The 56,866-nt window shown below is 45.6% G+C and carries 61 protein-coding genes (1 of these 61 cut by a window edge); 59 read left to right on the top strand and 2 right to left on the bottom strand.

The annotated features are described in order from the left end of the window. From nrdR to trpS, 5 genes are all read left to right on the top strand, one after another. Positions 1-85, top strand: partial view of a transcriptional regulator NrdR gene (nrdR, locus tag ACTNCK_RS07680; protein ID WP_441081920.1) — the 3' end only. The gene continues 371 nt to the left of window position 1, outside the view; only the last 85 of its 456 coding nucleotides appear in the window; the start codon falls outside the window, past its left edge; the stop codon is at positions 83-85. Between the two features lie 75 nt (positions 86-160). Continuing rightward, entirely contained in the window at positions 161-718 is a 558-nt protein-coding gene (efp, locus tag ACTNCK_RS07675) for an elongation factor P (RefSeq protein ID WP_441081919.1), read from the top strand. 15 nt (positions 719-733) lie between these two features. Then, the gene (locus ACTNCK_RS07670) at positions 734-937 is read left to right on the top strand and encodes a hypothetical protein (protein ID WP_441081918.1); all 204 of its coding nucleotides are present in this window, start codon (positions 734-736) and stop codon (positions 935-937) included. A 52-nt stretch (positions 938-989) separates the two neighbouring features. Then, positions 990-2,972 (top strand): type I pullulanase, encoded by a 1,983-nt coding sequence (pulA, locus tag ACTNCK_RS07665; RefSeq protein WP_441081917.1) that lies wholly within the window; start codon positions 990-992, stop codon positions 2,970-2,972. A gap of 15 nt (positions 2,973-2,987) precedes the next feature. Further along, on the top strand, positions 2,988-4,094 hold the full coding sequence (gene trpS / locus ACTNCK_RS07660; protein WP_441081916.1) for a tryptophan--tRNA ligase: 1,107 nt from the start codon (positions 2,988-2,990) through the stop codon (positions 4,092-4,094). 29 nt (positions 4,095-4,123) lie between these two features. Here trpS and ACTNCK_RS07655 read toward each other — a convergent pair whose 3' ends face one another. Next, entirely contained in the window at positions 4,124-5,974 is a 1,851-nt protein-coding gene (locus tag ACTNCK_RS07655; protein ID WP_441081915.1) for a Na/Pi cotransporter family protein, read from the bottom strand. A gap of 170 nt (positions 5,975-6,144) precedes the next feature. On the opposite strand from ACTNCK_RS07655, the gene ACTNCK_RS07650 reads away from it, so the two are divergent. From ACTNCK_RS07650 to ACTNCK_RS07600, 11 genes are all read left to right on the top strand, one after another. Then, a complete protein-coding gene (locus ACTNCK_RS07650; RefSeq protein ID WP_441081914.1) occupies positions 6,145-6,531 on the top strand; it encodes a thioesterase family protein in 387 nt (128 codons plus the stop codon). Then, the gene (locus ACTNCK_RS07645) at positions 6,528-7,880 is read left to right on the top strand and encodes a nitrilase-related carbon-nitrogen hydrolase (RefSeq protein WP_441081913.1); all 1,353 of its coding nucleotides are present in this window, start codon (positions 6,528-6,530) and stop codon (positions 7,878-7,880) included. The genes ACTNCK_RS07650 and ACTNCK_RS07645 overlap by 4 nt, the downstream gene beginning before the upstream one ends. Positions 7,881-8,081: 201 nt before the next feature. Then, positions 8,082-8,354, top strand: coding sequence for a co-chaperone GroES (locus ACTNCK_RS07640; RefSeq protein WP_441081912.1), 273 nt, complete (start codon positions 8,082-8,084; stop codon positions 8,352-8,354). 25 nt (positions 8,355-8,379) lie between these two features. Beyond that, on the top strand, positions 8,380-9,996 hold the full coding sequence (gene groL / locus ACTNCK_RS07635; protein ID WP_441081911.1) for a chaperonin GroEL: 1,617 nt from the start codon (positions 8,380-8,382) through the stop codon (positions 9,994-9,996). A 144-nt stretch (positions 9,997-10,140) separates the two neighbouring features. Next, complete coding sequence (locus tag ACTNCK_RS07630; protein WP_441081910.1) at positions 10,141-10,392, top strand: hypothetical protein; 252 nt, start codon at positions 10,141-10,143, stop codon at positions 10,390-10,392. 20 nt (positions 10,393-10,412) lie between these two features. Then, complete coding sequence (locus tag ACTNCK_RS07625) at positions 10,413-11,084, top strand: hydrolase (RefSeq protein WP_441081909.1); 672 nt, start codon at positions 10,413-10,415, stop codon at positions 11,082-11,084. A 16-nt stretch (positions 11,085-11,100) separates the two neighbouring features. Continuing rightward, entirely contained in the window at positions 11,101-12,558 is a 1,458-nt protein-coding gene (locus ACTNCK_RS07620; protein WP_441081908.1) for a nicotinate phosphoribosyltransferase, read from the top strand. A gap of 23 nt (positions 12,559-12,581) precedes the next feature. After that, complete coding sequence (locus ACTNCK_RS07615) at positions 12,582-13,682, top strand: HD-GYP domain-containing protein (protein ID WP_441081907.1); 1,101 nt, start codon at positions 12,582-12,584, stop codon at positions 13,680-13,682. Between the two features lie 20 nt (positions 13,683-13,702). After that, positions 13,703-15,304: a peptide chain release factor 3 gene (locus tag ACTNCK_RS07610; protein WP_441081906.1), complete on the top strand. Its 1,602-nt coding sequence runs from the start codon at positions 13,703-13,705 to the stop codon at positions 15,302-15,304. A 181-nt stretch (positions 15,305-15,485) separates the two neighbouring features. Continuing rightward, on the top strand, positions 15,486-16,559 hold the full coding sequence (recA, locus tag ACTNCK_RS07605) for a recombinase RecA (protein ID WP_441081905.1): 1,074 nt from the start codon (positions 15,486-15,488) through the stop codon (positions 16,557-16,559). An 18-nt stretch (positions 16,560-16,577) separates the two neighbouring features. Then, positions 16,578-17,177, top strand: coding sequence for a regulatory protein RecX (locus ACTNCK_RS07600; protein ID WP_441081904.1), 600 nt, complete (start codon positions 16,578-16,580; stop codon positions 17,175-17,177). A 5-nt stretch (positions 17,178-17,182) separates the two neighbouring features. On the opposite strand, the gene ACTNCK_RS07595 is transcribed toward ACTNCK_RS07600, so the two are convergent. Further along, complete coding sequence (locus ACTNCK_RS07595) at positions 17,183-18,553, bottom strand: hypothetical protein (RefSeq protein ID WP_441081903.1); 1,371 nt, start codon at positions 18,551-18,553, stop codon at positions 17,183-17,185. Between the two features lie 136 nt (positions 18,554-18,689). Between ACTNCK_RS07595 and ylxM the strand changes: the two genes are divergently transcribed. The 43 genes from ylxM to radA all read left to right on the top strand — a co-directional run bounded on the left by ylxM (position 18,690) and on the right by radA (position 56,648). Beyond that, entirely contained in the window at positions 18,690-19,007 is a 318-nt protein-coding gene (ylxM, locus tag ACTNCK_RS07590; RefSeq protein WP_441081902.1) for a YlxM family DNA-binding protein, read from the top strand. 19 nt (positions 19,008-19,026) lie between these two features. Continuing rightward, a complete protein-coding gene (ffh, locus tag ACTNCK_RS07585) occupies positions 19,027-20,388 on the top strand; it encodes a signal recognition particle protein (protein WP_441081901.1) in 1,362 nt (453 codons plus the stop codon). A 66-nt stretch (positions 20,389-20,454) separates the two neighbouring features. Further along, a complete protein-coding gene (rpsP, locus tag ACTNCK_RS07580; protein ID WP_441081900.1) occupies positions 20,455-20,697 on the top strand; it encodes a 30S ribosomal protein S16 in 243 nt (80 codons plus the stop codon). Positions 20,698-20,721: 24 nt separating this feature from the next. Beyond that, complete coding sequence (locus ACTNCK_RS07575) at positions 20,722-20,955, top strand: KH domain-containing protein (protein WP_441081899.1); 234 nt, start codon at positions 20,722-20,724, stop codon at positions 20,953-20,955. Then, entirely contained in the window at positions 20,952-21,470 is a 519-nt protein-coding gene (rimM, locus tag ACTNCK_RS07570) for a ribosome maturation factor RimM (protein ID WP_441081898.1), read from the top strand. The genes ACTNCK_RS07575 and rimM overlap by 4 nt, the downstream gene beginning before the upstream one ends. Beyond that, entirely contained in the window at positions 21,470-22,234 is a 765-nt protein-coding gene (trmD, locus tag ACTNCK_RS07565) for a tRNA (guanosine(37)-N1)-methyltransferase TrmD (RefSeq protein WP_441081897.1), read from the top strand. Before rimM ends, trmD begins: the two co-directional genes overlap by 1 nt. Before the next feature lie 29 nt (positions 22,235-22,263). Further along, positions 22,264-22,614: a 50S ribosomal protein L19 gene (gene rplS, locus ACTNCK_RS07560; RefSeq protein WP_441081896.1), complete on the top strand. Its 351-nt coding sequence runs from the start codon at positions 22,264-22,266 to the stop codon at positions 22,612-22,614. Positions 22,615-22,702: 88 nt separating this feature from the next. Further along, on the top strand, positions 22,703-23,320 hold the full coding sequence (gene lepB / locus ACTNCK_RS07555) for a signal peptidase I (RefSeq protein WP_441081895.1): 618 nt from the start codon (positions 22,703-22,705) through the stop codon (positions 23,318-23,320). Beyond that, a complete protein-coding gene (gene ylqF / locus ACTNCK_RS07550; protein WP_441081894.1) occupies positions 23,320-24,162 on the top strand; it encodes a ribosome biogenesis GTPase YlqF in 843 nt (280 codons plus the stop codon). The genes lepB (ACTNCK_RS07555) and ylqF overlap by 1 nt, the downstream gene beginning before the upstream one ends. Further along, positions 24,159-24,695, top strand: a complete 537-nt coding sequence (gene lepB, locus ACTNCK_RS07545; protein ID WP_441081893.1) for a signal peptidase I — start codon at positions 24,159-24,161, stop codon at positions 24,693-24,695. Before ylqF ends, lepB (ACTNCK_RS07545) begins: the two co-directional genes overlap by 4 nt. Next, complete coding sequence (locus ACTNCK_RS07540) at positions 24,692-25,429, top strand: ribonuclease HII (protein WP_441081892.1); 738 nt, start codon at positions 24,692-24,694, stop codon at positions 25,427-25,429. Before lepB (ACTNCK_RS07545) ends, ACTNCK_RS07540 begins: the two co-directional genes overlap by 4 nt. Positions 25,430-25,433: 4 nt before the next feature. Continuing rightward, positions 25,434-27,131 carry a flagellar hook-length control protein FliK gene (gene fliK / locus ACTNCK_RS07535; RefSeq protein ID WP_441081891.1) on the top strand — a complete coding sequence of 566 codons (1,698 nt, stop codon included), beginning with the start codon at positions 25,434-25,436 and terminating at the stop codon, positions 27,129-27,131. 2 nt (positions 27,132-27,133) lie between these two features. Further along, complete coding sequence (locus ACTNCK_RS07530) at positions 27,134-27,415, top strand: EscU/YscU/HrcU family type III secretion system export apparatus switch protein (RefSeq protein WP_441081890.1); 282 nt, start codon at positions 27,134-27,136, stop codon at positions 27,413-27,415. Between the two features lie 24 nt (positions 27,416-27,439). Continuing rightward, positions 27,440-27,790, top strand: coding sequence for a YraN family protein (locus ACTNCK_RS07525; protein WP_441081889.1), 351 nt, complete (start codon positions 27,440-27,442; stop codon positions 27,788-27,790). Continuing rightward, positions 27,765-29,090 (top strand): DUF512 domain-containing protein, encoded by a 1,326-nt coding sequence (locus ACTNCK_RS07520; protein ID WP_441081888.1) that lies wholly within the window; start codon positions 27,765-27,767, stop codon positions 29,088-29,090. Before ACTNCK_RS07525 ends, ACTNCK_RS07520 begins: the two co-directional genes overlap by 26 nt. 11 nt (positions 29,091-29,101) lie before the next feature. After that, entirely contained in the window at positions 29,102-30,427 is a 1,326-nt protein-coding gene (der, locus tag ACTNCK_RS07515; protein WP_441081887.1) for a ribosome biogenesis GTPase Der, read from the top strand. Then, positions 30,427-31,074, top strand: coding sequence for a glycerol-3-phosphate 1-O-acyltransferase PlsY (gene plsY, locus ACTNCK_RS07510; RefSeq protein ID WP_441081886.1), 648 nt, complete (start codon positions 30,427-30,429; stop codon positions 31,072-31,074). Before der ends, plsY begins: the two co-directional genes overlap by 1 nt. After that, positions 31,075-32,064: an NAD(P)H-dependent glycerol-3-phosphate dehydrogenase gene (locus ACTNCK_RS07505; protein ID WP_441081885.1), complete on the top strand. Its 990-nt coding sequence runs from the start codon at positions 31,075-31,077 to the stop codon at positions 32,062-32,064. A 2-nt stretch (positions 32,065-32,066) separates the two neighbouring features. Continuing rightward, a complete protein-coding gene (locus ACTNCK_RS07500; protein ID WP_441081884.1) occupies positions 32,067-32,498 on the top strand; it encodes a dUTP diphosphatase in 432 nt (143 codons plus the stop codon). Continuing rightward, positions 32,495-33,256, top strand: a complete 762-nt coding sequence (locus tag ACTNCK_RS07495; RefSeq protein ID WP_441081883.1) for a segregation and condensation protein A — start codon at positions 32,495-32,497, stop codon at positions 33,254-33,256. Before ACTNCK_RS07500 ends, ACTNCK_RS07495 begins: the two co-directional genes overlap by 4 nt. Next, on the top strand, positions 33,256-33,828 hold the full coding sequence (scpB, locus tag ACTNCK_RS07490; protein WP_441081882.1) for an SMC-Scp complex subunit ScpB: 573 nt from the start codon (positions 33,256-33,258) through the stop codon (positions 33,826-33,828). The genes ACTNCK_RS07495 and scpB overlap by 1 nt, the downstream gene beginning before the upstream one ends. A gap of 117 nt (positions 33,829-33,945) precedes the next feature. Further along, positions 33,946-35,325 carry a carboxyl transferase domain-containing protein gene (locus tag ACTNCK_RS07485; protein ID WP_441081881.1) on the top strand — a complete coding sequence of 460 codons (1,380 nt, stop codon included), beginning with the start codon at positions 33,946-33,948 and terminating at the stop codon, positions 35,323-35,325. A gap of 23 nt (positions 35,326-35,348) precedes the next feature. Beyond that, entirely contained in the window at positions 35,349-36,089 is a 741-nt protein-coding gene (locus ACTNCK_RS07480) for an OadG family transporter subunit (RefSeq protein ID WP_441081880.1), read from the top strand. Positions 36,090-36,104: 15 nt separating this feature from the next. Further along, positions 36,105-36,467: a biotin/lipoyl-containing protein gene (locus ACTNCK_RS07475; protein ID WP_441081879.1), complete on the top strand. Its 363-nt coding sequence runs from the start codon at positions 36,105-36,107 to the stop codon at positions 36,465-36,467. A gap of 19 nt (positions 36,468-36,486) precedes the next feature. Beyond that, positions 36,487-37,635 (top strand): sodium ion-translocating decarboxylase subunit beta, encoded by a 1,149-nt coding sequence (locus ACTNCK_RS07470; protein WP_441081878.1) that lies wholly within the window; start codon positions 36,487-36,489, stop codon positions 37,633-37,635. A gap of 15 nt (positions 37,636-37,650) precedes the next feature. Then, positions 37,651-39,060 (top strand): oxaloacetate decarboxylase subunit alpha, encoded by a 1,410-nt coding sequence (locus ACTNCK_RS07465; RefSeq protein WP_441081877.1) that lies wholly within the window; start codon positions 37,651-37,653, stop codon positions 39,058-39,060. 152 nt (positions 39,061-39,212) lie between these two features. After that, positions 39,213-39,794, top strand: coding sequence for a hypothetical protein (locus ACTNCK_RS07460; RefSeq protein ID WP_441081876.1), 582 nt, complete (start codon positions 39,213-39,215; stop codon positions 39,792-39,794). Next, entirely contained in the window at positions 39,781-40,473 is a 693-nt protein-coding gene (locus tag ACTNCK_RS07455; RefSeq protein WP_441081875.1) for a response regulator transcription factor, read from the top strand. Before ACTNCK_RS07460 ends, ACTNCK_RS07455 begins: the two co-directional genes overlap by 14 nt. 3 nt (positions 40,474-40,476) lie before the next feature. Next, positions 40,477-41,655 (top strand): L,D-transpeptidase, encoded by a 1,179-nt coding sequence (locus tag ACTNCK_RS07450; RefSeq protein ID WP_441081874.1) that lies wholly within the window; start codon positions 40,477-40,479, stop codon positions 41,653-41,655. Beyond that, on the top strand, positions 41,619-43,121 hold the full coding sequence (locus tag ACTNCK_RS07445; RefSeq protein WP_441081873.1) for a sensor histidine kinase: 1,503 nt from the start codon (positions 41,619-41,621) through the stop codon (positions 43,119-43,121). Before ACTNCK_RS07450 ends, ACTNCK_RS07445 begins: the two co-directional genes overlap by 37 nt. A 77-nt stretch (positions 43,122-43,198) precedes the next feature. Beyond that, positions 43,199-43,900, top strand: coding sequence for a hypothetical protein (locus ACTNCK_RS07440; RefSeq protein WP_441081872.1), 702 nt, complete (start codon positions 43,199-43,201; stop codon positions 43,898-43,900). A 32-nt stretch (positions 43,901-43,932) separates the two neighbouring features. Further along, positions 43,933-44,868, top strand: coding sequence for a chemotaxis protein (locus ACTNCK_RS07435; RefSeq protein WP_441081871.1), 936 nt, complete (start codon positions 43,933-43,935; stop codon positions 44,866-44,868). A gap of 11 nt (positions 44,869-44,879) precedes the next feature. Continuing rightward, a complete protein-coding gene (locus ACTNCK_RS07430) occupies positions 44,880-46,511 on the top strand; it encodes a hypothetical protein (RefSeq protein ID WP_441081870.1) in 1,632 nt (543 codons plus the stop codon). Next, a complete protein-coding gene (gene hisH, locus ACTNCK_RS07425) occupies positions 46,508-47,113 on the top strand; it encodes an imidazole glycerol phosphate synthase subunit HisH (RefSeq protein WP_441081869.1) in 606 nt (201 codons plus the stop codon). Before ACTNCK_RS07430 ends, hisH begins: the two co-directional genes overlap by 4 nt. Next, on the top strand, positions 47,113-47,880 hold the full coding sequence (hisF, locus tag ACTNCK_RS07420; RefSeq protein ID WP_441081868.1) for an imidazole glycerol phosphate synthase subunit HisF: 768 nt from the start codon (positions 47,113-47,115) through the stop codon (positions 47,878-47,880). Before hisH ends, hisF begins: the two co-directional genes overlap by 1 nt. Next, on the top strand, positions 47,867-48,562 hold the full coding sequence (gene ung, locus ACTNCK_RS07415) for a uracil-DNA glycosylase (RefSeq protein WP_441081867.1): 696 nt from the start codon (positions 47,867-47,869) through the stop codon (positions 48,560-48,562). Before hisF ends, ung begins: the two co-directional genes overlap by 14 nt. A gap of 63 nt (positions 48,563-48,625) precedes the next feature. Then, a complete protein-coding gene (locus ACTNCK_RS07410; protein WP_441081866.1) occupies positions 48,626-49,420 on the top strand; it encodes a hypothetical protein in 795 nt (264 codons plus the stop codon). Positions 49,421-49,495: 75 nt separating this feature from the next. Beyond that, positions 49,496-50,770: a hypothetical protein gene (locus ACTNCK_RS07405; RefSeq protein ID WP_441081865.1), complete on the top strand. Its 1,275-nt coding sequence runs from the start codon at positions 49,496-49,498 to the stop codon at positions 50,768-50,770. After that, a complete protein-coding gene (locus ACTNCK_RS07400; protein WP_441081864.1) occupies positions 50,763-51,440 on the top strand; it encodes a DUF6320 domain-containing protein in 678 nt (225 codons plus the stop codon). Before ACTNCK_RS07405 ends, ACTNCK_RS07400 begins: the two co-directional genes overlap by 8 nt. A gap of 74 nt (positions 51,441-51,514) precedes the next feature. Beyond that, positions 51,515-52,396 carry a hypothetical protein gene (locus ACTNCK_RS07395; protein ID WP_441081863.1) on the top strand — a complete coding sequence of 294 codons (882 nt, stop codon included), beginning with the start codon at positions 51,515-51,517 and terminating at the stop codon, positions 52,394-52,396. Positions 52,397-52,414: 18 nt separating this feature from the next. Then, the gene (locus ACTNCK_RS07390; protein ID WP_441081862.1) at positions 52,415-54,901 is read left to right on the top strand and encodes an ATP-dependent Clp protease ATP-binding subunit; all 2,487 of its coding nucleotides are present in this window, start codon (positions 52,415-52,417) and stop codon (positions 54,899-54,901) included. Then, complete coding sequence (locus ACTNCK_RS07385) at positions 54,876-55,283, top strand: endosialidase (RefSeq protein WP_441081861.1); 408 nt, start codon at positions 54,876-54,878, stop codon at positions 55,281-55,283. Before ACTNCK_RS07390 ends, ACTNCK_RS07385 begins: the two co-directional genes overlap by 26 nt. Before the next feature lie 3 nt (positions 55,284-55,286). After that, positions 55,287-56,648 carry a DNA repair protein RadA gene (gene radA / locus ACTNCK_RS07380; protein ID WP_441081860.1) on the top strand — a complete coding sequence of 454 codons (1,362 nt, stop codon included), beginning with the start codon at positions 55,287-55,289 and terminating at the stop codon, positions 56,646-56,648. Positions 56,649-56,866: the final 218 nt, after the last annotated feature.

The following is a 56,866-nucleotide window of genomic DNA, read 5'->3' as shown; positions in this document are numbered from 1 at the left end:
TGTCAGGTTCGCTTCAGTCTACAGACAGTTCAAGGATGTGAACTCATTTATGGACGAGCTGAAGAAAATGATGAAAGAGAAATAACAAGCGCTTGCATTTAGAGGTGCAATCGTGTAAAATATTTTAGTAAATTTTGAAAAGAATCAAGGAGGTTCAGATATGGTAACAGCCGGCGATTTCAAAAACGGCATCACGATCGAGTATGATAACGGAGTTTATCAGATACTCGAGTTCCAGCATGTTAAGCCAGGAAAGGGCGCAGCATTCGTCCGCACCAAGCTTAAGGATATTAAGAACGGAGGAGTAGTAGAGACCACTTTCCGTCCGACAGAGAAATTTCCGCAGGCACATATCGATAGAAGAGATATGCAGTATCTGTATAATGATGGCGATCTTTACTATTTCATGGATACTGAGTCATATGATCAGATCTCTCTTCCTAAGGAGGAGATCGGAGATTCTTTAAAGTTCGTAAAAGAAAACGAAATGGTAAAGATCTGCTCACATAATGGAGATGTATTCGCAGTTGAGCCTCCTCTTTTTGTTGAGCTTGAGGTTACTGATACTGAGCCAGGCCTTAAGGGCAATACTGCAACCGGAGCTACAAAGCCGGCTACATTAGAGACAGGCGCTGAGATCCAGGTTCCTCTTTTTGTAAATACAGGGGATAAGCTTCAGATCGATACCCGTACAGGAGAGTATCTGAAGAGAGTCTGATGGGAGATCGATTAGATGCAGTATGATGATATTCCTCTGAAGAAGCTTCTGTCTGACAGACAGGTTTTTGGAGTATTTGATGAGGAATTCCGTAACGGTGGATGGCTTGATGTGACAGCACTGATGGATTCAGAGAGCTGTTTTTCGGACCTGTACCGTGATGATACAGTTCCGGCTAAGGTCCTTGACCGGATAAAGCAGAGACTGACAGAATTATAAGAGTATTTATGGGACGCCCATGCGTCCCTGTTTTTTTATAAAGGAAGTTTAGATGAGTCGAACACCACTTGAGTGGAAGGAATTCTATACAAGCAGTTCCTTCTCTTCAAAATATGATTATTCCGGCCGGCTCGGAGCCTGGGTAGATGAGGAGGGAACTCATTTCGCCCTCTGGAGTCCAATGGCCCAGGAAGTGCATTTGAGGCTGTTTGAGCATGGCTCTAAGGAGGAGGACGGTACAGAGGATGATTGCCCTTCATCCGATTACAATATGATCTATGGAAAGAACGGAGTCTTTTCCATAAACAGCAAGAAGAATCTATCAGGAAAATACTATGATTATCTGATAAAGCATGAAGACGGAACAGTAGTCACTGTCGATCCTTATGCTGTCTCCTGCGGAGTAAATGGGCAGAGGGGCCAGATACTTGACCTTTCTACAACGGATCCTGACGGCTGGACAGAGGACAGACCTCCGGCTAAGACTCCTGAGACAGTGATCTGCGAGACCCATGTAAAGGACTTCTCCTGGGATAAGTCAGGAGGCTTCCCTGAGGAGCAGAGAGGAAGGTTCCTTGCCTTTACAAGCCAGCATACATCTCTTGGAGATAAGCCGACAGGACTTACATATCTTAAGGAGCTTGGAGTTACACACATTCAGCTTCTGCCAATCTATGACTATGCCAGTGTTGATGAGGCGGCTGCCTTTGCCAACCATCTGAAGGGAAGCGAAAATGGTGAGCCGTACAACTGGGGCTATGATCCGAGAAACTATTTTTCTCCGGAGGGAGGCTTATCAAGCGATCCTTACAGGGGCGAGGTAAGGGTAAGAGAGCTCAAGGAAGCCGTGATGGCCCTTCACAAGGCCGGATTCAGAGTCATAATGGATGTCGTTTTCAACCATACCTATGGTATTGATACACCTCTGCAGAGGACGGCTCCATGGTACCATTACAGGCTTAAGGATGACGGAAGCCTCTCCGAGGGATCCTTCTGCGGCAACGATGTGGCCACAGAGATGCCTATGACTCATAAGTTCATTACAGACTGTGTCACCTACTGGGCCAGGGAGTATCATCTGGATGGCTTCCGCTTCGATATAATGAGCCTTCTCGACACAGGCCTTATGAACGATATCAAGAGAAATCTCGACGAGGAATTCGGCAAGGATGAAAAGATAGTCTATGGCGAGGCCTGGAATATGAAGACATATCCGTCAGGCGATGTCGTGATGTCTGATAAGGATCATTTCACAAGGCTTGATACCTCGATAGGATATTTCAACGATAATCTTCGCGATGCCATAACAGGCAAGGCATTCGAGCCTGATGATCCTGGCTTTGTCGAGGGTACCAGGGACCATCAGGCCCTAAAGAAGGGAATCATGTCATGTCTGGGTGGAGACGGTATAATCTCGAATCCTTCTCAGAGCATAACCTTCGTATCCTGTCATGACAATCTGACCCTGTGGGATAAGCTCTCACGGGTAAATGGCCTTCATCCGGTCGGAGATTCCGAAGAAAAGAGACTTTCTGAGAACAGGCTTGCAGCTGCCATATATCTTATGACACCAGGCCGTCCGTTCTTCTTCCTCGGTGAGGAGGGAGCAAGGACCAAGAATGGCGATGAGAATTCCTATAATGCCGCTATAGAGGAAAATGCCATACACTGGGATCAGCTATATGCTCACAAGGATCTGATAGATTACTATAAGGGGCTTATAGCTCTAAGGAAAAGACTTCCTATCCTTTGCAGAAAGGACAGTGGTGTAAAGGATGATTTCATGATCTGGGCAGGAGATGAGGATGGCCTTCCTGAGGGACTTGTCTTCGTACAGGCAAAGGATTCGTCGGGACATCTGCTCTTTGTATACAACGGATCTGAATACAACAGAAAGCTCTCTCTTCCTGCGGGGAAATGGAAGCTTCTTGCCGATACGGATTGCTCCAGCTACTGGCAGGATGAGACTCCTCATATAGAGAGTGAAAGGATAGTATCTAAGCCTATGTCAGCCCTGATACTTAAGAAGGTTTGATTGGAGGATTTGGTTTTGGAAAAGAAAGAAAATATCATCTTAACAGGCGACAGGCCTACTGGAAAGCTCCATCTCGGACATTTCACAGGCTCACTGAGAAGAAGAGTGGAGCTTCAGAACAGCGGCAGGTTTGACGGGATAAATATCCTTATAGCCGATGACCAGGCTCTTACAGACAATGCTAAGAACCCTCAGAAGATAAGAGACAATATGATAGAGGTCGCTCTTGACTATCTCTCAGTCGGTATAGATCCTGATATATCGACCATCTGTGTCCAGTCACAGATTCCGGCTCTCCATGCAATGACATTCTATTTCATGAACATGGTGACCACAGAGAGATTATCAAGGAACCCTACCATAAAGAATGAGATCACCTTAAGAGGCTTCGACAAGCCGGGCAGTGAGGGAATACCTGCCGGATTCTTCACCTATCCTGTATCACAGACAGCGGATATCACGGCCTTCAAGGCAAACTGTGTGCCGGTAGGAGAGGATCAGGAACCGATGATAGAGCAGGCCAGGGAGATAGTCAGGAGATTCAATATGACCTATGGCGAGGTATTAGTCGAGCCGGAGATCATGCTTCCTGACAACAGGGCTGCCATGAGGCTTCCGGGAATAGATGGAAAGGCAAAGATGAGCAAGTCACTGGGCAATGCCATCTATCTCGCTGATGATAAAGAGACTCTTGAGAAAAAGGTAAAGAGCATGTACACTGATCCAAAGCATCTGAGAAAGGATGATCCTGGACATCTTGAGGGCAACTGCGTATTCACCTATCTTGATGCCTTCGCGACAGACGATGATTTCATGGACTTCTGGCCGGACTATCAGAATCTCGATGAGCTTAAGGACCACTATACGAGAGGCGGTCTGGGCGATATGGACTGCAAGAAGTTTCTTATAAAGGTACTAAACAGGGTGCTTGATCCCATAAGAGAAAGAAGACATGAATGGGAGAAGAGGATACCTGATGTCTACGATATCCTTAAGGAGGGTACACAAAAGGCGGTCTCGATCACTAATGATACACTGCATCAGATGCAGGAGAAAATGAGGATCAATTACTTCGATGATGATTCTATAATAAATGACTGGGAGAGCTTTATAGCAAGATAAAGAAAAGCCGCGGCTAAGCCGCGGCTTTTTTATTTATTCTTCTTTTTCTTTTTCTTATCCTTCTTTTCAGCTTTCTTTTGATCAGTAGTCTTCTTTGGCTGAGGCACATATTCAGGGAGCTCGTATTTGGCCTGATATCCGTCCTCTATAAGCCTGAAGCTTTCATTTCTCGCTTCTCTTTCCCTCTGTGAGAATTCGTGCACATCAAATGTATTGTCAGAGGCGGAGATAATGTAGGCTGCTATATTGGAGCAGTGATCAGCGACTCTTTCTAAGTCGGTAGTGATATCCGAGAGGAAGATTCCCTGCTCGACAGTACATTCTCCCGACTGGAGACGCTTCACATGATGCTCCTTTATCTCCATGTCTATAGAATCTATAGTATCCTCGAGCGGATCGATACGCTTTGCCATCTCTATATCATCGCCAGCAAGCGCACCTCTTGTGATACCAAGTATCTCCTCGACGGCATCTGTAAAGATATGAAGCTCCTTTATGGCTCCCTCGGAGAATACAGTATTGTCCTCGTTCATGATCTGAACTGACTGCATGATATTAAGGGCATGGTCGCTTATCCTCTCGAAGTCATTAGTCGAATGGAGCAGGGAGGCTAAGGTATGTCCGTCTGTATCTGAAAGTGAACCGGAGGCGACCCTGGACAGATAGGTGTTCAGATGATCCTCATATTCATCAACCAGCTTCTCGAGACGCTCGACCTCAAGGGCCTTCTTCTCGTCGTAGTCATAGATCAGATCTATGGCATATTTCATAGCATCGTTGCTGTGGTTCATCATCTCGATAAGAACTGTCTTCGACTGGCTAAGGGCAAAGGCAGGCGAGGAAAGGAAACGATCATCAAGTATAGTAAAGGTATGCATCGTCTCGGCTTCCTTCTTCTCCGCTTCTGTGATAGGGAAGACTTTCTTTACAATCTTTACTAAGATCTCACAGAATGGAAGCATAAGCATGACCGCGGCAATATTGAATACTGAATGGAAGACGGCTATAGTCACAGGTGAGGCCAGCTTTGTCATGAAATCAAAATGAATTAGCGCATTTAGTATATAGAAGATGGTCATGAAGGTCGTGGTCTTTATAATACAGTAGAACATCTGCATCCATGCTGCGCGCTTGGCATTCCTTCCTGCACCGACAGATGAGATGATTCCTGTGATGGCAGATCCTATATTCTCACCCATTATAATAGGAATGGCTGTCGCAAAGGTGACGGTTCCTGATGTGGAAAGAGCCTGAAGGATACCGATCGAGGCTGATGATGACTGAAGGATAGCTGTCATGCCCAGTCCTACGAGAAGTCCCAGGAATGGATTAGAGAACATTGTAAGGACGCTTGTAAAGGCCTTGTCCTCTGCGAGAGGAGAAACCGCGCTTGACATTGAGCTCATTCCTATAAGAAGGATCGCGAATGAAAGAAGGATGGCTCCTACATTTTTCTTCTTTTCCTTTTTGGAGCCCATTACCATTATAAGTCCTATAAGACCGATAACAGGTGCGAAGTTTTCGGGCTTGAAGAGCTGGAGCAGGAGCATATCGCTCTTGATGCCCGAAAGCGACAGGAGCCAGGCTGTGATTGTGGTTCCTATATTTGCTCCAAGGATCACTCCGACAGACTGCTCAAGGCTCATGATGCCTGAATTTACGAATCCGACACACATCACGATAGTAGCACCGGAGGACTGGATCACTGCGGTCACCAGAGCTCCAAGGAGAGCTGCCTTCCATTTGTTGTTGGTCAGGCTTTCTAAGATCTTCTCAAGCTTCCCGCCCGAGACCTTCTTTAGCGATACGCCCAGGTAATCGATTCCATAAAGGAAAAGCACAAGACCGCCGATCAGTTTAAGTAAGATAATGATGTTCATGTTTCCTCTCTTTACATAGATTTCACACAAAAATTACATTAAGAGTTTATATTATTTGGGAATTGCTTGCAACTGTTTTATATTGATTTTACATAAAGTTAACATAAGTGCCCCTTCTTGCATAGCCCCTGATTTTTTATTATTATAGTAGCAGATGAAAGGAGATATACATGATAAAAGAAGGAATCACAGGTCAGGCAGAGGCCCTTGTAACTGATGAAAATACTGCTGCATGTGTCGGGAGCGGGACGCTTCCTGTCTTTGCGACGCCGGCTATGGTTTCACTGGTCGAAAAGGCAGCATGGACCTCTGTTGCGCCGGAGCTTTCAAATGGAGAGTCTACTGTAGGGACGGCTATGACACTTTCTCATGTTAGTGCCACACCGCTTGGTATGAAGGTGACTGCAAAGACAAGGCTTACTGCAATCGATCGGAGGAAGCTTACCTTTTCCTGGGAGGCCTATGACGAGACAGGTCTTATAGGAGAGGGGACTCACGAGAGATTTATAGTAAATGACCAGAAATTCATAGAGAAAGCAGAGGGTAAGAAGAAATGAAGATAGCCATTGCTCAGATGGAGATGGATATTGATAAAAGGGTAAATGAGGATGTGGCCATAAGGTTAGCCGGACAGGCTGCAAGGGCAGGAGCGGATCTGCTTCTTTATCCTGAGCTTACCCTGACTCCTTTTTTTCCCAGGTATCCGGCTAAGATGCTTCTTGGTATGGGGATTTCTCCTGAGGCCTTTTCTGTCGGGACAGACGATCCTGTGATCGGGAGATTTGCCGGGGCTGCCGGAGATAATAATATCTATCTCTGCCCTAATTTCTATGTAAAGGAAGAGGATGGCAGGCTTTTTGACAGATCCTATCTGTTTACAAAGACAGGCAGACTTCAGGGCAGCTGCGATATGCATCATATCTTTACTGCAGAGAATTTCTATGAGGGCGACTACTATCATCCGGCAAGGGAGCCATACAGGGTTTTCCCTACGCCATTTGGCAATATAGGGATAGTTATCTGCTTTGACAGGCATATTCCTGAGAGCATAAGAGCATGTGCCTTAGCCGGTGCATCTCTTATCCTGATACCGGCAGCAAATCTTTCAGATGAGCCTCTTTCTGTTTTCAGGTCAGAGATCATAGCAGAGGCATATCAGAACAATGTCTTTATAGCCATGGCGAACAGGACCGGGGATGAGGACGGCCTGGTATTTGCCGGAGACAGTATTATAGTAGGGCCTGATGGAAATGTGATAAAGGAGGCCGGACCTGGCGAGGAGCTTCTGCTATGTGATATAGATACAGGAGAGGCAAACCGGTCGAGAAGACAGAGACCTTATATAGCTTATTGTGTCCCGGACAGCGGAGTCTATGATTATTTGTCCGAGGAAGGTGACGAGGTCAGGACCCGTCCTGCTATCGAGGATGTATATATGGCTATGGCCGACTTTGATGCCGGAGATCCGAAGAGGCTTACGCATTTTACAAAGGTCTATTATTACGCCCATATGATGGCTGTAAAGGAGCATCTGCCACTAAGGCTAAGAGAGATAACAGAGATAGCTGCAATAGTCCATGATATAGGAATCCATAAGGCAGAGCAAAGCTTTCATACGACAGCCGGATCTGTCCAGGAAAAGCTGGGAGCGCCACTTGCCGCAAAGCTACTTAGCGATATGGGGTTTGAGAGTGAGCTTGTGAACAGGGTCTCATATCTTGTAGGACATCATCATACATATAATAATATAGACGGGATTGATTACCAGATCCTTGTTGAGGCTGATTTCCTCGTAAATATGTATGAGGATGACACAGATCAGAGGACAAGGGAGAATGTTTTCGAGAAGATATTCAGGACCGAAACCGGAAAGCGGCTGTTCAGACAGCTGTGGCCTTTGGAATAGGTTTATTTTTACAAGTTTAAGAAAAACGGAGTATACAAGAGTATACTTCTGATCTTCAGAGGAAAATCGAGAATAATATGCGATTTTTCGATTTGATAACATACAGACAAAAAACTATTATATAGACAGTTGGTTAGCACTCCTCCAAAATGAGTGCTAACAGATTAAGAAAAATATCATCGAACAAGGAGGTATTTCATCATGAAACTTAATCCGTTATCAGACCGGGTAGTTTTGAAGCAGTTAGAGGCTGAGGAGAAGACCAAGTCAGGCATCATCCTTGCAGACAGTGCCAAGGAGAAGCCGCAGGAGGCCGAGGTTATCGCAGTAGGCCCTGGAACCAAGGACGTTACCATGCAGGTCAAGGCCGGACAGAAGGTTGTCTACAGCAAGTATGCCGGGACAAATGTCAAGCTTGATGATGAAGAGTATATTATTGTAAAGCAGGATGACATCCTTGCTATTGTTGAGTGATCTAACGAAAGGAAGTATTTAAGTCATGGCAAAAGATATTAAATTCGGCGCTGACGCAAGACAGGCGCTTCAGGCTGGTGTTGACAAGCTTGCTGATACAGTTCGTGTGACCCTTGGACCTAAGGGAAGAAACGTAGTCCTTGATAAGAGCTACGGAGCTCCTACTATCACGAACGATGGTGTTACTATCGCAAAGGACATAGAGCTCGAGGATGAGTTCGAGAACATGGGCGCCCAGCTTGTAAAGGAGGTCGCTACAAAGACCAATGATGTCGCCGGTGATGGCACTACTACAGCTACAGTACTTGCTCAGGCAATGATCAAGGAAGGCATGAAGAACCTTGCAGCAGGTGCCAATCCTATCGTTCTCCGTAAGGGAATGAAGAAGGCCTGTGACTGCGCTGTTGAATCTCTTAAGAAGATGTCTGACAAGGTATCAGGCAAGGAGCAGATCGCAAAGGTTGCAGCTATCTCAGCTGGAAACGAGGAGGTAGGACAGCTCGTTGCTGATGCAATGGAGAAGGTTTCAAACGATGGCGTAATCACTATCGAGGAATCAAAGACCATGCAGACAGAGCTTGACCTCGTTGAAGGAATGCAGTTCGACAAGGGGTATATTTCCTCATACATGGTTACAGATACAGAGAAGATGGAAGCTACTCTTGATGATCCATATATCCTTATCACAGACAAGAAGATCTCGAATATCCAGGATATCCTTCCTCTTCTCGAGCAGATCGTACAGAACGGCGCAAAGCTTCTGATCATTGCAGAGGATGTAGAGGGTGAGGCTCTTACGACCCTTATCCTTAACAAGCTTCGTGGAACCTTCAATGTAGTAGCAGTAAAGGCTCCTGGATATGGCGACAGAAGAAAGGAAATGCTTCAGGATATAGCTATCCTTACAGGCGGCCAGGTCATCACCTCTGATGTAGGCCTCGAGCTTAAGGACGCTACTATCGAACAGCTCGGTCGTGCAAAGAGCGCCAAGATCACCAAGGAGAACACAACTATCGTTGATGGCTGTGGCGACAAGCAGGCCATCGATGCCCGTGTAGCACAGATCAAGCAGCAGATAGAGGAGACTACATCTGACTTTGATAAGGAAAAGCTTCAGGAGCGTCTCGCAAAGCTCGCTGGTGGAGTAGCTGTCATCCGTGTCGGCGCTGCTTCTGAGACAGAGATGAAGGAAGCCAAGTACAGGATGGAAGACGCTGTAAACGCTACAAGAGCAGCAGTCGAAGAAGGAATCATTGCAGGAGGCGGAAGCGCTTATATCCATGCTGAGAAGGATGTCGAGAATCTTGCTGAGAGCCTCAGCGGTGATGAGAAGACAGGAGCAAATGTCGTATTAAAGGCGCTTGATGCACCTCTCTTCTATATAGCTGACAATGCTGGACTTGAGGGCTCAGTCATCATCAACAATGTCAAGAACTCAAAGGACGGCGAGGGCTTTGATGCTTACAATGAGAAGTATGTAAAGATGGTCGAGAACGGAATCATCGATCCTGTAAAGGTTACACGTACTGCTCTTGAGCAGGCATGCTCAGTTGCAAGCACACTCCTTACAACAGAGTCTGCAGTTGCTGATATTAAAGAACCGGCTCCGGCTCAGCCAGGACCTCAGCAGCCAATGATGTAATAGGCTGATCTATCGCGGCGCCCCTCCCTGTGCAGACAGGGAAGGGGTGCTTTTTTTATTCTTTTTCTTTATTTTTACCCTTCTTTGATGTAAAATATATGCTATTGAAACATATGGCTCCTTTTTAATGTTTGGAGAATATAAATGGAAGATTCGATCAGAATGACAGTATCTTCGGTCTGCACAGACATGTCAGGACGCAATAAATATGCCTATGTGACATTTTCTGACAAGGACCGTTATGCAGAGGGAGTGATACCTGACTGCAGGATCACAAAAAACCGCGGTTTCAGCGATGAGGAGCTTGCAGCCCTTAAGTTCTATATGAAATCGAATCTCGATCAGCTAAAGAAAATTGCGGCCCAGATAAATGTATTTGAGGCCCTGAAGAAATAATATTTATAAAAGGTGGGAAAATGGCAGAAGAAAAGAAAAGACCTGTGATAGAGACCAGGCTCAGGCACAATATAGTATCCGTTCCGGAGGAGGCAAGGAAGGCATCGGGAATAGTAATCTTTGGCAGAAGGATAAAGACACTGGTATTTACGACGGATCTGGCTATAATCAGGAACTGCAATGCTGACGCTGTCTTTGCAGTATATCCCTTTACTCCTCAGACGGCTATAGGAGATGCAGTGATCAAGTATTCATATATACCTGTCTTCGCCGGAGTCGGAGGCGGAACGACTCACGGAATAAGGACCATAGGACTTGCAAAGGACATGGAATCAAGCGGAGCCATGGGGATAGTGCTTAATTCCCCTGTAAAGAATGTAAACCTTCTTGCTGTCTCAAAGGCTGTTGATATACCTGTAGTGATCACTGTTACAAGCATAAATACAGATATAAAGGCAAGGCTTGAGGCCGGGGCGTCTATCCTTAATGTGGCCTGTGCTGCAGACACGCCCGAGGTTGTAGCAAGGATCCGCAGTGATTTCCCTGACGTGCCTATAATAGCAAGCGGAGGGAATACTCCAGAGAATATCAAAAAGACAGTAGACGCCGGAGCAAACGCCATAACTTATACGCCGCCGGGGACAGCAGTGCTCTTTAACTCCATGATGGACAAATACAGGGAGCAGAGCTGATATAAGAGGATTTGTTATGAATATATATGACAGACGTAATATTTCCATGATGATGGATCTCTACGAGCTTACAATGGCTAATGGATATTTCCTTTCGGAAAATCAGGACACGAGGGTTGCCTTTGATGTGTTTTTTCGGAGAAATCCTGATGGAGGGGGCTTCTCCATCTTTGCCGGCCTTGAGCAGATAGCAGAGTATCTGCTGGGAATGCATTTCGAGAAGGAGGATATAGAATATCTGAGGAGCCTTGGACAGTTTGATCCGTCCTTTCTTGACTATCTTTCAGATTTTTGCTTCAGCGGAGATCTCTATGCCTTTCCTGAGGGGACCATCATGTATCCGGGAGAGCCTGTGATTACTGTTGTAGCTCCGCTTGTAGAGGCACAGCTTGTCGAAACTGAGATCCTGGCCCAGGTCAATCATCAGAGCCTTATAGCGACAAAGGCACAGAGGATAGTGCGTTCAGCCAGGGGCAGGGATGTCTCTGATTTCGGAGCCAGAAGAGCCCATAATAATGACGCTGCGATCTATGGAGCAAGAGCAGCTTTTATCGGAGGAGTAAAGGGGACGGCCACAGTTTCTGCCGGAGAGTATTTCGGTGTTCCGGTGGGCGGGACAATGGCCCACAGCTTCATCATGTTCTATCAGGATGAGTTTACAGCCTTCAGGAAGTTTGCTTCTATCTATCCTGATAACTGTATCCTGCTTGTTGATACCTATGATGTTCTAAAGCAGGGAGTTCCTGACGCAATAAGGGTTTTTGCAGAAATGAGGGATAAGGGAATAAAAAGCAGAAATTACGGTATCAGGATTGATTCCGGAGATCTGGCATATCTTACCCGCAGATCAAGAGAGATGCTTGATCAGGCTGGCTTTACCGATGCTAAGATAGTGATAAGCAACAGTCTTGATGAATATACGATCAAGTCGATCCTTGACCAGGGCGGAGCAGTGGATTCGTTCGGCGTAGGAGAAAGACTTATAACAAGCCGGTCAGAGCCTGTCTTCGGGGCGGTATTCAAGCTCTGCGCAGTAGATGAGAATGGAAGCTTTGCACCCAGGATCAAGATTTCTGACTCTGTTGAGAAGATTACCAATCCTGGGCTCAAGGACGTCTACCGTATCTATGACAGGCAGGGGCACGCAATTGCAGATCTTATTACAGAATCAGGCGAGGATGTCGATCTTACCAAGCCTTACAGGTTTGTCGATCCTCTTGAGCCGTGGAAGGTCAGGGAATTTAGTGACTGCAGCGGCAAGCTTCTCCAGAAGCCTGTTATAAAGGGAGGAGAGCTTGTACAAAAGCTTCCTTCGGTCAGGAATATACAAAAGCTTGTAAGAGACCAGCTCGATGGCGAGATATGGCCTGAGGAGCAGAGATTCGAGAACCCGCACAGACATTATGTGGATATGAGCCCGAGGTATTATGAAATGAAAATGGATCTTCTTGCCAATGGAGGAAGATCAAAGTAAAAGTAAACAGGGAGTGGATGTTTATGGGCAGGAGAAGATTTGTAAGCACAAGGACTGTTCACCCTGGAGACAAGATCGATCAGACTATCATTGACCGTACGGGAAGGGCAATGATAAAGAAAGGAGCCTATCTTGATGATATCCAGATAGAATATCTCCAGCAGAGGGGGATAATGGGTATCTATATCTATGAGGGCGTCCCTGATGAGATAGAAGAGCAGATCAATATTCCAGAGGCCACAAAGAAGGTCATCGAAAAATATCATAAGGATGATCCGGCAAAGGTAAGCATATCAAATGATGTAAAGCAAAGAGTCGGGCAGGGCGTTGCATATCTGTTCAACGACAATAAGAGCAAGGATTTCACAAGGACCACGAATAGTATTGCCGATGATCTTTCAAGATGTATCTTATCAAACAGCTCGATCGCTATAGATGTGCGCACTATAAAGACAAATGATGAGTATACATTCAGACATTCTGTCGATGTGGCTACCATCTCCGCCATAATCGGACAGAAATACGGGCTTGACCGCAAACAGCTCCATGAGCTTCTTGTGGCAGGGCTCTTACATGATATGGGAAAGTCAGAGATCCCGAACGAGATCCTTAACAAGCCGGCCAGGCTTACCGATCAGGAGTTTGAGATAATGAAGTCGCATTCTCTTCTTGGATACAATATCTTAAAGGAAAAGCATGAATTCTCTCCTGATGTCCTATTAGGAGTGCTGCAGCATCATGAAAAGATATCCGGGAAGGGCTATCCTATGGGAGTACACGGGGATAAGATAGGCCTTTATCCAAAGATAATCGCTGTGGCGGATATCTATGATGCACTTGTGACAAAGCGGCCATACAAGGAACCGTTCAGTCAGCGTGAGGCAATGGAGATGATACTTGCCATGGGAGATGATCTGGATTTCAAAGCCTTGGAATGCTTCTCCAAAAGCGTGATACTCTATCCGGTGGACAGTGTGGTAAAGCTTTCAAACGGTCTTCTGGCCAAGGTCGTGGCAAATAATCCGGATTATCCTATGCGTCCAAAGGTCGTAGAGATAGAGACAGGAAGGGTACTTGACCTTGCCAATGATTTCCAATATAATAATATAGTTTTGGAATCATAGACTATTTACTGGAGGATCAAGTGGGAACATATAAGGATGAGATCACAAAGAGACGGACATTTGCAATAATCTCTCACCCTGATGCAGGAAAAACAACGCTTACAGAGAAATTTCTCCTGTATGGCGGACAGATAAATGAGGCTGGATCTGTAAAGGGAAAGGCGACAGCCAGACATGCAGTTTCAGACTGGATGGAAATAGAAAAGCAGCGTGGTATCTCTGTTACAAGCTCTGTGCTGCAGTTTGAATATCAGGGTATGTGTATCAATATCCTTGATACACCTGGACATCAGGACTTCTCAGAGGATACATACCGAACACTGATGGCAGCTGATTCAGCTGTCATGGTTATCGACGGTGCGAAGGGGGTCGAGCCTCAGACACGCAAACTGTTCAAAGTATGCGTGATGCGTCATATACCTATTTTTACATTTATAAATAAAATGGACCGTGATGCCATGGATACATTTGAGCTCATGGATGATATTGAAAATGAGCTTGGCATTGCGACCTGTCCTATAAACTGGCCTATTGGAAGCGGTAAGGAATTCAAGGGTGTCTATGACAGGAATACCAGAAAGGTCCTTACCTTTTCAGATACCATGAAAGGGACTAAGGAGGGAGAGGAGAAGGACTATCCGATCGATGATGAGAAGCTTGTAGCTGCGATCGGTGAGGACAGACGGGATGCCCTTATGGATGAGATGGAGCTTCTCGACGGAGCCGGGGCAGCCTTTGATCAGGAAAAGGTGAGTCGGGGAGAGCTTACTCCGGTCTTCTTCGGATCGGCTCTTACCAATTTTGGAGTTGAGACCTTCCTTTCGCATTTCCTTCAGATGACGACCCCACCGCTTCCTAGAAAGAGCGATCACGGTATCATAGATCCCTACAGCCCTGAGTTTTCTGCCTTTGTATTCAAGATTCAGGCAAATATGAACAAGGCTCACCGTGACAGGATAGCCTTCATGAGGATCTGCTCCGGGAAATTTACAGCAGGTATGACTGCCTTCCATGTCCAGGAGGGCAAGGACGTCCGTCTGTCGCAGCCCCAGCAGATGATGGCTTCATCAAGAAAGATGATAGAGGAGGCCTATGCCGGAGATATAATCGGTATCTTTGATCCGGGTATATATTCTATAGGTGATACCATTACGACCTCTAAGGACCATTTCAGATTTGATGGTATACCGACCTTTGCACCGGAGCATTTCTGCCGTGTCCGTCAGGTGGATACGATGAAGCGGAAGCAGTTTACAAAGGGCATAATGCAGATAGCCCAGGAGGGAGCCATCCAGATATTCCAGGAGTACGATAGCGGAATGGAGGAGATAATAGTCGGAGTAGTGGGAATGCTGCAGTTCGATGTGCTGAAGTTCCGTCTGGAGAATGAATACAAGGTAGATATCATTATGGAGAATCTCCCATATGAGTATGTCCGCTGGGTCGAGAACAAGGATTACGATATGGATTCTATAAACGGAACCTCCGATATGAAGAAGGTCAAGGACTTAAAGGGCAGACCTTTGCTTCTGTTCGTAAATGAATGGAGCATTGGCATGGTCGAGGAGAGAAACAAGGGACTTGAACTGGCCGAGTTTGGAGCGGAGGATATCGAATACTGATCTGTTAATATCTGTTTACAAAGATAAACAGGCCATGAATTTTATTAAATGATCATTAAAACCGCGGCGGATCGATTGCCGTGGTTTTTTCATCAATGATATAATGACATTGACACTTGACATAAACGACAATATGTTCTATTATTAAATCACAAACATTTTTTCGAAACGGAGTACAGACATGGCAAAGGATGACAAGAAGGATGAGAAGCTGAAGGCACTTGATGCCGCAATATCACAGATCGAGAAGCAGTACGGCAGAGGTTCTATCATGAGACTTGGCGACAGCTCCTCACAGATGAAGGTGGAGACCATACCGACAGGCTCGATAAGTCTTGATATAGCACTAGGACAGGGTGGTCTTCCTAAGGGAAGGATCATAGAGATCTACGGACCTGAGTCCTCAGGTAAGACGACGCTTGCCCTGCATTGCGTCGCAGAAACACAGAAGAGGGGCGGTATAGCCGGATTTGTCGATGCAGAGCATGCGCTAGATCCGGTCTATGCCAGAAGCATTGGAGTTGATATAGACAATCTGTATATTTCACAGCCGGACAGTGGAGAGCAGGCTCTTGAGATCACAGAGACCATGGTCAGGAGCGGAGCGGTTGATATCATAGTAGTAGACTCTGTTGCAGCCCTGGTTCCTAAGGCAGAGATAGAGGGCGATATGGGAGATTCCCATGTGGGTCTGCAGGCCAGACTTATGTCCCAGGCACTCCGCAAGCTGACCTCAGCCATAAGCCGGAGCAACTGCATAGTGATCTTTATCAATCAGCTTCGTGAGAAGATAGGCGTGATGTTCGGGAACCCTGAGACTACGACAGGAGGAAGAGCTCTTAAGTTCTATGCATCAGTCAGGCTCGATGTACGTCGTATAGAGGCACTCAAGCAGCAGGGAGAGGTGATCGGAAACAGGACCAGAGTCAAGGTAGTAAAGAACAAGGTCGCTCCTCCGTTCAAGGAAGCAGAGTTTGACATCATGTTCGGAAAGGGCATATCAAAGGAGGGAGATATACTCGATCTGGCCTCTGATCTCGATATCATAAATAAGTCCGGCGCCTGGTACTCCTATAAGGGAGAGAAGATAGGTCAGGGAAGAGAGAATGCCAAGGCTTTTCTTTCGGATCATCCTGATATAGAAAGCACTGTCGAGCATCAGATCAGAGCGCATTACGGCCTTGATGACGAAGGAGCACAGTCGGCGGCCACTTCCCCGGAGGATACAGATAAGGACGCAGGGGCAGACTCGTAATGGAAAGGGCATAGGAGAATGCAGATAATAAGCATCGAGCCCCTTCCTTCCTCGAAGAGCAGGAGAAGGATTACTCTTGATACAAGGGAATCGTTTGTACTTTATGCAGGTGAGCTTGTGAAGCATCCAGAGCTAAGGACTTCTGCCTTCATAGATGAGGATTACTATCAGCAGATAAAGGATACTATCCTGCTCCCCAGAGCAAAGAAAAGGGTCCTGCATCTTCTCGAGAAGCAGGACCGTACAATGGCTGATGTCACTGACAAGCTGATATCTGGCGGATACCCGCCGGATGTAGCTGCTCTGGCAGCAGAATATGCTGCTTCATATGGATATATTGATGACCGCCGTTATACTGAGAATTATATATATTTCAATCAGGAGAAGAAGAGCAGGAGACGTCTTTTTAATGATCTTCTGAGGAAGGGAGTAGCAAGAGAGCTTATAGAGGAATGTCTGTCCGAGGCGGAGCTTATTCCCGAGGAGGATAAGATAAAGCTATTGCTTTCGAAGAAGCACTATGACAAGGATACTGCCAGTCAGCAGGACAAGGCCAGGATAATTAGGTTTCTTATGGGCAGGGGATATGATTATCAGACTATTAAAACGCTGATATGATCATATCAGCGTTTTTTAAGACCCAGGATCATGTTTTTTTCTTCTATTATTTCACGCAGTATAATCCCGCTTTCATCTCTGCCGGTTTCATCAGGATGATACTGCTTTATCAGTATATGGTATTCCTTCCTCAGTATATTCCTGTCATATATGGCATCCTTTGAGAAGAAGCGTATCCTGATATCGTTTTCCCTGTTATCAGTGCTCTTTTCGGATGTATTTTCCTTTTTGTTTTCCTTTTTTTCGGATGAGCTTTCAAGCCAGGGGTTTTTATATAGCTTGTCAGATCCGGAGAAAATACGGAAGCGTTCTCTTTTCTCACCATCAGCTATTTCCCTGAAGCTTATGCAGGAGAGAGACCTGTCGCATATATACTCACCAAGGAAGCTGAGATGCCTGTAGCTTATAAGATATGAATCCTCCGCAGGCCTTGCATGATATGAGAGGAAATCATCAGGGCTTCCTAAGATTCTGAAAAGGAAGGGAGCTAATGGATGTCTGCCGGATTTTAAGGCACTGGCCTCTCTTTTTGCATCGGCAAGGGAGGCAGAGAAGATATCATTGATGTCTCTGTAGTTCTGTTTTTTCCATCTGTCCAGATACTCAGACTCAAGGATCAGGTCATGCTTTTCCTCAAGCAGATCATCCAGACAGGCCTCAAGCCGTAGGAATTCCTCTGTATCCCCCTTATGAAAGGCCGCTTCCTTAAGGTCCGTATTCATAGAGATCCGGCTGTTGACATGTATTAGCCGGGACGAAGCTATATCAGTAAGACTCCTTATACGTCTGGATACCGCTACGCAGGCACTCGCACTGCTTGATGTCTCAAGAAATACCTGCTTTAGGAATATAGTATCGGTAAAATGTATCGAAGCCAGAAAGAAATAGCTGTAAAAGGCGTTGCAGGCACCTACAGACGAGACCGGTTCGCCCTTTCCCCAGTATTTCATCGACATAAGGGTCGTGGCCAGTTCCTTTTCCTCGAGGATTATGGCATAGTGCAGACAGTCAAGCCCCAGATCATCCTTAAGGCCGAGATAGAGCTCGGAGGGAAGAAGACCCTTTGAGATCCGGCAGAGAGCCTCATCCATTCTCTCCCTTGCGCTCCGGCATTCTATGTATCTGGCAAGCTGGATCTGGGGGAGGGACAACTGATCCCTTATACGACTGATAAGCTTTATGGCTCTCATATCCTGAAGCCTGTTTGCCAGGCAGATAAGGAGATAGCTTTCTCCCAGAGTTAGCATAGGCTTGCTCGAGAGAGCAGAATAGAGCCTTATTTCCTCGCGCAGGAAATCCATTGAGAAATCCGATCTGATCCTGTCGATCAGCATTGAATATTTCAGATCTGTATCTGCTTCTGGGTCTTTAGCCATTCGTTAGTCACCATGCCTCTTTGTTTGCGTAAATATACATGAATGATTCATATTCTAACCTATTTTTTTAACTTATTCAAGCTGTCAACAAAAAAGCTTGACACCGTAGACAATAGATAGTATAATACTTTCCGTTATGGAAGAAAAGGTTCGGGATGGATTGCTCTTTGATTTCTACGGCGATCTCCTTTCAGAAAAGCAAAAGGATATTTACAGGGCCTATGCCTATGAGGATCTGTCACTTTCTGAGATGTCAGAGGAGTTTGATATGACAAGGCAGGGAATCAGTGAGACTATCCACAGAGCTACAAGAAATCTGCTGGATTATGAGAAAAGGCTCGGGCTTCTTTCTCTTCACAGAAGAGTCAGGACACTTGCAGATGATATAGTTTCATCAACTGATATTGACACCTGCCACAGCAAGGCGGGAGAGATACTAAAGCTTTTGCAATAACGCTATTTGAGGATTATTTATGGCTTTTGACAGTCTTAGCGAGAAACTTCAGAATGTATTCAGAGGCTTAAGAGGCAAGGGCCGTCTTTCTGAGAAGGACGTCACCAATGCCTTGAGGGAGGTGAAGCTTGCTCTACTTGAGGCCGATGTAAACTTCAAGGTAGTAAAGGGATTCATCAATAAGGTCAAGGAACGCTGTGTCGGAGATGAGGTCTTAGGAGGCCTTAATCCTGCCCAGACCGTTATCAAGATAGTGGATGAGGAGCTCACATCCCTGATGGGATCTGAGATAACAGAGATAAGCTATCAGCCGGGACAGGCCATAACAGTCATTATGATGTGCGGACTTCAGGGAGCTGGTAAGACTACGACGACAGCCAAGCTTGCAGGAAAGATGAAGCTGAAGGGCAAGCGTCCCCTGCTGGTTGCCTGTGATGTATACAGGCCTGCAGCCATAGATCAGCTGAAGGTAAACGGAGAGAAGCAGGACGTGCCTGTATTCTCAATGGGAAGTGATAATTCACCTGTAGATATAGCAAAGGCGGCCATTTCCCATGCCCGGTCCAATAATCAGAATGTCGTGATACTTGATACAGCAGGACGTCTTCATGTGGATGATGATATGATGAAGGAACTGTGCGATATCAAGGAAGCGGTTGAGGTTCACCAGACTATCCTGGTAGTCGATGCGATGACAGGACAGGATGCTGTCAATGTCGCCAGTTCGTTTAATGATCAGATAGGTATCGACGGAGTCATACTGACAAAGCTCGATGGAGATACCAGAGGAGGTGCTGCTCTTTCTATCAGGGCAGTCACTGGAAAGCCTATCCTGTATGTCGGAATGGGTGAGAAGCTGTCTGATCTTGAGGCATTTCATCCTGACAGGATGGCAAGCCGTATCCTTGGTATGGGAGATATGCTTACCCTTATCGAGAAGGCTCAGGATTCCTTCGATCAGGAGGAAGCAAAGAAGCTGAGCCAGAAGGCCTTCAAGAAGGGAAGCTTCGATTTCAACGACTATCTCGCATCCATGTCACAGATGAAAAAGATGGGTGGTATAGGAAGCCTGCTTGGTATGATCCCTGGCATGGGACTTTCATCAAGTCAGATGGATCAGGTGAAAGATGCTATAGATGACAAGAAGCTTGCTCATACAGAGGCCATCATCATGTCGATGACACCTGAGGAGAGAGAAAACCCCAAGCTCATTACTGTCCAGAGAAAGAACAGGATAGCAAGGGGAGCAGGACTTGATATAGCTGAGGTGAATCGTTTCATAAAGCAGTTCAATGAATCGGCAAAGCTTATGAAAAAGATGCCGGGGCTTATGAAGGGCAGACGTCATTTAGGATTAGGAAAGATGCCTTTCAAGATCTGATACGGGTTATAGACGCATGATCACGCGCCTTAAACTATATATTTAACCAGAAAATGGAGGAACAAAATGGTAAAGTTAAGACTCACAAGAATTGGTAAGAAGAAGACTCCTTTCTACAGAATCATTGCTGCAGAATCATCTTCTCCAAGAGATGGACGCTTCATCGAGCAGATCGGAACCTATGATCCGAATCAGGAGCCGGCAGCAGTAAATATCGATGCTGATCTTGCCAAGAAGTGGCTTGCTAACGGTGCTCAGCCAACAGCAACAGTTTCAAGACTTTTCAAGAACGCCGGAATCGAGAAATAATACCTGCTTCATGGGAGATCGTATATGAAGGAATTAGTTGAGGTAATAGCAAAAGCCCTTGTTGATGATCCCGGTTCTGTCTGTGTAAAGGAGACAGATGAGGATAATGTGGTAAGGCTTGTGCTTTCTGTAGCGCCTTCCGATATGGGTAAAGTCATTGGGAAGCAGGGAAGGATAGCTAAAGCCATAAGAACAGTAGTAAAGGCAGCTGCAACAGAGACTGATAAAAAGGTCTATGTGGATATAGAGGACAAGTGAAGGATAATTATCTGAGGATCGGCGTGATATCATCCACCCATGGAGTCCATGGAGAGGTCAAGGTCCGTCCGACAACTGATGACATAAGAAGGTTTGACGATACAGAGGAGGTTATCCTTTCTTATCCTGACGGCAGGCGTGAGAAGCATTCTGTAAGCTCAGTGAAGTATTTCAAGAACCAGGTAATCCTTGGCTTTTCAGATGTTACTGATATGGACAGGGCCTATACGCTCCGTAATGCAGAGATCCTTATAGACAGAGAGCACGCCATACCTCTTGACAAGGGTGAATACTTCATAGGAGATATAATAGGACTAAGCGTCTATGATGAGTATGACAGACTCTTAGGCAAATGTACGGATGTCATTTCTACAGGCGCCAACGATGTCTATCAGGTAACCGGTCAGGATGGGAAGAGCCTGCTGATACCGGCCATAAAGTCCTGTATCCTTATGGTCCTTCCTGCGGAGGGAAGAATGAAGGTCCATCTGCTTCCGGGACTGGAGGATCTGTGATGAGAGTTTATGTGATGACTCTTTTCCCTGAGATGGTAGAGAGTACTCTTCATAACAGCATCACAGGACGGGCTATGGATGATGGCCGTCTTGAGCTCTGTTGTGTCAATATCCGCGATTTCTCAAAGGATAAGAATGGCAGGGTCGATGATTATCCATTCGGCGGTGGAGCCGGTATGGTCATAGAGGCAGATCCAGTATATGACTGCTATAGGTACATCCTTGACAAGACCGGTCCGGACTGCCCGGTCATAGCGCTTTCACCAAAGGGTCAGACCTTTTCACAGACTAAGGCGAAGGAACTATCGACTGAGGATCAGATGATCCTTCTATGCGGGCATTACGAGGGGATCGACCAGAGAGTGCTCGACAGGATAGTTACAGACTATATCTCGATCGGAGACTATGTGCTTACAGGCGGAGAGCTTGCGGCCTGTGTTCTTGTGGACTGTATTTCAAGGCTTATTCCCGGAGTCCTTGGGAATCAGGAATCGGCCGGGAGCGAGAGCTTTGAGAATGATCTTCTCGAATATCCCCAGTACACAAGACCACAGGAATGGAATGGCGAAAGAGTACCTGAGATTCTTCTTTCAGGAAATCACAGACTGATAGAGGAATGGAGGCTTGAAAAGAGCATAGAAAGGACCAGAAATTTACGGCCTGATATGTTCAGAAGAGCTCTGCCGGGACTTAAGCGATCCCTTTCAAACAGGCTCAAGAGGAAGCTATTGAAACCAGAAGAAAATTGTGATAAACTATCATAGTTGCTGCTAAAACAGCAGGAGGAAAAATAATGAACGCAAAAGAGATCATTGGAAAGATCGAAGACGAACAGAAGAAGACAGAGATCCCTGAGTTTAATGTTGGAGATACTGTTCGTGTCTCAAACAAGATAAAGGAAGGTAATAAGGAGCGTATCCAGATCTTCGAGGGAACAGTTCTTAAGAAGCAGGGTGGCTCAAACCGTGAGACCTTTACAGTAAGAAAGATTTCAAGCGGAGTAGGCGTTGAGAAGACCTTCCCTATCCACAGCCCTAACGTTGAGAAGGTTGAGGTAGTAAGAAGAGGTAAGGTTCGCAGAGCAAAGCTTAATTATCTTCGCGACAGAGTTGGTAAGAGAGCCAAGGTTAAGGAGACTATCTGAGTCCTTATTCTATGATATCTTCCGATATCAATATGCATTTGTTAAAGGTGGCCGTCTGACCACCTTTTTTTAGAATAGGTCATTTATAATGAAAGTCATTCCAAATAAAAAAGCTTTTGCAGGCAAGCTTCCTACCAGCAAATCTCTAGATTTCAGGAGACGTAGAAAGCGGCCGGACGTAAAGAACATCAGAAAAATAATCATCCTTATGCTTGAAACAGGAGCAGTGGTCCTTTTAGCCTATCTCATTGTCAGGGCATTCTGTATGCAGGTAGTAATGACAGAGGAATCTATGGAGCCCCAGATCAAGGTTTCAGACAGGCTTCTCATAGACAAGGTGATCTATAGGATAAAGGACCCCAAGCAGGGCGATGTGGTAGCCTTTTCTTCTCCGGGAGATCTCTCAGGGAGATACTCTGTAAAAAGGGTGATAGCGGTGCCCGGGCAGAAGGTCCTTATCAAAAATGGCGTAGTCTATGTTGATGACAAGGTATATCAGGCCCCGGCCCAGACTACTACCATAAAGGATTCAGGACTTGCTTCCTCTGAGTTCACTCTTGGAGGGGATGAATATTTCCTTCTAGGAGACAACAGGGATGTAAGTGAAGACAGCAGATATACCAGTGTAGGCAATATCCTGAAGAGTCAGATCAGAGGCAAGATATGGCTTGATGCCTCCTTCAGGGATTTCGGAGTGGTGGACTGATGAACATTCAGTGGTATCCGGGGCATATGACAAGGGCCATCCGGCAGATAAAAGAAGATATAAAGCTGATAGATCTTGTTATCGAGATCCTTGACGCCCGAATCGCAGCATCGAGCAGGAATCCGGAGATAAAGGAGCTTACAAATGGGAAGTCCCATCTTATCATCCTAAACAAGGCTGACCTTGCTGATGATGCTCTGACAAAGGAATGGATAAGCTTTTTTGAAAAAAAAGGTCTTTCGGCCCTAGCTGTTGACAGCAGGGACAGAAGGAATATAAAAAGGATCACGGATAAGGTAGCAGAGGTCACTGCTGAAAAAAGGCAAAGAGACCTAAGACGTGGTATAAAGAATCGTCCGGTAAGAGCGCTTGTGGCAGGTATACCTAACGTGGGTAAGTCTACTCTTACCAATTCCCTTTCCGGAAGAAAGAGTGCAAAGACCGGGGATAAGCCCGGAGTGACCAAGGGCAAGCAGTGGATCCATGTGAATAAGGGACTTGATCTATTGGATACACCAGGTATACTCTGGCCCAAGTTCTCAGATCATAGAACTGGTGAGCATCTTGCTCTTTTCGGCGCTATAGCCGATAATGTATTTGAGAGAGAGGAGCTTGCTCTTGTCCTCTATCATATACTTACCGAGGAATATCCGGGCAGGCTCTCATCTGTATACCATATCTCAGAGGAGCTTGATGACAAGGATCTTCTCGATGCTATAGCAGAGGAGAAGAACCTTCTTCTTGCTGAGGGAAGACTCGATATAAGAAGGGCAGCCGGACTATTTCTCGATGATTTAAGGAGCGGAAGGCTTGGTAAATTATCTCTGGAGAGACCGGAATGAAAAGAGATGGTGCTATAAGGTTATTTAAATATCTGCTTATTGTGATCGCCATTCTGTCAGCCGGCTTTATGATCACACATTTCCTTGTACAGAGGACAGTTGTAAGAGGAAGCTCCATGGAGCCGGCCTTATCTGACAGAGATAATCTGCTGATATATAGAGCTGCCTATTTAAAAAGTCCGCCCAAGCGTTTTGATATAGTAGTATTCACAGACAAAAGGGTCAGCGGGTCCTACTATATCAAAAGAGTGATAGGGCTGCCGGGGGAGACTGTAGAGATAAGCGATCAGGGATATATATTTATCAACGGAAAGAGGCTTTCAGATAAATATGGCAGAGGAAGGATAACAGATCCAGGACAGGCTGCATATGGAATAAGACTTAAGAGAGGCCAGTATTTCGTGCTGGGAGACAACAGAAATCATAGTGAGGACAGCAGATTTGCTGATATAGGTATGGTAGGGGCCAGTCAGATAATAGGGAAAGGGGTATTCAGGTTCTTTCCCTTTGACAGGTTCGGGAAGGTAAGATGACTGAAGAAAAAGAGGCAGAAGAGAGAAAAAGGGTTTTTGAACTTCTTACAAGAGAAAGACAGCTGCATGATAAGGGAATCCTTCTTGTAGGCGGAGTAGATGAAGCAGGCAGAGGTCCTCTTGCAGGCCCTGTCGTGGCCTCATGTGTGATTCTTCCGGATGATTTCTTTGTTCCTTATCTGAATGATTCCAAGAAGGTCACAGCAAGACGAAGAGAGGAGATATTCCCGCTTATAATAAGCGGGGCCATAAGTGCAGGAGTAGGACTTGCGACTCCAGAGGAGATAGACAGTATAAATATACTGAATGCGACCTATCTTGCCATGAAGCGCTCAATAAGTTCAATGAGCCGGAAGCCGGATTATCTGATAAATGATGCAGTCCATATATCTGGACTTGATATAGAGCAGGAATCCATAGTAAAGGGAGACGCCAAGGTAGCCTGTATTGCAGCCGCATCGATCCTTGCCAAGGTGACAAGGGATCATATTATGGAGTATTATGACAGGCTTATCCCGGAGTACAGGTTCATAAAGCACAAGGGATATCCGACAAGGGAGCATTATGAGCTGGTGGAAAAATATGGCATACTTCCTATATACAGGAGAAGCTTTCTTTCAAAGAGAATAGAAGAAGGGAGGCTTATGGCAGAGGAGAGGAGGATGGATCTGCCTGATCCATTCGACCTGGCGGATGATTTCCTTGGCAAGTATGGAATTACTGTTGTGAGGTGATCCTATGGAAATAAAGAATCTCATTAACCAGTATTACAGCAGTGTGAATAATAACAGCAGTCAGGCTACAAAGCCTCAGGGCGTCGAGCAGCTGACAGGTGCACTTAGTGCTATTAAGGCAGGGACTGTTTTTGAAGGTACAGTAAACAGCATCAAGGGGTCTACTGTGCTTCTTGGGCTCTCAAGCGGGCAGAATATCACGGCAAGACTTCTTGCGGATTTAGATCTCTCGATAGGGGAATCCGTATTCTTTCAGGTAATGAAAAATGACGGTCAGGAGATATCGATAAAGCCTGTATCAGTTGGAGCCTCATTGGGAAACCCAATAATAAGCGATGCACTTAAGAGCGCCTCCCTTCCGGTAACGGATCAGACTATAGCTATGGTTGATGAGATGATAAAGAATCATCTCCCTATAGACTCAAAAAGCATACAGGAGATGAGCCATCTGGTCTTTTCAGTCCCATCGGCAGATCCAAGGACTGCAGTAGTCCTTAAAAGTCTGGGACTGCCGGCTGATAAGACCATGCTTTCAATGGTAAAAAATGTCCGCGAGGGAGGAGAGCTAATAAGTGATTCTATTTCAGCTCTCTCCGACAGTGCCTGCCAGATAATAGCAGAGGAGCCTGGATTGTTTGATGGAATAGCAGATATCATTACAGATATCTATCTGGATGGAGACAGGTCGCTTTCAGAAGGAATCCTTGCTAAAGAGCCCGTGGTAAATAATGATCCGCTTACAGATGAAGGCTTTAATGAGCCGGTATCGGTAGCCGATCTAAAGGGGGAGGAAAAGGCGCCTGCTGCGGTAGAGAGCCATATTGATATGAACAGGTCTGACTATCCGGAGGGGGCAGTAGGAAATACTATGACTCCATCTGATTTCAAGAGACTTTCGGACTTTCTGGCATCTGATCGGACTATGAGAGAGACCTTTCCTGGTCTCTTTGACAGTAAGGGGGGACTTGATCCAAAGGCATTGACAAAGGATGTATTTCTTGCTGTTAAATGGCTCTTTGATTCAAGGGGCAGCAGTTTTACTGCAGGTCACCTAAGGTCAGGAGGTGTCAGCGAGCTGATAAAAGGGATCATTTCTGACAGATATGCGCTAAGCCCTGACAGGGTGGCTGACAAGGCAGAAGTCAGCAGGCTTTTTGACAGGATAGAAAAGGATATGGAGGAGGTGGCCAGAGCGGCCCAGACAAGGCTGCCTGAGGAAGCAGGGCAGAGACTGACTCAGGCATCTGAGGGGGCAAGGGGAAATGCTGCCTTTGTAAAAGAGGTGAATACGGTATATAATTATATACAGATACCGCTAAAGCTTTCAGGAGCAAATGCTACAGGAGAGCTGTATATATATTCGGACAAGCGAAAGAAAAAGTGGGATCCGGATGAGCCGGTAAGCGCCTTTCTCCATTTCGATCTGGAGAATCTGGGTTCTACGGATATCTCGGTCAGGCTTCTTGGAAAAAAGCTGGATACGAAATTTTCTCTGTCTGACCGTATCTCATACAGCCTGATCGAGAATAATATAGACCTGCTTAAGGAAAGGCTTGAATCGATGGGATACAGCTGCAGCCTGTCGGTGAGCGGATCAGAGCCTAAAAGAGACTTTCTGGATGATTTCCTTAAGCAGGGAGTAAGATCCTCAAGGATAAATGGAAAACAGATACTCAGATATTCGTTTGACGTGAGGGCATGATAATGGAAGAGAAGGATCAGGACAAAAAAACAGCGGTAGCGCTTTCATACGAGGCAGGAGACGAGGCCCCTAAGATAATAGCGACAGGGAAGGGAGAGGTAGCCGAAAGGATAATAGAAGAGGCAAAGGCGGCAGATGTGCCATTCTATAAGGATTCTGCCCTGGCTAAGACCTTATCCTCCCTCCAGATAGGGGATGCTATACCGCCACAGCTCTATGAGGTGGTTGCAGAGATCCTTGTCTTTGTTGACAAGATGGACAGACTCAGATCAAAGCTCAGATAGACCTAAGAAAAGGGGAGGACATTTATGAACAGGAGAAAGGTAGGGGAGGATACGGAAGCACAGGCAAGGAGTTTTCTTGAAAAGGAAGGCTACAGGGTCATGGAAAGCAATTTCAGATGCAGACAGGGAGAGATCGATATAATAGCAGAGGAATCGGATACGATCTGCTTTATAGAGGTCAAGTACAGGAGCTCCCTGCGATGCGGCTATCCGGAGGAGAGTGTGACGGCTGACAAGCAGAGAAAGATAATAAGGAGTGCTCTTTTCTATCTCGGACTCCATCAGATAAGTGCAAATGTGCGTTTTGATGTGGTAAGTATACTGCCGGGTGAGATCAGACTGATAAGAAATGCCTTTGAATACAGAAACACATAAGATATCATACGTAAGACCGGGATCGGCTGCGGATAAGGCCGGTATAAGCAAGGGTGACATGCTGCTTGAGATAGGCGACGGATCCCTGCAGGATATATTTGACTATTATTATTACGAGGAAAGCCTAAGCCTTGATCTCCTTATCCGCCATCCTGATGGGACTGAGGAAAAGTACCATATAGAAAAGGGTGAGGAGGATACGGATATAGGACTGTCCTTTGAGAATGGCCTTTTAGACGATTACAGATCCTGCCAGAACCACTGTATGTTCTGCTTTATCGACCAGATGCCTCCGGGAATGAGAGAGACGCTGTATTTCAAGGATGATGATACAAGACTTTCCTTTCTTCAAGGCAATTATGTGACGCTTACAAATATGGGCGAAAAGGAGCTTGATCGGGTAATAGACTACAGGCTTTCTCCAATAAATATTTCGGTCCATACTACAAACCCCAGCTTAAGAGTCAGGATGCTTGCCAACAAAAACGCTGCAAATATAATGCCTGACATAAAAAGGATAGCGGATGCAGGCCTTACAATGAATACACAGATAGTCCTCTGCAAGGGGATAAATGACGGGGCTGAGCTTGATCGTACAATAAATGATCTGGCAGGCTTTTATCCATATGTAAGGTCGCTTTCTGTGGTGCCGGTAGGTCTTACCAGATTTCGTCAGGGACTTTATCATCTGGATCCGTTTACAGGAGATGATGCAGGATCAGTCATAGATCAGATAGAGGCGGCGTCAGACCTCATGTATGAGAAATACAATGAACATTTTGTATATCCGTCAGATGAGTGGTATCTTCTGGCCGGAAGAAAGCTGCCTGACTCGGACAGATACGATGGCTTCGGCCAGCTGGAAAACGGAGTCGGAATGCTGAGGCTTCTTATAGATGAGTTTAACGAGGCTCTCTCAAATGAAGGAAGACATCCCTTAAGGCATAAAAGCGTAACGATTGCGACTGGAGCACTGGCCGCACCGTTTCTAAAGGAGCTTTCTTATGGCTTTATGAGAAAATATCCGAGAATAAAAGTGGATGTGGTAACCATAATAAACCACTTCTTCGGAGAGCAGATAACGGTTTCCGGACTTATAACCGGAAAGGATCTCCTTGAGCAGCTAAAGGAACACGGAGTAAACGAGAGACTCCTTATCCCTGTCAATATGCTAAGGAGCAATGAGGAAGTCTTTTTGGATGATATGACCGTTTCGGAGCTTTCACAAGCTTTACAAGTACCGGTCACTGTTGTAAAATCAAGCGGGCAGGATCTGCTTTTTGCCCTTCTTAATAAATAAAGTGAGGAAATATGGCAAAACCAATAGTAGCTATAGTCGGGCGGCCGAATGTCGGCAAGTCCACTCTGTTTAATGCAATAGCAGGCGAGAGGATCTCAATAGTAAAGGACACACCTGGAGTCACACGGGACAGGATATATGCTGATGCCTCCTGGCTGGATCACGATTTCACGCTGGTGGATACAGGAGGCATAGAGCCTGATTCTAACGATATAATTCTTTCAAGGATGCTCGATCAGGCAAGGATAGCAATAGATACGGCTGATGTTATCATCTTTGTTGTAGATGCAAAGACCGGTCTTACCGATTCAGACGGAAAGGTGTGCGATATACTGCGCCGGTCGGGTAAGCCTGTTGTTCTTTGTGTGAACAAGATAGATGATTTCAAGAAGCAGGGAAACGATATATATGAGTTCTATAATCTGGGTATAGGTGATCCTTATCCGGTATCCGCAGCAGGAAATCTGGGCTTTGGTGATCTGCTTGATGCTGTATGTGCAGACTTCCCAAAGGGAAGCGATAAGGATGACGGGTCTGATATACCGCGAATAGCGATAATAGGGAAGCCTAACGTCGGCAAGTCATCGCTAATCAACCGTCTGACAGGTGAGGAAAGAGCAATAGTCTCTGATATTGCTGGAACTACAAGGGATACACTTGATTCTCTGGTAAGGTTCCATGGACAGGAATATCTCTTTGTCGATACTGCGGGTCTACGAAGAAAGAGCAAGGTAAAGGAGGATCTGGAGAGATACTCGATCATCCGGGCTGTAGCAGCAGTTGAAAAGGCTGATGTCGTGATCCTTGTTATAGATGCCTCAGAGGGCGTCACAGAGCAGGATGCAAAGATAGCAGGCATAGCCCATGACAGAGGAAAGGGTATTATAATAGCTGTAAATAAATGGGACGCGATCGAAAAGGATGACCATACCGTAAAGGAGCATAGGCAAAAGATCAGACAGGTCCTCTCATTTATTCCATATGCCAGGATTGAATTCATTTCCGCAAGGACAGGACAGAGGGTAAGCAGGCTTTATCAGCTTATAGATCAGGTGATACAGAACCAGAACTTAAGGATCCAGACCGGAGTCTTAAACGAGATCATAGCCGAGGCCACTGCCATGCAGCAGCCGCCTACTGACAAGGGAAGAAGGCTTAAGATCTTTTATACGACCCAGGTATCGGTCAAGCCGCCGACATTTGTTATATTTGTAAATGATAAGAAGCTTATGCATTTTACCTATCTCAGATATCTGGAAAACAGGATCAGGGATGCATTCGGCTTTGAAGGAACAGCAATACACTTTATAGTAAGACAACGAAAAGAGGGCGAGTGATGTACAGACTTCTTGCTTTTGTTATCGGATACGCTTTTGGTAATATTCCATCCGGATACCTTATGGGAAAGGCAAAAAAGGTGGATATCACCAGACAGGGAAGCGGGAATATAGGAACGACAAATACTCTGCGTGTTCTTGGAAATCTTCCTGGAGCTCTCTGCCTTGTATTCGACTGCCTGAAGGGAGTGATACCGGCTCTTATAATAGGACAGCTGACAAAGGGATCGGATCTTAGTGCGGTATATGCCTTCTATGCTGCATTTGGCGCAGTTATAGGACATGATTTTCCACTGACAATGAAGCTTCATGGAGGAAAGGGCATAGCTACATCACTGGGGCTTTTTATTGTAAGCTATCCGGTGATAGTGCTCCCTCAGCTTCTCGTATTTATAATGGCTGTTTCCATTACCCGGTATGTGTCGCTCGGATCCATACTCTGTGCAGCGACCTTTCCATTTATGGCTTCTATCGCCATAATGACAGGACACAGTATCTTTTCTGTATCTGATGCACCGGAGATAGTGATCCTGTCATTTGCGGTCGGGATCCTTGCAATAGTCCGTCACAGAAGCAATATAAAAAGGCTTCTGGATCATTCAGAGAATAAATTTTCTTTTCATCACCGGAATAAGGAGGACAGGTAAATGGCTCAGATAACTATACTGGGAGCAGGAAGCTGGGGAAGTGCTCTTTCCCATGTGCTGACCGAAAACGGACACAGGGTCCGGATCTGGTCATATTCAGAGGATGAGGTAAAAAGGATACTTGCTTCCGAAAGAAGGATAGAAAAGATTCCGGGCTATTATTACGATAAGAGCATAGAATTCTCAAGCGATATGCAGCAGGCTGTTCTGGGATCTGATCTTATAGTCTTTGCAGTACCATCTGTTGCAACAAGATCGACAGCAGAAAAGCTTGCTCCATTTTATACTAAGGAGACAGGGATAGTTTCTGTATCAAAGGGAATAGAGGAGGATACGCTTTTTACACAGACCCAGATAATAGAGGATCAGATACCGGGTGCTGTGACATCGGTTCTTTCTGGTCCTTCCCATGCTGAGGAGGTAATAAAGGATCTTCCTACAGTGCTTGTTGCAGGCTCGACCGACCAGAGGCTTGCAGAGAAGGTTCAGGACATTTTCATGAATGAAAACTTCAGGGTATATACAAGTACTGATGTAGTAGGCATAGAGGTCGGAGCATCTCTAAAGAATGTCATAGCACTGGCAGCAGGAATGTCCGATGGAGTAGGAAACGGAGACAATGCCAGAGCAGCCCTTATCACAAGAGGTATACGGGAGATAACGGCGATCGCAGTAGCCATGGGAGGACACAGGGATACGCTTAACGGACTTGCCGGTATAGGAGACCTGATAGTGACCTGCTCATCGGTGCATTCGAGAAATCACCAGGCCGGAGTGCTTATTGGACAGGGGGCTTCATATCAGGAGGCTATGGAAAGGGTCCATATGGTTGTCGAGGGAGTCTATTCTGCAAAGGCTGCTCTGGCACTCGGCAAGAAGTACAAGGTCTCCATGCCTATCATAACAGAGGTCAATAAGGTCCTGTTCGGAGGCAAGGATGTGGCCTGCGGAGTCCGCGATCTGATGTGCAGGGATAAGAAAGCAGAGTGAATATGAAGATCAGGATAAAATATCATACCGACAAGATAGAAAAGCTTAGATATATAGACGGAGTAAGCGACTGGATCGATCTAAGGGCAGCTAAGGACTACGATCTTAAGAAGGGTGATTTCGCCCTTATAGATCTGGGAGTTTCAGTCATGCTTCCTGACGGATATGAAATGCTTATAGCGCCAAGGTCATCCACCTACAAGAATTTCGGCCTGATCCAGACCAACAGCGTGGGCGTTGTGGACGAGAGCTACTGCGGGGATGACGACGTGCTGATGCTTCCGGTGCTTGCCATGAGGGATACCCATGTATCTGTAAATGACAGGGTCTGTCAGTTCAGGATCATAAAGCACCAGCCACAGATAGAATTTATGGAATGCAACCATCTGTCAGAGACATCAAGAGGCGGATTCGGATCCACCGGGAGAGCATGATGGAAGCAGGACTTGATGTTAAGCTCCCTGTATTTTCAGGGCCTCTTGAGCTTCTTCTCCATTTGATCGACAAGAACAAGGTAAGCATCTATGATATCCCTATAGCAGAGATCACAGACCAGTACATGGAATATCTGGATTCGATCGACTATGAGGATCTCGATAACATAAGCGAGTTTCTGGTAATGGCTTCAACACTTCTTTCGATTAAGGCAAAGATGCTTCTTCCTGAGGAAAGAAGCGAAGAAGAGGACGAGGAGGATGAGGATCCCAGGGAAGAGCTTGTAAGGCAGCTTGTTGAGTACAAGACCTATCATGAGCTTGCGCTCAGGCTCGCAGAGCAGGCCGGATCGGCCGGACTTGTCTTATATAAGGAGCCTACCATACCGGATGAGGTAAAGGAATATGAGCCTGAAACTGATCCGGCAGAGCTGCTTTCAGGTGTTACGCTGGAGAAGCTGAACCAGGTCTTCAACGATGTGCTTAAGAGACAGAAGAACCGGGTAGATCCTATAAGGAGCCGCTTTGGCTCGATAAAGAAGGAAAAGGTGTCTCTGGATCAGAAGATAGGAGAGGTTATCTCTTTTGCAAGGGTACACAGGAGATTTTCTTTTCGGAATATCCTTAAGGCATCAGAGACTAAGACAGAGGTCATAGTAACCTTTCTTGCAATGCTTGAGCTTATGAAGACCGGAAAGATAAAGGCAAGGCAGGAGGAGATATTCGGAGACATTGAGATGGAGTCACAGATAGCATAATGGATGTCAGAGAGTTAAAAAAGGAGCTTGAGGGTATATACTTCGCACTTGGGAAAAGTCTTAATGTCGATACGGCAGCAAAGGCCTTAGATGTCGGAAGAGAGGAAATAATCCTTGCATCCGAGGAGCTTTCAAGGGATTACGAGGATGATGACAGAGGGATAAGGCTTGTAAGGCTTGAGGATTCATTCCAGATGTGTACGGCAAGGGATATCTACCCATCTCTTATCAGGATTGCAAAGCAGCCCAAGAAGGCTGTCCTTACCAATACCCTTCTTGAGACCTTGTCTATAATCGCATACAGACAGCCTGTAACAAGGTCTGCCATAACCAGGATCCGCGGAGTAAATTCAGACAGAGCCATAAACAAGCTCATAGAATATGATCTGATCGAGGAGGTCGGAAGGATGGAGGCGCCGGGACGTCCTATTCTTTTCGGCACGACAGAGGAGTTTTTACGTGTCTTTGGTATTGATTCGCTTTCATCGCTTCCGGAGCTCACAGGAGAGCAGATTGAGGAATTCAAGAAAGAGGCGGATCAGGAAGCATTATCACATGATGTGGATGTGTAAGCTTAAACTGATTTTTTAGCATTTAATCCTTGATAATATGTTGAAATTGGGTTAAGATATGAGAAGTTGCGATTTTTTCGCAGAGGTAATATAAACAGACGTTGGAGGAATTAAGACATGAGTGAGGAAAAAGCACTTACTGCTGCCTCGAGAATCCAGGGATTAGTCGATGAAAACAGCTTTGTAGAAATTGGCGCATCGGTTACAGCCCGCAGTACGGATTTCAACACAGGAGCAGAGGAGACACCTTCCGATGGTGTTGTGACAGGACACGGAACGATAGACGGAAATCTCGTCTTCGTATTCGCTCAGGAACCATCAGTTCTTGGCGGATCTATCGGAGAGATGCATGCAAAGAAGATCCTTCGCATCTATGAACAGGCTATAGCTGTAGGAGCTCCGGTGATAGGGCTCTTAGACAGCACAGGAATAAGGCTTTTAGAGTCATTTGATGCGATCGAGGCATTAGGAAGCGTTCTTACTAAGGCTTCTGAGGCGAGCGGTGTTATCCCGCAGATCATGGCAGTATTCGGTAACTGCGGCGGAGGGCTTTCAGCTCTGCTTTCGCTGGCGGATTTCACCTATATGACAGATGATGCTAAGGTTTACTTCAATTCACCATCTACCATCTCTGATGGTAAGGATACTGATGTATCGACCTATGCCTTCAGAAGCACAAGAGGCGGCGGGATCGACGGTACCGGAAGTGAGGACGATGTATTAGCAGCCATAAGGACCCTTGTTCCAGTTCTTCCTGGAAGCAATATCGAGGAAGGCTGTATCGATGAATGCACAGATGATCTAAACAGAGCAAGCGAGATCGTCGGAGCAGCATATAAGAATGCAGCAGAGGTATTTACAGAGATCTCTGACAACAAGCAGTTCATCGAGGTCAGGGCAGCATATGCACCGGGGATTTCATGCGGCTTCATAAAGCTTGATGGAATGACAGTAGGTGCCTTTGGTAATAATGCCAGGACATGTGATGACAAGGAAGTATACAGACTCTGCCCTATGTGCTTAAAGAAGGCAGCAGATTTTGTAAAGTTCTGTGATGCATTTGACATCCCTGTTCTTTCTCTTGTAAAGACAGAAGGGTTTATGACAACTCTTCATGCAGAGGCAGCTCTTTCATCTGCAGCAGCTGAGTTTATCAATGCATATTCACTTGCAACCGTTCCAAAGGTTTCAGTCATAGCAAAGGCATATACATCAGCAGCTCTTCTCATGGGCACACATGCAAGTGGCGCAGATGTGGTTTATGCTTTCACCGATGCAGATATGGGATCCCTTCCGGCTTCAGAGGCCTCAAAGATTGCTGGAATCTCAACAGAAGAATTCCAGACCAAGCTTTCAGGAGCAGATAATGCAGCCAGAAGAGGATATGTTGACAGATTTGTGAATGCAGCAGACATAAGGAAGTATCTGATCGATGCATATGAGGTCCTTTTCACAAAGAGGGTTGACGAAGTATACAGAAAGCATGTAACCAGATAACAGAGCAGGAAAGGCATTAACCGATGAAGAAAAAAACAGGTATAATACTTGCGCTTGTTCTTAGCGTATGTCTCCTGGCTTCCTGTGGAAAGGCGGCTACAAGCTACGGCGGTCATTCCGTAAAGGAGCTTGAGTCCAGCCAGCAGGGTATGGCAAAGCAGCTCCTTTCCATGTCCAGCTCTGACTTAAAGCAGGCTTATTCATACTATAAGCAGCAGTCGCAGGCAAATGAGGAAGACAAGAGCTCGAAGATGTACATGGAGCTTGTCTCCAATTGGCAGGAGAATAAAAAGGGCCTCGGAGAATTCAAGAACTTCGGAAAGTTCACAGTTGCAAAGTCAGGAAAGACTATAACGACGACACAGGTCCTCAAGTTTCAGAACAGGGATGCAAGACTTATCTTTGTATATCAGACCTACAATATGAAGGTTTCCTCGATGAACTTCGAAAAGATCTACAGCTTAGGTGAGACCATGGGTAAGGCGGCGCTTAATGTGGTAATGGGAATGGTTACCGTATTCTGCGTTCTGATACTTATTAGTCTGGTAATCTATGCATTCAACATAATTCCTTATCTTCAGAATAAGCATAAGAATAAGGAAGAGGCAGCCGGACAGCAGCAACAGGCAGCCAGGACAGTGGCAGAAGTGGTTCCAGAGGAGGATGACGGAGAGCTTATTGCAGTGATCAGCGCAGCAATAGCAGCATCAACGGGAGCTTCTACTGATTCATTCGTAGTCAGGAACATCAAGAGAAGATATTGATCGGAGGATTAAACCATGAAAAATTATACCATTACAGTAAATGGCAAGGCATATGACGTAACCGTAGAAGAGACCGGCTCAACTGCCAGTGCTCCGGCAGCTGCTAAAGCAGCCGCTCCGGCTCCAAAGGCACGTCCTGTATCAAACGGAGCTGCAGGTAGCATCCGTATCGAGGCAGGGGCTCAGGGTAAGGTATTCAAGATCGCAGCAGGACCTGGCACAAAGGTAAAGGCTGGAGACCCTGTAGTAGTACTTGAGGTAATGAAGATGGAGACACCGGTTGTTGCTCCAAAGGCAGGAACCGTTGCAACGATCGACTGTAAGGAAGGAGACTCAGTAGATACAGGAGCTCTTCTTGCGACAATGAATGAGGACTGATTCTAAGGAGGATTCATAAATGAGTTATATTGCACAGACGATGGGCAATCTTTTCCATCAGACTGCATTTGCGAATCTTACTGTAGGAAACTTCATAATGATACTGGTGGCCTGTGTATTCCTTTATCTGGCTATCGCAAAGGGTTTCGAGCCTCTGCTTCTGGTGCCTATCGCATTCGGAATGCTTCTGGTAAATATTTATCCTGATATCATTGCAAGTCCGCAGGAGACCAGCAACGGCACCGGTGGATTGCTCTGGTATTTCTTCCAGCTCGATGAGTGGTCGATCCTTCCATCACTTATCTTCATGGGAGTCGGAGCGATGACGGACTTCTCTCCGCTGATCGCAAACCCTATTTCATTCCTTTTAGGAGCTGCAGCACAGTTCGGTATCTATATGGCATATCTTCTTGCCATCCTGTTCGGATTCTCCGATAAGGCAGCAGCAGCTATAGCTATTATCGGAGGAGCAGATGGCCCTACATCTATCTTCCTTGCAGGAAAGCTCGGACAGTCAGCTCTGATGGGACCTATAGCAGTAGCAGCATATTCGTATATGTCTCTCGTGCCTATCATACAGCCTCCTATAATGAAGGCTCTTACGACAGAGGAAGAGAGAAAGATCCATATGAAGACTCTGCGTCCGGTAAGTAAGCTTGAGAAGATTCTCTTCCCTATAGTTGTTACCGTTATAGTATGTCTTATCCTTCCTACAACAGCTCCGCTTGTCGGAATGCTGATGCTTGGAAATCTCTTCAAGGAGTGCGGAGTTGTAAGACAGCTTACAGAGACAGCCAGCAACGCCCTTATGTATATAGTAGTCATCCTTCTGGGTACATCAGTAGGTGCATCTACCTCAGCTGAGGCATTCCTTAATGCTTCAACCCTTAAGATCGTGGTTTTAGGACTTGTAGCCTTCGCAGTAGCTACTGCTTCAGGTATTGTGGTTGGTAAGATCATGTGCAAGGCCACACACGGCAGGATCAATCCTCTTATCGGATCGGCCGGAGTGTCCGCGGTTCCTATGTCGGCCCGTGTATCACAGAAGGTCGGTGCAGAGGCAGATCCTACCAACTTCCTTCTGATGCATGCTATGGGACCTAACGTAGCAGGAGTTATCGGAACAGCAGTTGCCGCAGGTGTGTTCATGGCCATCTTTGGCGTATAAGGAGGAAATTAGATCATGGCAAAGAAACCATTAAAGATAACAGAGACCGTGCTTCGTGATGCGCATCAGTCTCTTATCGCTACAAGAATGACAACCGAGGAGATGCTTCCGATAGTTCCTGTAATGGACAAGGTCGGATACAATGCAGTAGAGTGCTGGGGCGGAGCTACATTTGATGCCTGCCTCCGTTTCCTCCATGAGGATCCATGGGAGCGTCTCAGAAAGCTCAGGGCAGGATTCAAGAACACAAAGCTTCAGATGCTTTTCCGTGGACAGAATATCCTGGGCTATAAGCCGTACGCTGATGATGTCGTAGAGTATTTCGTTCAGAAGTCTATAGCAAACGGAATTGATATCATCCGTATCTTTGACTGCTTAAATGATATGAGAAACCTCGAGACAGCTGTAAAGGCTGCAAAGAAGGAGGGAGGACATGCCCAGATCGCCCTTTCCTTTACTCTTGGTGAACCATATACGACTGATTACTGGGTAAAGAAGGCCAAGGAGGCAGAGAACCTCGGAGCTGACTCTATCTGCATCAAGGATATGTCAGGACTTTTAGTTCCAAAGCAGGCCGAGGAGCTTATCCCTGCTTTAAAGAAGGCAGTTTCGATCCCAATCGAGCTTCATAACCACTATACCTCAGGAGTAGCCTCAATGACCTGCATGAAGGCAGTTGAGGCAGGCTGTGATATAATCGATACAGCCATTTCTCCATTTGCACTTGGCACATCACAGCCGGCAACAGAGGTTATGGTAGAGGCCTTCAAGGACACTGACTATGATACAGGTCTTGATCTGAATCTTCTTTCACAGATCTCAGATTATTTTGCACCAATAAGACAGAAGTATCTTGACAACGGACGCTTAAGTACCAAGGTGCTCGGAGTCAACATAAAGACTCTTATGTATCAGGTGCCTGGCGGAATGCTTTCAAACCTTATCGGCCAGCTCAAAGACCAGCATAAGGAGGACAAGCTTCAGGAGGTTCTCGAGGAGGTACCAAGAGTAAGAAAGGATTTCGGAGATCCGCCTCTTGTTACTCCTTCCTCACAGATTGTCGGAACTCAGGCCGTTTTCAATGTGCTTATGGGTGAAAGATACAAGGTTGTAACACAGCAGTCCAAGGATCTTCTGCTTGGCAAGTATGGAAAGACCGAGGAGCCGTTCAACCCTGACGTCGTTAAGAAGTGCCTTGGAGATGAGGCTAAGGATACTATCACCTGCAGACCGGCTGATCTTTTAAAGCCGCAGCTTAAGGATATCGAGAATGAGATGTCTGAGTACAAGCAGCAGGATGAGGATGTTCTTACATATGCTCTTTTCCCTCAGGTTGCTACAGAGTACTTCAAGTATCGTGAGGCTCAGCAGACCAAGGTTGATCCTGCAAAGGCTGACAAGAAAAACAAGGCATATCCTCTGTAATCGTTCAGAAGGATTTCTATAACATTTATTTAAAACAGGCTTCTTTCCTTTCACAGCTTAAGGGAAAGAGCCTGTTCTTTTTTGAATAAGCCTTGTAAAAAGACACAGGAATTGATATGATAGTTTCTGATGTATAATGAAGGAGAAGGATGATGTCAGAGGATAAGGAAAAGCTTAAGGCTGCAGGTTTTATCTTTTCAAATGAAGTCATTTCCGAGAAGGCCAGAAAAGAGATGAACGCCGTTTCATATCTGAAGGGTGAGCTGGCGAAGTTGGATGGTCCCCATCTTCTGATCGCATATAAGGGACTTATAGATAAGGATGTATTCGATACAGCAGAGGGATATTCTTTTCTGAAATATGTCCAGCAGAAGCTTATCGCAGATGATTCTGTAGATAATTCAGAGATACCTCCGATTCCGGTATATGATTCCTCGGAGGTGGTAAAGGCGAATATAGAGCAAATGGAGCCGGTCTGGAAGAGAAGGTTCTTTACTCTTATTACAGTTACGATCGCTCTTCTGGCCTGCCTTGTTTTTATGTTTGTGCTTACAGCGACAAGGGACAGTCCTGATATCCTGAATTACAAGCAGAAGCTTGTAGACCACTATGCAAGATGGGACGAGAGTCTTACCAAAAGAGAGGAGCAGGTCAGAAAGAGGGAAGAGGAGCTTATGGAAAAGGAAGATGGCGCTAAAGATTCTAAGGAGGGAACAGAGAATGGCAGCGAATAAGATACTTATAGCAGACGATGAATCAAGGATGAGGAAGCTGATAAAGGATTACCTGAAACGTGATGGTTTTGAGGTCCTTGAAGCAGCAGACGGTATGGAGGCTCTTGCGCAGTTTGAGCTGAATCCGGATATTTCACTTATCATACTTGATGTTATGATGCCAAAGCTCGATGGATACGGAGCCCTTAAAAAGATTAGGGAATCATCCCAGGTTCCGGTTATAGTGCTTACAGCCAAGTCCGAGGAGGAGGATGCTCTGGAGGGATTTACAGCTGGAGCGGATGAGTTTGTCAGCAAGCCCTTTTCTCCAAAGGTCCTTGTAGCAAGGGTAAAGGCTCTAATCAATCGCGATACAGGTGAGAGGAGCAGGGACACAGGCTCGAAGCCACTGGTGGCCGGAGGCATAGTCCTTGATGAGAACGCCCATACTGTTACGGCAAACGGAAAGAAGGTCGTCCTGTCAGTCAAGGAATTTGAGCTGCTTGCCTATTTCATCAGGAATAAGGGCATAGCACTTTCGAGAGAGAAGATACTTAACAGTGTCTGGGATTATGACTATTTCGGAGACGCGAGGACAATCGATACCCATGTCAAAAAGTTAAGGAGCAAGCTTGGTGAATGTGGAAGCTACATTCATACTATCTGGGGAATGGGATATAAGTTTGAAGCAGAGGAGTAACAGATGAGATTATTTATAAGGAAAGTATTGTCGGCAGCACTTGCCTCTACGATGATTCTTACTGGATCGTCGTTTATTAATACGAACGCTTCGGCCGCTGAAAGAAAGAATGCAAGAGCGGCTGCAGACTCAAAAAGCGCCATAGCAGCCTCGGGAAGCGCTATAGCAGATACCGGTTCTGCAATAGGCTCTAAGGCGGATACAGGCTCTGCAATAGTTGTCCACCACAAGAAGATCCATGTTAAAGACGTTAAGATAAAGTCCGTAATGCCTTCAAGAAAGTCTGTGCTGCTTTCTCTTTCTTCAAAGGGCAAGGGCAGTATTTCAGGCATTATAGTCTACAAGAAAAAGAAAAGTACCGGCAAATGGGTCATAAAGGCCGTTATCAGGAAAAAAAGCGGTTTCCTTGAGGATACCAGGGTATCATTCAACAAAAGCTATTCCTACAGGGCCAGGGCCTTCTATAAGGATTCAAAGGGCAGGAATCATTATGGTAAGTATTGCCCGCAAGTCAAGGTAAGGGTAAGCATACATAAGGATATCTATAAGGTTACAGACAAGAATTCACCTGTGTACGGCAAGACTCTTATACTTTACAGATACGGCAACGGAGAGCTTGTGACCGATCCGGAAAAGCATGTAAAAATAAAGGCAGACAGCTATGTCCTCTATGTCAATAAGGCAAAGGATTATGTGACGGCCTACGCTGTAGCAGGAAAGGAACTTATACCTGTGAAGTCCTTTATCTGCTCTCCGGGGAATGCGACTCCTCTTGGAACCCACAAGACTCTGGCTAAGTTCAGGTGGCATGAGCTTATGGGACCATGCTGGGGACAGTGGTGCACAAGGATCACTAATAATGGAATCTATTTCCACTCTATCTTTTCGAGCAAGCCAAACAGCAATTCCACTATCTCGGTAAGAGCCTACAATAATCTGGGCACTACCTGTTCACATGGCTGTGTAAGGCTTACGGCAGCCTCAGCCAAGTGGATCTACGATAACTGTAAGGTTGGTACTACTGTAGTTATCCATAGCAAGACAGGATATGAGCCCTTCAAGAAACCAGTAATCGGAAAGCTTCCGGCATGGCATACCTGGGATCCGACCGATCCTACTGCCCAGAAGCTCTGTAAGAAGCATAAATGTCACAGTTACGCAGCGAAGAAAATAAAAAAGTAAAATACTCACTTAGCACCCAGATCTGCACCTACATGGTGATAGTAGCACTGGGTGCTATACTTATAAGCTTTATCCTTAATTCAGTCTTTACACTGGGGCTTTCTGTGGGCAGGAGAGAGAATGTTTTAGCAGATGCATTCAGGACCCTGTCGCAGAAGGTTTCAAGGAATGCCCTTTATGATGATAAATACAGGGATTATTTCGAGACCCTGTGTGCCAATAATAACCTCCAGGTCATGATAGTGTCTCCGTCAGGAGAGGTTGTGATGTCATCCCAGGGCTCCAACAGACTGATGATGGCCCAGCTCTACAGCGCCATGCTGTCAAGGGATAAGGACAACAGGGAAATAATACGTACAGGACCTGATTATTCCATACTCCGGCTTAAAAACCCCGAGGTGGAGTCTGAGTTTCTTGTCCTCTGGGGCACTTTGCCTGACAGTAACCTTATAATGATAAGGTCAGGGCTTGGCTCCATCCGTACATCGGCTATTTTTGCAAGCAGGGTCCTGCTTCTTGCCGGACTTATTTCGATAGGTCTTGCCATAATAGCATCCCTTTTCTTCAGCCGCCGAATCACAGATCCGGTCAGGAGGCTTACAAGGATAGCAAGCCAGATGGCATCTCTTGACTTCAACGCCAAGTATGAGCCGGAGAAGAAGCCAAATGAGATAGATGAGCTTGGAGACTGTATGAATGAGCTTTCTAAGACTCTTGAGGGTACTATACTTAAGCTCAAGCAGGCCAATGCCGATCTGCTCCAGGACCTAAAGGCCAGAGAGGAAAATGAGAAAATGAGAAGGGAGTTTTCCTCAAGCGTTTCTCATGAGCTGAAGACTCCGCTTGCGCTTATCATAGGCTATGCAGAGGGCCTTAACGATGCGGTGGCTTCCGATGATGAGGAGGACAGGAGATTCTACTGCAATGTGATAATAGATGAAGCGAACAAGATGAATCATATAGTAAAGGAGCTTCTCGATCTGAGCCATCTGGAATACGGAGAACAGATAATGAACCTGGAAAGGTTCGATGTCACAGAGGTGATCTCAGGTGTGATCAGATCTAACAGCATTCTTACAGATCGGGAGGGGATCAGTGTATCCTTTATCCATAATGGTAGCGCCTATGTATGGTCAGATCCCTTCTTTACCGAGCAGGTGATAACCAACTATTTTTCCAACGCTATTCATTACTGCGAAAATGAAAAAAAGATAGAGGTAAAGATAACTGAACGGGAGAAGGATTACAGGATAAGCGTATTCAATTCGGGAGCCCCTATTCCTGAGGAGGCGATACCACATCTCTGGGAGAAGTTCTATAAGGTCGATAAGGCCAGGACCAGGGAATACGGCGGAAGCGGTATAGGATTGTCTGTGGTAAAGGCAATAGTCGATGACCTTGGCAAGGAATGCGGTGTTGTAAACCATCAGAATGGTGTAGAGTTTTATTTCGACCTTGATAAGTGAAAAATAGTTTGAAATTTACACTTGATAATGATACTATATAAAAGAAGAAAGATGATTTATTAGAGGCGTTTATCTGAATGGAAAAGAAACTTTTTCTGCCCGCTCTTCTTGCCGTGGCAGCTGTGACTCTGAGCGGATGCGGTATGCAGCTTACAAGGCTTTCTGACGATGATCAGAGCCGATTCATAAGCTACTGTGCCCAGGTTGTTGCAAAGCATAACGCAAATAATGATACCGGTCTTATTAGTCTTCCTAAGAAGGAGGAGACCGGTAAGAAGGATGACACGGATTCCTCTGAAGATAAGCCTGACTTGTCAGAGAATACAGAAAGCCAGTCCTCTTCAGAAACTGCATCATCCAATGAAGTGAAGAAAGCTTCGTTTACAGAGGCCATAGGAATAGGCGGTATGAGGTTTGATTACCGCGATGCCAGAGTGACGGGCGGATATAGTCAGGGTGATGTTTACAGTCTGAAAGCGGATTCCGGCAAGGAGCTTCTTTTTGTCCGTATAAAGGCTGTCAATACTACAAAGAAGAGCATAAATATCGATATGCCTTCGCAGAATATCATCTTTACAGCTAGCTATAAGGATCAGTCGGTGAACTCGGATATGACCCTTCTTATGAATGACCTTACGACCTTTCAGGGAAAGTTTGCTGCAGGGAAAAGGAGAAATATGATCCTTCTTTTCCAGTTCCCCAAAGGAAGCATAAAGGATCCTAAAAAGGTCTCATTTTCAGTTAAGAAGGGCAATGAGACAGTAACCATAGATAAGTGAAATCAAGAGATCATGCAGGGAGGTTAGATCTGATGGATACAAATATCTTACTTGAATCAGGAACAAATGAGCTTGAGATTCTCGAGTTCAAGGTCGCAGACAATTATTATGGTATCAATGTGGCAAAGATCATAGAGATCCTTAATTACCAGCATGTTACTCCGGTGCCTAATTCGCATCCGTTTGTTGAAGGAATCTTCATGCCGCGTGATACGATCATTTCTGTGATCAATTTGAGAAAGTGTCTGGGTTACCCGGATGATCCGGATAATGAGGGCCTCTTCTTTATTACGAATTTCAATAATCTGAATACTGCTTTCCATGTAGACCAGGTGCTTGGTATCCACAGAGTCTCATGGGAGGATATAAACACACCGGATTCTACTATTTCCTCAGAGGCTACAGGTGTTTCTACAGGAGTCATAAAGCTCGATGATCATCTGGTAGTTATACTCGATTTCGAGAAGATAGTTTCAAAGATCAATCCGGCAACAGCTCTTACAGTTTCAGACATAGATGACAGGGATAATACTGGAAGGGACAGGTCACATTCACCTATCCTTATAGCAGAGGATTCTCCTCTCCTGTCAAAGCTTATAGTTGAGTGTCTGAAGAAGTCAGGCTATACGAATCTCAATGTCAATAATAACGGTCAGGAGGCCTGGGACAAGCTTACTGAGATGAAGGAGAAGGGAACCCTTCTCGATGATGTACACTGCATAGTTACTGATATAGAGATGCCTAAGATGGACGGACACAGGCTCTGCAAGCTTATAAAGAGCGATGACAAGATGAAGCATATTCCTGTTATCATTTTCTCCTCTCTGATAAATGACGATATCAGAAGAAAGGGAGAGAGTGTAGGAGCAGATGCACAGCTTACCAAGCCTGAGATCGGAAAGCTGGTTAATGCTATCGATGATCTTGTGGATAAGTATGAGGATGCACGTAAAGCAAAGCAGTTCTGAGGTTTTTTAGTTTGTCAAGGGAAGAAGAACACTTAGAAAGCCTTCTGGATTCTATCTCTAAAGCAAGAGATGATGTGGACGAGACCTACAGGAAGGATTCGCAGGAGGCAGAAAAGAAAGCAAAGGAAAGAGCAGAGATCAGACCGGAAGACAGCTTTATCGAAAAAAGCGGTCTTTCTTCTGCTGCTCCAAAAAAGAGCAAGAGAAAAAATCTAAGGAAGGCTCTGTCAGAGGATGAATTTCTGTCTGAATTTGAAAATATGCTCGATTCTGATGACGATGAGCAAGAACAGGAGAAAGGGACTGACCAAACCGAGGATAGAAGGGATTTCGATTCGCTTCCGGATGGAGAGGATGTAAGCCCTTATTTTTCTAAGATAGGAGTTCCTGAGAAAAAGCAGGTGGAAAGTCCTAAAGATGACCTTATGGACGATATTTCTTCGATAGTTTCAAATGCCAAGGAAAAGGCAGGAGAAAGTATCCTGTCTCATGCCAGGGAGGATCAGGATACTAAAGAGACAGATGACAAAGAAAGCGTCTCTGACAGTATTCCTTCTGATATCTCGGATACATCTGCAAAGGATGTAGACCTTATGGATGAATCCGGAAGTGATACAGATCTGTCCGATATCATATCCCAGGATGCCGATCTGTCTGATATAGATGATATGCTTGCCAAGGATGCGAACGGAGAGGAGCTTTCCGAGAGCCGTGAGGCATTCGAGGACAGTGCTACTGATAATTCCTTCGATGATATTTCGATAGATGATCTGGGTCAGGCCGGAGATGATCCTGATACAGTTTTGGAGGATCCTTCCCCGGAGGATACTGGAAATAAGAAAAAGAGTTTCCTTGCCGGCCTTATCGAAAAGATAAAGAACATTTTTTCAGCGGACGAGGATGATGACGAGAAACTGAGCAAAGAGGAGCTCATAGGAGATCATCAGGAATCTCCAAAGGATCTTTCAGAGGAGAACAAGGATATTATGTCTGACTTCTCCGACGATCAGAAGGCTGAGAAGGGAAAGGCCCCGAAGCAGGCAAAGCCCAAGAAAGAAAAGAAGCCTAAGGCTGTAAAGCCAAAAAGGGAAAAGAAGCCGAAGCCAGTTGATAATTCGCCTCTTATACCCGGGAAGGTGATAGGAGTATTTGTTTTTCTTGCTGTCTCTATCTTTGCCTTAGCCTACATAGGAGCAGTAAATCTCCCTAAGGATCAGCAGATGAGGACTGCGCTTAAGCAGTACAATGAGCAGGATTATCTTGATGCATATCTCTATTATGCATCTCTTAAGAATCCAGACAAGGTTGAAAGGGAGCGGCTGGCTTCGTCGAAATATGCGGCTTCTTTGTCCCTTAAATATGATTCATATAGCAATGCCTATGATAGAAAGGCTTATGACTTTGCCCTCGATTCTCTCATAAGAGGATATGCTGAGTACGAGAAAAATAAGAGCAAGGTATCAAAGCTTGATATAAAGAGTTACTATGATGATTACGGCACCAGGATCCTTGATGCTCTTCGTGACCAGTTCGGACTGTCTCCTTCCGATGCAGCTTCGATCTATGCTGAAAAGACAAGACTCGGTTACTCGAGGCGTATAGAGAAGGTGCTTGCAGAGAAAGGGCTTAGTGTTGCTTCATGATAGCAATAATTGACTACGATGCAGGAAATATCAGGAGCGTATGGAAGGCCTGTGAGGCATTAGGAAAGGAAACCATTGTCACAGATCAGCCGGAAAAGATCCTTGATGCGGATCATGTGATCCTTCCGGGAGTCGGAGCATTTGGTGACTGTATAAGCCATCTTGAGCAGAGAAAGCTTATACCGGTCATAGATCAGATAAAGGAAAGGGGCATACCGTTTCTTGGTATATGTCTGGGACTCCAGCTTCTTTTTGATGACAGTCAGGAGAGCCCCGGAGCCAGAGGACTTGGACTTCTGAATGGACATATTGTCAGATTTCCGGAGTCAGACCAGATCAAGGTACCTCATATGGGATGGAATCAGATCAGCTTCCCAAGGGAGGGGAGGCTGTTTAAGGGGATTTCAGACGGAAGCTATGTATATTTCGTACATTCCTATTATCTGAAGGCCGATGATCCTTCGATAGTCACAGCAAGGTGCAGCTACGGACTGGATTTTGATGCTTCAGTGGAATCCGGCAATATATTCGCCTGTCAGTTCCATCCTGAGAAGAGCGGAAGTAACGGCCTTAGGATACTTAATAACTTTCTGGAGATATAATGCTTACTAAAAGAATTATTCCCTGTCTGGACGTAAAGGACGGACGGGTCGTAAAGGGTATCAATTTCGTACATCTGACCGATGCGGGAGATCCTGTGGAGGCGGCAAGAGCATATGACAGGGCAGGCGCTGATGAGCTGGTATTTCTTGACATCACAGCCTCAAGCGATCACAGGGACACAGTAGTCGATATGGTGGAAAGAGTAGCCTCAGAGGTCTTCATTCCCTTTACAGTCGGCGGCGGGATCAGGACAGTCGATGATTTCCGTGATATATTAAGGGCCGGAGCCGATAAGATATCGATCAATTCATCAGCGATAGAGAATCCATCACTTATTAGCCAGGCTGCCGAGAAGTTCGGTAATCAGTGTGTTGTCGTGGCTATCGATGCAAAGAGGACAGAAAAGGGCAAATGGCATGCCTATAAGTATGGCGGAAGGGTAGATACAGGACTTGATGCAGTCGAATGGGCAAAGAAGGCTTATGAGCTGGGAGCAGGAGAGATACTGCTTACCAGCATGGACTGCGATGGGACAAAGGCCGGGTATGATATCCCTCTTACAAAGACTATAGCAGACAGCCTGCCAATACCGGTAATAGCCTCAGGAGGTGCAGGTGGCAAGGAGGATTTCTATAAGGCTTTCGCAGAGGGCCATGCCTCGGCTGCCCTTGCTGCATCGCTTTTCCATTATCATGAGCTCGATATATCGGATCTTAAGAGCTATCTCAGTGAAAAAGGAGTACCGGTAAGAAATGTCAGCTGTTGAGGGAGACTGGAAGGAAGCCCTGTCAGAAGAGTTTAAAAAGCCATATTACAGAAGACTCTACGAAACCGTCAAAGAGGAATATCATAAGCATATAGTCTATCCGCCATCGGGACAGATATTAAACGCACTGAATTTCACACCGCTTCATAAGGTAAAGGTCGTTATTATCGGTCAGGATCCATATCATGAAAAGGGCCAGGCAAACGGACTGGCCTTTTCCGTGGGACCAGATGTAGCTATACCTCCTTCTCTTTTAAATATATATAAGGAGCTGCATGATGATCTGGGCTTATATATACCAGATAATGGCTGTCTGGAGAAATGGGCCAGGCAGGGAGTCCTTTTGCTGAATAATGTCCTTACGGTAAGGGCGCATAAGGCATACAGCCATCAGAATATAGGCTGGGAACAGTTTACAGATGCTGTATTTCACGCAGTTGAGGCAGAAAAGCGGCCTCTTGTGTATATGCTCTGGGGATCACATGCAGCTAAGAAGGCTTCGTTAGTAAAAAATCCTTCCCATCTGGTGCTTACAGCTCCCCATCCTAGCCCACTGTCAGCATACAGAGGCTTTTTTGGCTGCAGGCATTTCTCGAAGTGCAACAGTTTTCTGGAGGAAAACAAAATAGCCCCTATTGACTGGCAGATAGAGAACCGATATAATAATAAAGAAGAAGTTTGATATTTTTTATCACGTTTCTATTATTAGTGCTTTTGGCCAGGGATGGCCGGAAAGGAGCAAGGAATGGGAAGCAGTATACTATCATCATTGTTTGGTAACGCCTCCTCTTCATGGATGAGCGGTCTTTACTCCAGCCTTTCTGAGTACAGGAGTGTTACGAGCGGCAGCTATTATAAGCTGGCAAAAAGGTATTACAGTCAGATCAGTTCTGCTTCATCAAATGCCGGATCATCGAGATCGGTAGAAGGATATGACGTTTTAGCCCATGTATCAGGACATGATGTAAAGAAGAACGATAGTAAGACAGATTCAGCTGATACGAGCAAGGCTTCATATACAAGAACAGCTTCTACACAAAAAGCCAATACCAGGACAGCTGCAGTCGCAGCATCGACGCTTTCATCATCTATTAATAGTCTGATGAGCTCGAGAACCTATGATGTTACAGCGACAAATACCGCCGATAAGGTAAAGCAGACGGTTGAATCAGACCTTACTAAGTTTGCTGCCGATTACAACAGCTATATTGATGCAGCAAAGAAGTCTACCTCACAGAGTCTTGGTACAGCATCAAAGTATCTTATGAATACGACCTCTAAGTACAGCGATGATCTGAAGAGCATAGGCCTTTCGGTCGGCAAGGATGGCAAGCTGTCAGTAGACACTGATACCCTTAAGAATGCTGATACAGATGCTGTAAAGAAGCTATTCAGTGGCGGGAATAATTACGGCAGCGCTGCCGGTACATATATTTCACTCGCTCAGTACTATGCTTCGCAGGCCCTGTCTGACGGCACCTATACCTCATCGGGTTCATTTGCCGCAGCTACCTTCTCAGGGTATTCAGCAAAGGCCTGAATCAGACTAGTTTGATATGTTTAAGTGACACTGGGTGCTCCCTCTGTCACTTTTTTAGTATAGAAAGTATGTGAAATGGCAAACAGGATAAAGAGCTGGGAGAAGCTTGACAATTCCGCAATCCTTTTCCCGGCAATAGCGACCAAGAGAATGACAAATACCTACAGGCTGTCTGTTGTTCTGAAGGAAAAGATAGTAGGAGATCTCCTCCAGGAGGCCCTTAAGTTCGTGCTTGAAAGGTTCAAGGGCTTCAGGCAGAGGCTTAGAAAGGGCTTCTTCTGGTACTATCTGGAGGAAAATGATTATCCGATTCCAAGGGTGGTTGAGGAGGATGATTATCCATGCCGCTCTACAAGGGAGAATGAGAACAACAGATACCTTTTCAGGGTCACCTATTATGGCAGAAGGATAAATCTCGAGGTCTTTCATGTGCTTGCTGACGGAACAGGCGGATTCGAGTTTCTTAAGGAGCTGACCTTTGCATATCTTAGGCTTTCCCATGATGCGCTGATGGAGGCGCACAGGGGGAGTCTTTCTTCTGATACATCTGTGAACAGGGATGACAGCTTTGTAAGAAATTACAGAAAGCCATCCAAATCCTCCTATGCTGTAAGGAGAGCCTTTCTTATAAAGGGAGAGAAGCTCTCCTACAAGGGTTTCGGAGTCGTAAATGCATATCTGCGCGTTTTTGATATGAAAAGGATAGCTCATGGCCTTGATGTGACTATAAATGAGCTTTGTGTTGCCTTATATATATTCAGTGCATACAGGTCCTACCGATACCAGATATCTGACAGGAGACCAGTAAGAGTAGCGGTCCCTGTAAACCTAAGGCCATATTTTGATTCCAATACCACAAAGAACTTCTTTGCAATGGTTTCGGCTGAATTCATACCGGTAAAGGATGATTACAGCTTCGAGAAGATAGTGGCTATAACAAGGGAGAGTCTGAGAAAACAGATTACAAGGGAAAATCTTGAATCAATCTTTTCCTATAATGTCTCAGGACAGCAGGTCCTTCTGGCCAGGGCAGTGCCGCTTTTTTTGAAAAACGCCGGCATCAGGGCTATATATTCAAGAAGCGCCCTGGCCAATACAGCAACAGTCACGAATATGGGACAGATCAGGGTGCCTGATGATTATGCAGAGTATATAGAAAGCTTCCAGTGCTTCCTGTCATTTTCAAAGGGTCAGGGACTAAAGCTAGGAATAGCCTCCTTTAAGGATATAATGACACTTTCCTTTTCAACTGCCTACAGCGACACGACGCTTATCATGGAATACTTAAGGAAGCTTTCACAGCTGGGAGCAGCTGCATCAATAGAGACGAACGGAGTTTTTTATGAGTAAAAAATGCATGCACTGCGGGATCACGGTTCTCGACCGTGATTCTGATATCTGTCCCCTCTGCAAGGGATCACTTACAGACCAGAAGGTGGATGGGATAGTAAGATATAACGGATATCCTGATATAGTGGCCAAGCGCAGGAAGACTATATTTTTCCTGCGGCTTCTTCTTTCCATATGTACAGGAGTAAGCATTGTATCAGCTGCCATAAATATAATAAACGCTGGCTTTCCATGGGCTGTTATAGTGGCAGCCTCTCTTTTTTATGTATTTATAGAGTTTTATATCTTCTTCAATCCTGACATAGGCATGATAGGCAGGATAACTGTTACTATCCTTCTTGCGGCTCTTTTTGTAGTCGTGATCGATGCGACCTGTGGATTTAGGAAATGGTCATTGAATTACTGCCTTCCATCTGCACTTATTGTATTTAATGTTTTTGTAATAGTGCTTATGTTTGTCAACCGGAGAAAGTGGCAAAGCTATATGATCCTTATGGTACTGCCTATATTACTCGGAATACTTCCGCTGGTCTTTATCCGTTATGGTCTGGTGACTGATCCTGTGCTTTCGGAAACGGCTTTTATTTCATCAAGCGTACTCTTTATCATTGCTCTTATAATGGGAGGAGCCAATGCCAGGATGGAGCTCAAGCGGAGATTCCATGTCTGAGCAGGTTTGACAATAAGGGGGTATTCTCTTATACTTTATAGGAACAGATGAAAGGGACTTATATGAAGATTTTTTTGAAGAAAAGACACATCCTTCTTTTAGGGATCATATGCATGATGCTGACCTTTGCCATGCCAGAGCAGGCACAGGCCAGTCCTGTTGTTCTGTCATTTTCCACCAATGATGTAAGTGTGGGAGACAGCTTCAGTGTCACTGTCGCAGGCGCCTCCAGCTCGAACCTGTCCCTGCACTATGACGGGACTATGGTTACACTGAAAAGTCAGGGAAGGGCCACGCTTGATGGCAATACACTAAGCATAAGCGGAAGAAGCGCCACATTTACATTTGAGGCAAAGCAGCAGGGTAATGCCGGATTTGTAGCCTCTTCCAATATGTATCCGAGAAGCTCTGCAGTGATCGGCATAAAGGAGGCCGTATCAAAGGATACAGACGAGAAGGTTTCAAATGATACAGAGCAGACAGAGAATGAAGAAAAGGAGGATAAGAAGGAGGATGCCGCTGTAAAGGAGACAAGCTCTGAAAAGGATACCGAAAACAACTCTAAGATGGCTAAGGCGGAAGCTGATCATTCGGGATCATCAGTTGAAAAGCATGATATCTCATCCTCCGATCTGTCCTTTAAGCAGCTTATACTTGACAGGAGAATGCTTATCCTTACAGGCCTTCTGTTAGCCATCATCATTGTTCTTATAATAAGGCTTACATTGCTACATTTCGCAGTCTACGGTGATTATGAGGGTGATGATATAGATTTTGATGATGAAGAAACAAAGAGATCTGATACAGATCAGATAGCCTCAGCGGAAAAGACTGATCAGAAGAAATTTTCGGGTGATCTGGACCTTGGAGAGATAGACGAGGAAAAGCTTACTATGCCTAAGGCACCTAAGAGGCCGAATAAAAAGCTGGAGCTTTCTGATCTGAACAAGCTGTGATATGACGAAAGAAGAATTATGAAATATACAGACAGCCTGCAGAAGGCTTATGATTACGCGATAAAATTTTCAAAGAAGCTTGGACGATATACAGGGACACATTTTCTTCTGCTGGGGATACTGCATTGTGCTCCCAACCTGGCAAGTGAGATACTTGTCGATGCCGGTCTTGATGAGGATCTTACGGCACGGATAATCGATGAGCTTTCAACCTTTACTAAGGACAGGAATCTGAAGAATCAGGACACAGAGACTCCAAGGCTTAAGGCGCTGATGGAAAACGCGACTTCTATAGCTTCCATGTGCGGCATGGAGGCCGTAGGGACAGAGCATGCTCTTCTGGCAATACTTAAGATGCCTGAGTGCGGAGCAGCAAGGATATTATCTACTGCTGATCTCGATCTTGGCACGGTTTTTAATAATCTGCTGGCAGCAATGGGCGATGAGGGAGATACATACAGAAGGATACTAATAGCTAACAGGCAGAATGGTGACGAGGGCGAGTATGCGGCTCTTGAGGAGTTTACTACCGATCTTACAACCATGGCTGAGGATGGGGCCCTTGATCCTGTGATCGGCAGGGACAGAGAGATCCAGAGAGTCATCGAGATACTGAGCCGCCGCACAAAGAATAATCCGTGCCTCATAGGTGAGCCGGGAGTGGGCAAGACAGCCATAGTAGAGGGGCTTGCAGAGCGTATCGTTTCAGGGATGGTTCCGCCTTCTCTTGCAGGAAAGAGGATACTTACACTCGATCTTTCAGGGATGGTCGCAGGGACCAAGTACAGAGGAGAGTTCGAGGAACGTATCAAGAATGTAATAGATGAGTCAGTAAGTGCAGGAAATGTCCTGCTATTTATTGATGAACTGCATATGATAATAGGAGCCGGAGGCTCAGAGGGGGCAATGGATGCTGCAAACATCTTAAAGCCTGCCCTTGCAAGAGGGGAGCTTCAGATAATTGGTGCTACTACTATCAAGGAGTACAGGAAGAAGATAGAAAAGGACGCTGCGCTTGAGAGGAGATTCCTTTCGGTTATGGTAGAGGAGCCGTCGGAGGAGGATACAGTAAGGATCCTTGAGGGCCTTCGGGATGTATATCAGAAGCATCATGGTGTAAGGATAACAGATGAGGCCATAGCTGCCTGTGTATCTCTTTCAAGGCGATATGTACATGACAGGTTCCTTCCTGATAAGGCTATAGATCTTCTTGATGAAAGCTGCGCCAGGGTAAATCTTTTTAATTCCAAAGGCAGCAGCAAGGGCTATGAGTTGCGTCAGAAAAAGAATGAGCTTTCAGACGGAATAGAGGAGGCCCTTAAGAATGGAGACTACAGCAGGGCAGGGGAGCTCCACAGCGAATTCCTGGAGGATGAGAAGAAGCTCTTCAGACAGGAAAAAAGAGAAAATAAGAAAAAGGAGGCTCCAGTACTTACAGAGCAGGATATTGCTCTTACAGTATCCGGCTGGACCCATATTCCTGTAGGTAATCTGGGTTCAAAGGAAAAGAAGCGTCTTCTGAATCTGGAAAATACCCTGAAGAAAAAGGTGATAGGCCAGGATCAGGCCATAGAAGCAGTTTCTCGCGCTGTAAGGCGAGGAAGGGCAGGTCTTAAGTCACCTGAGAGGCCGGTCGGATCCTTCCTTTTCGTGGGACCTACAGGAGTAGGTAAGACTCTTGTCGCAAAGACTCTTGCCAGCGAGGTTTATGGTGATGACAAGGCCCTGATCAGGGTAGATATGTCAGAATATATGGAGAAGGACGCAGTCTCTAAGTTCATAGGCTCTCCTCCGGGATATGTGGGCTATGAGGAGGGTGGACAGCTGTCTGAAAAGATAAGGAGAAATCCATACAGCGTTATCCTCTTTGATGAGATAGAAAAGGCACATCCGGATGTATTCAATATCCTTCTCCAGGTGCTTGACGATGGAAGACTTACCGATTCACAGGGAAGGACTGTTGATTTCAAGAATGCCATTATAATAATGACATCAAATGCCGGCGCCAGAGATATACAAAACCATAAGAGCCTTGGATTTGCCTCTGGTCAGGATAAAAAGAGCGATTACGAGGCCATGAAGGAGCAGGTCAGTCAGGAGCTTAAGAGGACCATGCGTCCTGAGTTCTTAAACCGTATAGATGATATCATCTGCTTTAAGATGCTTGATAAGGAGGATTTGACAGAGATCACAGGTCTTCTGCTTTCAGACCTCTTTAAGCGGCTTTCTGATAATACGGATATATCAGCTCATGCTACTCCTTCAGTAAAGCAGTATATAGTTGATAAGGCCTATGATCCAAAGTTCGGAGCCAGACCACTTCGCAGAAGGATTCAGTCTGATATAGAGGATCCTATCTCTGACAAGATCATTTCCGGAGAAATAAAATCTGGGGATAAGGTGACTATTTCGGTAAAAAATGATACAATCAGTATCAGTAGGAAAAACAATACAAAGGCTATTGTAAAAGGAGAAAAAAATGGCAGAACAGTTGATTCGAAGTGAAAAGGATGGCAGTCTCTCCTTCGGAGATTATACTCTTGATGAGAAGACCAAGGTTAAGGATTTCAAGTATAAGGGGGACCTGCTCTATGTGAAGAGCTATAAGACTACTACCAAGCTCGAGAAGAATGACCTTTTCGTATATGAGTCTGAGCCTGGTACAAGGGTTTCCAATATGAAGTATGATGACAGCTCTGTCAGCTTCAAGGTGGAGGGCAATGCCAATACCGATATCACAGTAGGTCTTGCTCCTGAGACCAATTATCAGGTATCTGCGGCAGGAGAGGATTATGGCGTGATGAAAACTGGTCTTGGCGGTAAGATCACCCTTAGTATAGACTTATCCGACGGCAAGACAAAGGAAGTGTCTATAAAAAAGGATTGATATATGGCAAAGAAAGAGACAAGTGTATTTTTCTGCTCCAACTGCGGATATGAATCTCCGAGGTGGGTGGGGGTCTGCCCTGCCTGCCATGAATGGAATACCATGACAGAGGTCGTATCAGGTGGAAAAGACAGGTCTCGTAGAAAAGAGATTTCCGAGGCGCGTCCTATCGCGCTCTCGGAGATCTCTTCTTTTTCTGAAAAAAGAATCTCTACAGACATGGCAGAACTTAATCGTGTTCTTGGAGGAGGGATAGTAGAGGGATCGCTGATACTGATTGGAGGAGATCCGGGAATAGGAAAATCCACTCTGCTTCTGCAGACTGCAAGAAATATATCATCTGACGGCAAGCAGGTGATATATGTGTCAGGTGAGGAATCGGCGCATCAGATCAGCCTCAGGGCAAAAAGGATAGGCGATTTTTCTGACAATATGCGGATCCTTACAGAGACAGATCTCGACGCAATCGTTGAGATTCTTAGAAGAGAAAAACCAGCTGTTGCTGTGATAGATTCTATTCAGACAATGGTAAACGAGGACGGAAGCGGAGCAGCTGGAAGCATTTCCCAGGTAAGGGCATCGACGGCCAAGCTTATGCAGCTTGCAAAGAGTGAGAATATAGCTGTATTTATAGTAGGTCATGTGACCAAGGAGGGTACCGTAGCAGGTCCCAGAGTCCTTGAGCATATGGTAGATTGCGTACTTTATTTCGAGGGTGACAGACATGCCTCCTACAGGATTATCCGTGCCGTCAAGAACAGATTCGGTAGTACGGATGAGATAGGTGTCTTTGAAATGAAGAGCCAGGGCCTTAATGAGGTTTCAAACCCCTCGGAATTCATGCTCGAGGGAAGACCAAAGGGCAGCTCGGGCTCTGTCATAGCATGTACCATAGAAGGAAGCCGTCCTATCCTTTTTGAGATACAGGCACTTACGACAAGAAGCAGCTTCGGTATGCCAAGACGTACAGCGGTCGGAATGGATTATAACAGAGTTAATCTGATAATGGCTGTTATAGAAAAAAGAATGGGACTTTCTATGGCTGACTTCGACGCTTATGTAAATATAGCCGGCGGACTTAGGATAAGCGAGCCATCATGTGACCTGGGTCTTGTCATAGCTTTGGTCTCAAGCTTCAAGAACCGTCCTGTTGCAGATGATCTGATGGCCTTTGGCGAAGTCGGTCTGTCAGGAGAAGTCCGCTCTGTTTCAATGCCGGGCAAGAGGGTATATGAGGCAGCAAAGATGGGCGTAAGGACTATAGTACTGCCTGAATCGGCTGTTGGATCCATAGAGAATGTCCCTGATGGAGTAGAGCTGGTGGGAGTAAGAGGTATAAGGGAAGCCTGTGATAAAGTCGTATGAATTGTCTGTTAGTTGTATACTATTGCTACAGTTTTACAACTTCGAACAATTTCGAAAAAAGCCCTTGACTTATCCGGGCCCAGGTGATAATATACCAGATGTCGCTTGAGAGAGCGACAGAGAAAATCTTCCGAGAAGCGAAAGTCTTCCAAGAAGAAAATAAAAAAAGTCCTTGACAAGGAGCTCACAAAGTGATACACTAAATGAGCTGTCGCGAA

The organism is Candidatus Weimeria sp. HCP3S3_B5 (assembly GCF_052064335.1).
GTDB lineage: Bacteria > Bacillota > Clostridia > Lachnospirales > Lachnospiraceae > Weimeria.
This window is presented reverse-complemented; position numbering and strand designations above follow the sequence as displayed.

What these genes read in the sequence shown, in the direction of transcription:
- ACTNCK_RS07400 (WP_441081864.1), top strand. Translation starts at nt 50,763, where the DNA reads ATGAGTAAAAAATGCATGCACTGCGGGATCACGGTTCTCGACCGTGAT.
- ACTNCK_RS07460 (WP_441081876.1), top strand. Translation starts at nt 39,213, where the DNA reads ATGTCAGAGGATAAGGAAAAGCTTAAGGCTGCAGGTTTTATCTTTTCA.
- ACTNCK_RS07390 (WP_441081862.1), top strand. Translation starts at nt 52,415, where the DNA reads ATGAAATATACAGACAGCCTGCAGAAGGCTTATGATTACGCGATAAAA.
- ACTNCK_RS07540 (WP_441081892.1), top strand. Translation starts at nt 24,692, where the DNA reads ATGACTGAAGAAAAAGAGGCAGAAGAGAGAAAAAGGGTTTTTGAACTT.
- ylxM (WP_441081902.1), top strand. Translation starts at nt 18,690, where the DNA reads ATGGAAGAAAAGGTTCGGGATGGATTGCTCTTTGATTTCTACGGCGAT.
- ACTNCK_RS07405 (WP_441081865.1), top strand. Translation starts at nt 49,496, where the DNA reads ATGGCAAACAGGATAAAGAGCTGGGAGAAGCTTGACAATTCCGCAATC.
- rplS (WP_441081896.1), top strand. Translation starts at nt 22,264, where the DNA reads ATGAACGCAAAAGAGATCATTGGAAAGATCGAAGACGAACAGAAGAAG.
- groL (WP_441081911.1), top strand. Translation starts at nt 8,380, where the DNA reads ATGGCAAAAGATATTAAATTCGGCGCTGACGCAAGACAGGCGCTTCAG.
- ACTNCK_RS07450 (WP_441081874.1), top strand. Translation starts at nt 40,477, where the DNA reads ATGAGATTATTTATAAGGAAAGTATTGTCGGCAGCACTTGCCTCTACG.
- ACTNCK_RS07625 (WP_441081909.1), top strand. Translation starts at nt 10,413, where the DNA reads ATGGCAGAAGAAAAGAAAAGACCTGTGATAGAGACCAGGCTCAGGCAC.
- pulA (WP_441081917.1), top strand. Translation starts at nt 990, where the DNA reads ATGAGTCGAACACCACTTGAGTGGAAGGAATTCTATACAAGCAGTTCC.
- hisF (WP_441081868.1), top strand. Translation starts at nt 47,113, where the DNA reads ATGCTTACTAAAAGAATTATTCCCTGTCTGGACGTAAAGGACGGACGG.
- der (WP_441081887.1), top strand. Translation starts at nt 29,102, where the DNA reads ATGGCAAAACCAATAGTAGCTATAGTCGGGCGGCCGAATGTCGGCAAG.
- ACTNCK_RS07655 (WP_441081915.1), bottom strand. Translation starts at nt 5,974, where the DNA reads ATGAACATCATTATCTTACTTAAACTGATCGGCGGTCTTGTGCTTTTC.
- efp (WP_441081919.1), top strand. Translation starts at nt 161, where the DNA reads ATGGTAACAGCCGGCGATTTCAAAAACGGCATCACGATCGAGTATGAT.
- ACTNCK_RS07465 (WP_441081877.1), top strand. Translation starts at nt 37,651, where the DNA reads ATGGCAAAGAAACCATTAAAGATAACAGAGACCGTGCTTCGTGATGCG.
- ACTNCK_RS07440 (WP_441081872.1), top strand. Translation starts at nt 43,199, where the DNA reads ATGGAAAAGAAACTTTTTCTGCCCGCTCTTCTTGCCGTGGCAGCTGTG.
- ylqF (WP_441081894.1), top strand. Translation starts at nt 23,320, where the DNA reads ATGAACATTCAGTGGTATCCGGGGCATATGACAAGGGCCATCCGGCAG.
- recA (WP_441081905.1), top strand. Translation starts at nt 15,486, where the DNA reads ATGGCAAAGGATGACAAGAAGGATGAGAAGCTGAAGGCACTTGATGCC.
- ACTNCK_RS07455 (WP_441081875.1), top strand. Translation starts at nt 39,781, where the DNA reads ATGGCAGCGAATAAGATACTTATAGCAGACGATGAATCAAGGATGAGG.
- ACTNCK_RS07495 (WP_441081883.1), top strand. Translation starts at nt 32,495, where the DNA reads ATGATGGAAGCAGGACTTGATGTTAAGCTCCCTGTATTTTCAGGGCCT.
- ACTNCK_RS07620 (WP_441081908.1), top strand. Translation starts at nt 11,101, where the DNA reads ATGAATATATATGACAGACGTAATATTTCCATGATGATGGATCTCTAC.
- rpsP (WP_441081900.1), top strand. Translation starts at nt 20,455, where the DNA reads ATGGTAAAGTTAAGACTCACAAGAATTGGTAAGAAGAAGACTCCTTTC.
- ACTNCK_RS07480 (WP_441081880.1), top strand. Translation starts at nt 35,349, where the DNA reads ATGAAGAAAAAAACAGGTATAATACTTGCGCTTGTTCTTAGCGTATGT.
- ACTNCK_RS07385 (WP_441081861.1), top strand. Translation starts at nt 54,876, where the DNA reads ATGGCAGAACAGTTGATTCGAAGTGAAAAGGATGGCAGTCTCTCCTTC.
- ACTNCK_RS07475 (WP_441081879.1), top strand. Translation starts at nt 36,105, where the DNA reads ATGAAAAATTATACCATTACAGTAAATGGCAAGGCATATGACGTAACC.
- trmD (WP_441081897.1), top strand. Translation starts at nt 21,470, where the DNA reads ATGAGAGTTTATGTGATGACTCTTTTCCCTGAGATGGTAGAGAGTACT.
- ACTNCK_RS07435 (WP_441081871.1), top strand. Translation starts at nt 43,933, where the DNA reads ATGGATACAAATATCTTACTTGAATCAGGAACAAATGAGCTTGAGATT.
- plsY (WP_441081886.1), top strand. Translation starts at nt 30,427, where the DNA reads ATGTACAGACTTCTTGCTTTTGTTATCGGATACGCTTTTGGTAATATT.
- ACTNCK_RS07670 (WP_441081918.1), top strand. Translation starts at nt 734, where the DNA reads ATGCAGTATGATGATATTCCTCTGAAGAAGCTTCTGTCTGACAGACAG.
- ACTNCK_RS07615 (WP_441081907.1), top strand. Translation starts at nt 12,582, where the DNA reads ATGGGCAGGAGAAGATTTGTAAGCACAAGGACTGTTCACCCTGGAGAC.
- ACTNCK_RS07530 (WP_441081890.1), top strand. Translation starts at nt 27,134, where the DNA reads ATGGAAGAGAAGGATCAGGACAAAAAAACAGCGGTAGCGCTTTCATAC.
- ACTNCK_RS07645 (WP_441081913.1), top strand. Translation starts at nt 6,528, where the DNA reads ATGAAGATAGCCATTGCTCAGATGGAGATGGATATTGATAAAAGGGTA.
- ACTNCK_RS07640 (WP_441081912.1), top strand. Translation starts at nt 8,082, where the DNA reads ATGAAACTTAATCCGTTATCAGACCGGGTAGTTTTGAAGCAGTTAGAG.
- ffh (WP_441081901.1), top strand. Translation starts at nt 19,027, where the DNA reads ATGGCTTTTGACAGTCTTAGCGAGAAACTTCAGAATGTATTCAGAGGC.
- ACTNCK_RS07525 (WP_441081889.1), top strand. Translation starts at nt 27,440, where the DNA reads ATGAACAGGAGAAAGGTAGGGGAGGATACGGAAGCACAGGCAAGGAGT.
- ACTNCK_RS07575 (WP_441081899.1), top strand. Translation starts at nt 20,722, where the DNA reads ATGAAGGAATTAGTTGAGGTAATAGCAAAAGCCCTTGTTGATGATCCC.
- ACTNCK_RS07500 (WP_441081884.1), top strand. Translation starts at nt 32,067, where the DNA reads ATGAAGATCAGGATAAAATATCATACCGACAAGATAGAAAAGCTTAGA.
- ACTNCK_RS07595 (WP_441081903.1), bottom strand. Translation starts at nt 18,553, where the DNA reads ATGGCTAAAGACCCAGAAGCAGATACAGATCTGAAATATTCAATGCTG.
- lepB (WP_441081895.1), top strand. Translation starts at nt 22,703, where the DNA reads ATGAAAGTCATTCCAAATAAAAAAGCTTTTGCAGGCAAGCTTCCTACC.
- hisH (WP_441081869.1), top strand. Translation starts at nt 46,508, where the DNA reads ATGATAGCAATAATTGACTACGATGCAGGAAATATCAGGAGCGTATGG.
- ACTNCK_RS07470 (WP_441081878.1), top strand. Translation starts at nt 36,487, where the DNA reads ATGAGTTATATTGCACAGACGATGGGCAATCTTTTCCATCAGACTGCA.
- scpB (WP_441081882.1), top strand. Translation starts at nt 33,256, where the DNA reads ATGGATGTCAGAGAGTTAAAAAAGGAGCTTGAGGGTATATACTTCGCA.
- ACTNCK_RS07505 (WP_441081885.1), top strand. Translation starts at nt 31,075, where the DNA reads ATGGCTCAGATAACTATACTGGGAGCAGGAAGCTGGGGAAGTGCTCTT.
- ACTNCK_RS07520 (WP_441081888.1), top strand. Translation starts at nt 27,765, where the DNA reads ATGCCTTTGAATACAGAAACACATAAGATATCATACGTAAGACCGGGA.
- ACTNCK_RS07485 (WP_441081881.1), top strand. Translation starts at nt 33,946, where the DNA reads ATGAGTGAGGAAAAAGCACTTACTGCTGCCTCGAGAATCCAGGGATTA.
- lepB (WP_441081893.1), top strand. Translation starts at nt 24,159, where the DNA reads ATGAAAAGAGATGGTGCTATAAGGTTATTTAAATATCTGCTTATTGTG.
- fliK (WP_441081891.1), top strand. Translation starts at nt 25,434, where the DNA reads ATGGAAATAAAGAATCTCATTAACCAGTATTACAGCAGTGTGAATAAT.
- ung (WP_441081867.1), top strand. Translation starts at nt 47,867, where the DNA reads ATGTCAGCTGTTGAGGGAGACTGGAAGGAAGCCCTGTCAGAAGAGTTT.
- ACTNCK_RS07630 (WP_441081910.1), top strand. Translation starts at nt 10,141, where the DNA reads ATGGAAGATTCGATCAGAATGACAGTATCTTCGGTCTGCACAGACATG.
- ACTNCK_RS07410 (WP_441081866.1), top strand. Translation starts at nt 48,626, where the DNA reads ATGGGAAGCAGTATACTATCATCATTGTTTGGTAACGCCTCCTCTTCA.
- ACTNCK_RS07445 (WP_441081873.1), top strand. Translation starts at nt 41,619, where the DNA reads ATGTCACAGTTACGCAGCGAAGAAAATAAAAAAGTAAAATACTCACTT.
- radA (WP_441081860.1), top strand. Translation starts at nt 55,287, where the DNA reads ATGGCAAAGAAAGAGACAAGTGTATTTTTCTGCTCCAACTGCGGATAT.
- ACTNCK_RS07650 (WP_441081914.1), top strand. Translation starts at nt 6,145, where the DNA reads ATGATAAAAGAAGGAATCACAGGTCAGGCAGAGGCCCTTGTAACTGAT.
- ACTNCK_RS07600 (WP_441081904.1), top strand. Translation starts at nt 16,578, where the DNA reads ATGCAGATAATAAGCATCGAGCCCCTTCCTTCCTCGAAGAGCAGGAGA.